Genomic DNA, 57,127 nt, shown 5'->3' with positions numbered 1-57,127 from the left:
TGGATGTCGACTGACACACCACCGCCAGCAAGCCGGCTCCCACAGGGGGTTGCGTTGTCTGTCAGAGGCGGAAGCCCTGATAGTTTTGGGTCCATTCATGCTGCGCGGCGAGGGCGGTCTTCAACCGACCGATCTGCTCGCGCACTTGCTGCGGCGCCGTACCGCCCCAGCCACTGCGAGCGGCGATGGCGGCTTCGAGGGTCAGGCTGTCGCGCACTTGCGGGGTCAGGCGCGGATCGATTTCGGCCAGCAGCGCCGGGGAGGCTTCCCACAATTCGATGTCGTGCTTCTCACAGGCTTGAACCAAGGCGCCGGTGATTTCATGGGCCTCCTTGAACGGCACGCCGCGCATCGCCAACCAGTCAGCGACCTCAGTGGCGAGGGTAAAGCCGAGCGGTGCCTGACGACGCAGTTCTTCGACGTTGACCTTCATGGTCGCGACCATCCCGGCCATGGCCGGCAGTACCAGGAGCAAGGTGTCGACGCTATCGAGCACGCCGTTCTTGTCTTCGCTCAAGTCGCGGTTGTACGACAGCGGCAGGGATTTGAGCGTCGAGAGCAGGCCGGTGAGGTTGCCGATCAGGCGACCCGCCTTGCCCCGGGCCAGTTCGGCGATGTCGGGGTTTTTCTTCTGCGGCATGATCGAACTGCCGGTGGCGTAGGCATCATCCAGGGCGACCCAGCGAAACTGCCGCGACGACCACAGGCAGAATTCTTCGGCGAGGCGGGAAATGTTGATGCCCAGCATGCTGGCGATAAACAGGAACTCGGCGACGTGATCGCGGCTGGCCACGGCGTCGATGGAGTTTTCGCAGACACCGCTGTAGCCCATTTCCTTGGCCGACTGTTGCGGCAGGCGCGCGATGGCGGAGCCCGCCATGGCGGCGGCACCCAGTGGCGACAGCGAGGTGCGAACGTCCCAGTCCACCAGTCTTTGTACGTCACGCAGCATCGATTGGGCGTGGGCCAGCAAGTGGTGAGCGAAGACGATCGGCTGCGCTTGCTGCAAGTGGGTGAAACCCGGGCAGATACTTTCGATGTGTTGTTCGGCCTGATCCACCAGCGCCTGTTGCAGGGCCAGTACTTCAACGGCCAGGGTGCGCACGTGATCACGCAGGAACAGACGCAGGTCATTGGCGGTCTGGTCGTTGCGCGAACGCCCGGCGCGCAACTTGCCACCCAGGGCGCCGAGGCGTTCGGTCAGCAAACGTTCTATGAAGGTGTGGACGTCTTCGTCGTCGAGGGTTGGTGCGATGCGGCCGGCGTTGAAGTCAGCACCGATACCTTCCAGCGCGGCGAGCATCGTCAGGGTTTCCTGCTCACTCAGCAACCCGGCGCGCTGCAGTTCACGGGCATGAGCCTTGGAACCGGCGAGGTCATACGGGGTGAGGCGGAAGTAGCGCTCGGGGCAACGGGACAGGGCCGCCAGGGCTTCGGACGGGCCGCTTTTGAAGCGTGCACCCCAGAGACGGTCGGTGGTTTGAGACATTGTTGTTTTCCTCGTCGGTAAAGCGAACTGAAATTAATGCGCAGAGCCGGGAAGACCCGCCGGAAATCATTCGGGCGTGGTTCGGCCTAAGCAGTTTTCAAGAGGGCAGTTGCAGTGTTGCGAGAGCTGATCGAAGTGTCAGCTTTTAGTAGTTCGAAATCAGTGAGTTGGCACTGAAGTACGGGAATTATTAGCGGTTGCCAAGCCTGGTTTTCTGTGTTCATTATTATTGGCCAGCTATGTTTTTGTTGTTGGACACAGGTTGTTGAATAGCGCGCCAGAGGTAAATAAGCATTATGGAAACCCCACTTTCCAATTCCGGAAACCCCGCGCCAAAAACGGTGCAACGGGCACCGTTGGCCCTCAGCGGGCTGGATTTCAAACTGCTCAAAGTGTTCAAGGCCGTGGTCGAGGCCGGAGGTTTCAGTGCGGCTCAGAACGAGCTGAATGTGGGGCTGGCCGCCATCAGCAAACAGATCTCCGACCTCGAGATCCGTATCGGCATGCGCCTGTGTACCCGAGGCCGCGAGGGCTTTCATCTGACCGAAGAAGGCCGTCTGGTGTATCAGGCATCGATTGATTTATTTGCGTCGGTCGACAACTTTCGAGACCGGCTTAGTTCAGCGCAGAACGAACTTATCGGCGACCTTGGTGTGGGTGTTATTGACAATACGATTTCCGATGATAATTCACCGTTAGTTGCAGCGATTAAACGAATAAATGAAACGTCACCCAAAGTAAGGTTTCAACTTCAAGCGTCGCAACTGGATGAAGTGGAAAGAGGCGTCGTAGAGGGACGGTTAGTGGCCGGTATTGTTCCTGTTTATCAGAAACGTGAAGAGTTCGATTATTACGCGCTGTATGAAGAACGCTCGGAGGTTTACTGCGCGGTCGGTCACCCGTTGTTCGCGGTGCCGGAGGCAGAAATCGACAGTCAGGTGCTCAAGGATTACGAGTGCATCAACCACCGCTACGCGATCCACCGCGACAAATTGAATTTTGCCCGGTACGACAGTTTTTCTGCTTCGGCGACCCAGGTGGAAGCCGTGGCGCTGCTGATCAAGACCGGGCGCTTCGTTGGTTTTCTACCGCAGCATTACGCCGCTTCGATGGTCGCCCAAGGGCAATTTCGCGCGTTGCGCCCGGACCTGATCCACATCAGCACGCCGTTCAATCTGATCTTGCGGCACAACACCGTACGCAGTCCGCTGGTCAAGGCGTTCGCCCAGGCGTTGGGTGTAGATTTGAAGTCGTCGGTTTAACTAACAGACGGACCGGCCCCTGTAGGAGCGAGCTTGCTCGCGATTGACTTGAGAGCCACGTGTTTATTCAGGAAGTATGCGTTTTCGTTAACGTCCATCGCGAGCAAGCTCGCTCCTACAGGTCTTCTGTATGATTGAAGTTCAAGGTTTTTGCAGGTGAATTAACACGAAATCGTTTTTATCGAAGCGTCCGCTCAATACTGGCGGTAGCGAACCCAAAACAGTGCCATGCAGTGCGTTGTAATCGCTTTGGTCCATCATCAACCACGCAGGTCCCGCCACACTTTCCAGCGTCTGAATCGACTCGGTAAACACCGGTTGCAGATCCTGCCTGATATTGACCATGAACTTGATCGCCTTCGCGTCTTTGCCCATGCCGTGCAACACCAGCGGTGCCGGATCTTTCTGCACGAACGCGAAGGCCTCGCGACTGAATGTGCGGGTGTCGTAGAGCCTGCGTTCTACCGGCTCGAACACCAGTATGTAAACCAGCCACAGCGCCAACACCGCGCATATTGCCAGTGCCTGCGCGCGCCATTGCGACTTGAACAGCAAGGCGAAGGCAATGGCCTGCAGCGTACCGAGGATGATGAAAATCGAAGTCAATGGCTCGGTCAGTTGTCGTTGCACGATCAGCAATCCCACGACCAGAACCGCCGGCATCACCAGCCACAAACCCTGCATTCCCCCTCGCAACCAGGCAAACACCCGACCTTGCGCCACCTGAAACGGATACGCCGCGATGATTGCCAGCATCGGCAACATGGGCAACACGTAGCGGGCTTTCTTCGCCTGTGGAATCGACAACCCGACCATCACGATCAACGCAGCAGCCGTGCAGTAGTGCACCAGCCGCAGTGCCGGGCCTGGCTGGCGTGCATCCGTCAACCAGACCACCACCAACACCAGCAATGCCAAGGGATACGCCAGTGCATAGTTGCCCAGTGAACCGGTGAAGTAATACAGCGAACCGCTCGCACCTTCGCTGCCGTCCATGCGCCCCATGAACTGCATGCGCACCACGTCGTGCATGAACGCCGGGCCGCCGCTGGTGTCGGCCAGCCACAACAGCGCGCCGACGCACACCGTCAGCAGCAATGCCGCGCTCAGGCCAAAGCCGAACAGCCGTTGCCATTGACGGTTGATCAGGAAGTAGCTGCACAGCATGCCGGTCGGAATCACCAGGCCGATAGGCCCACGAATACCGAAGCCCAGCAGCAACAGCGGCAGAATCAGCCACCAGCGGCGCCTTGCCTCAAAGTGGTCGGCGGCATAACCCAGGTAGAAAACGGCAAACGCGACAGCGGCGAGCATCAAGTCCAGAGACACGGCGCGGGTTTCGGTGATGAAGGTGTTGGTCATCAGCATCAGTGCGATGCTCAGCAGCGCCCAACGTGGGGAATGCGGCGCCAGCAAGCGGAACATCAACGTGACGATTACTGCACCGGCGAAGGCGCTGGGCAGCCAGGCACTGAGACTGTTGACCTGCCCGAACGGCAAGGACAGCAGCCATATGAACAGCGTCGAGACCGCCGAGTAATCGGCGTAGGGCTCACCGTAAGTGGTCGGAAACACCGATGGCCCATGGCGCAGCATCTCCTGGGCAAACAGCACGAACCGCGAATCGAAGCCGATGACCGCCTGCTGATAAACCCCGGCGCTGAACAACATCAACGCCAGCAGCCCGATGCCCAGGGACTGCCGGCGAATGCTCGGTGCGTTAACGATCAAGCGACATCCGAAGCCGCCGGCCATTGCTGGTACGGAATCGGTAACTTGCGCGAGTCACCGCGACCCATCGGGTAGTACATGAACCCGTTGCGCGCCAGGCGATCAGCGTCGTACAGGTTGCGTCCGTCAAAGATCACCGGGGCTTTGAGCCGCTGCTGGATCAGGTTGAAGTCCGGCGCCTTGAACTGCTGCCATTCGGTGCAGATGATCAATGCATCGGCGCCGGCCAGCACCGATTCCGGGGTGCCCATGAGCATCAGCTTTGCTTCGTCGGGGTACAAATGCTGGGTTTCCTGCATCGCTTCCGGATCGAACGCCCGCACGCTGGCGCCAGCAGCCCACAGCGATTCAAGCAGCACGCGGCTCGGTGCATCGCGCATGTCATCGGTATTGGGTTTGAACGCCAGGCCCCACACGGCGAAGGTCTTGCCGCGCAGATCGCCCTTGTAGAACGCGTTGATGCGTTCGAACAGCTTGTGTTTCTGCCGCTGGTTGATCGCTTCCACTGCTTGCAGCAGGTCGCTGGAGCAATGCGCTTCTTCGGCACTGTGGATCAGGGCGCGCATGTCTTTGGGGAAACACGAACCGCCGTAACCGCAGCCGGGGTAGATGAAGTGATAGCCGATGCGCGAATCCGCGCCGATGCCCAGGCGCACCGATTCGATGTCGGCACCGAGGTGTTCGGCCAGTTCGGCGATCTGGTTGATGAAGCTGATCTTGGTCGCCAGCATGCAGTTGGCGGCGTACTTGGTCAGTTCGGCACTGCGCAGGTCCATGAACATGATCCGGTCATGGTTGCGGTTGAATGGCGCATAGAGATCGCGCATGACGTCGCGCACGTCATCGCTTTCGCAGCCGATGACGATACGGTCCGGACGCCGGCAATCGGCCACGGCCGAGCCTTCTTTGAGAAACTCCGGGTTGGAGACGATTTCGAACTGCAACAAACGCCCGACCTTGATCAGGCATTTGTCGATGTGCGCGCGCAAGGTATCGCCAGTGCCCACGGGAACCGTGGATTTCTCCACCAGAATCACCGGCTGTTCGCGATGACGGGCCACCGCTTCGCCCACCGACAGCACGTAACGCAGGTCCGCCGAGCCATCGTCCCGGGACGGCGTGCCCACCGCGATGAACAACACCTGACCGTGTTGCACAGCGAGTTTTTCGTCGGTGGTGAACTGCAGTCGCCTGGCTTCGAGACCTTCACGTACGAGGCTCGCGAGCCCCGGTTCGAAAATGCTCACGTGGCCTTGTTGCAGTAACTCGACTTTTTTCTCGTCGATGTCCATGCAGACCACGTCGTGGCCGACTTCAGCCAGCACAGCGGCCTGCACCAGGCCCACGTAACCGCTACCAAATACACTGATTTTCATAGGTCGCTCCTGAGGTTGGACGCATGAGCAGGTCGAGAGTTGATGGTGATGACGCCAAGGATGACCAGGGCCACCCCGAGGCTTTTGGAAAGGCTGAAATCTTCGTTGAACACCGGCAGCGCGGCGGCGAGCACGTACACCAGCGCGTAGCTGATGCTCAATAGCGAATAAGCCCGGCCCAGCGGCACATCGCGCAGGGCGGCGAGCCAGCTGAACATCGACAGGGCATAGGCGAGGATGGCGGCCAGCACCACGACCACAGCGCTCGGATCAATCGCAGCGGCCAGCCAGTGATCGGGTGACGGCAGGCGCGTCATGCTCCAGCGCATGCCCAACTGCGCGGCGCTGCCCAGCAGCACGCTGCCGAGGGCGAAGGTCAGGCCACGGCGCAGGCTCATGTGTGCAGCCCCAGCAACATCACGCCGCCCATCACCAGTGCCACGCCCAACCAGTGTCGACGGTCGATGTTTTCGTGGAAGACGAAGCGGGCAATCAGGGTGATCAGCACAAAATTAAGGCTCAGCATCGGATACGCGACGCCGACTTCAAGGCGCTGCAACACCAGCAGCCACACGAGCAAGCCCGCGCCCAACGCGACGATTGCCAGCCACAACCATGGCGAGCGCAGTTTTGTGCCCCAGCCCGGCGGCAGGCCGCTCCAGTTTTCCACGGCTTTTTTCTGGGCGATCTGGCCCAGGCAGGTGAGCAGGCAGGCTGCCAACACCAGCAACAGACTCATGACGCACCCTGAGGAAAAATCAGAATCACAAGGTTGCCTTGTTCATAGCGTTTGCCATCCTTGGGCAGTCGTTCGATTTCACGCAGCTCGGCCTCCCCTTTAACCCGCATCAGCACGCCCACTGAACCGTTCTGGCGGGCGTCGCGCATCCACTGCTGCACGCGATCGGGGTCGACGCGCTGCTGTGCGCCGTCAGGATAAGCGAGGCCATATTTCAATTCGCCTATCGTGTTGTACAACGCCACGTCCGTGCGTTTCAGGCGCCAGGCCAGGGCCGAAGCGGCGCCCAGATCGTTGCTTAACAGCGTGCCGGCCTGGCCGAGTTCCTGTGCATGCTCAAGGACGAACTGGTCGGGCATCTTGTTCGCCACCACCGCTTCGGGCATCGCCGCCGGTAGCACACCGATCAGCAACAGGCTGCCAAAGGCCGGCGCCGCCCAGCATTGCAACGGCCGGAACGCCTGCAGCAGGTTGGTCATGATCCAGCCGAGCAGACCGATGAACACCAGCACCAGGCTGTGCAGTTCGTGGTCGTACAGTGGTTTTTTCAGTTGCAGGTAGACGAGGGCGAGCAGGGTGGTCAGGCCCAGAAGGAGGTTGAGCAAGCCATTGATGCCCAACACCCGGCCTTGTTCCAGTCGCAAGCGGTCCGCCAGTGCGTTGCCCAACAGCAAGGCCAGGGGCAACAGGCACGGCAGGATGTAGGTCGGCAACTTGCCGTTGCTCAGGCTGAAAAACAGCAGCGGCATCAGCAACCACAGCAGCAGAAAACCGATGTTGGGCTGACGACGTGTTTGCCACGCCTGCTTCAGCGCCGACGGCAACAACGCGGCCCACGGCAGACTGAACGCCACCAGCAATGGCAGGTAGAACCACCACGGCGCGTCATGCTGCGCATCGTCACCGGCAAAACGGCGAATGTGTTCGTGCCAAAAGAAGAACCGCCAGTAATCAGGCTCTTGCGCGTGCACCGCCAAGGCCCAGGGCAGGCTCACGGCGATGGCCACGGCAATCGCCACCGGACCGTAAATCAACAACTCGCGTAAGCGTTTTTGCCAGATCATCCAGGGCAGGGCGATCAGCACTGGCAACACCCAGGCCAGAAATCCCTTGGTAATGAACCCCATGCCACACGCCAGGCCCAGCAGCGCCCAACCGATCAGGCGCCGGTCACGGCTGACGCTGTCCAGCGCAAACCACAAAGCCACCAGACTCAGGTTGACCCAAAAGGTGAATTGCGGATCGAGGTTGGCGTAGCCGGCCTGTCCGGTAACCACGGCGAAACTCATGTACAGCAGCGCGCAGGCAAAACTCTTGCGCGGCTCGTTCCACAGCCGGCGGGCAATCAGGTAACACAGCATCACGCTGAGCCCGGTGCTGAGGGCTGAAGCGAAACGCACGCCGAACAGGTTGTCGCCAAACACCGCCTGACTCAGAGCGATCATCCAGTAACCGGCCACCGGTTTTTCGAAGTAGCGCAGGCCCATGAAGTGCGGCGACACCCAGTCGCCGCTCAAGAGCATGCCCTGGCTGATTTGCGCGTAGCGGGTTTCGTCCGGAATCCACAAACCGTGGCTGCCCATTGGCAGCAGATAAGCCAACAGACAAAGGCCCAGCAACAACGGCAATGCCCAACGTTTGCTCATACGCCTTGCACTCCCAGCCAGCCTTCGCGACCGTCGAGCGCACCGCGCACAACCCGACCGCTGGGCAAGGCGTCCAGTGTTTCGGGCAGCAAATCGCCCAAAGGCTGGAAGCGGATATCACGCTGACGCGCGTCGGCCAGCAGTTGACGGAAATCGTTGGCCATCAGAATCCCTTCCACTTCGGCGTGGATCGTATAGACGTTGAGGTTTTGCACAGTGAATCGGTCAAGGATGAACGCGTTGAAATCCCTGGCGGCGACGACCGGGCCGACCACCTCATCGAAGGTGGGCAGGTCCACCGGAATCTGTGGCGCGCCCAGGCCACCCTCGGCCAATGTCGGCCGGAACAGGCTGCGGCCACGACAATCGCTGTTGTAGCGAAAACCGAACCTCTGCTTGGCTTCGATCACACGCTCGTCCGCCCGCCAACCGGCGGCCGCGGAGCAGTCGATAGTTTGTCCGAGGATATCGCTCAGCGTGTCCACGCCCTGACGAATCTGCTCGATCAGTTGCGCGTCGCTCCAGCGCCCGGCATTGGCCTGCCAGCCGTGGTGATCCCAGGCGTGCAGGCCGATTTCATGCCCGGCATCTCGGGTCCGACGCATCAGGTGCCCGAGGTCGCGGCCAATCGGCTTGCCCGGCCACGCAGTGCCGGCCAGCAGAATGTCCCAGCCGTACAGGCCGGCGGCGTTGGAGCGCAGCATCTTCCAGAGAAACTGCGGGCGGATCAGGCGCCACAAGTGCCGCCCCATGTTGTCCGGCCCGACGCTGAAAAAGAATGTGGCTTTGACCTGGGCTTCATCGAGCATTTCCAGCAACCGCGGCACGCCCTCACGGGTGCCGCGGTAGGTGTCGACATCAATCCTGAGACCCGCTTGCATCAAACGTTGTCCGCGATTTCGAGCATCGCTTCCCGCAGGAAGAAATCCAGCGTGTTGCCGATGGTTTCACTCATCTCCACGGTCGGCGTCCAGTCCAGTAACCGCTTGGCGTTGTCGATGCTTGGTTTGCGGTGCGACACGTCCTGATACCCAGCACCGTAGAACGCCTTGCTTTCGACGTCGCGGAACCCGGCGAACGGCGGGAAGTTGTGGCGCAGCGGGTGCGCGTCGAACTGGCGCAGCAGCTCTTCGCCCAATTGGCGGATGCTGGCTTCGTTGTCCGGGTTGCCGATGTTGATGATCTGGCCGTTGCAGGCGTCGTTGCGGTTGTCGATGATTCGCGCCAGCGCTTCCACGCCGTCGGCAATGTCGGTGAAGCAGCGTTTTTGCTCACCGCCGTCAAACAGACGAATCGGCGTGCCTTCCACCAGATTGAGGATCAGTTGCGTAATCGCCCGGGAACTGCCGATGCGTGCCGAATCCAGACGGTCCAGGCGTGGGCCCATCCAGTTGAAGGGGCGGAACAGGGTGAAGTTCAAGCCTTTTTGGCCATAAGCCCAGATCACGCGGTCGAGCAGTTGCTTGGAGGTCGAGTAGATCCAGCGTTGCTTGTTGATCGGCCCGACCACGAGGTTGGACGTGTCCTCGTCGAATTTGCCGTCCTGGCACATGCCATAGACTTCCGACGTCGACGGAAAAATCACCCGCTTGTTGTATTTGACGCAGTAGCGAACCAGCTTGAGGTTCTCTTCGAAATCCAGCTCGAACACGCGCAGCGGGTTGCGGGTGTATTCGATGGGCGTGGCGATCGCCACCAGCGGCAGGATCACGTCGCACTTCTTGATGTGGTACTCGATCCACTCGGAGTGGATGCTGATGTCGCCTTCGACAAAATGAAAATTCGGATGGCTGCGCAAACGCCCGATCGCATCGGAGCCGATGTCGAGGCCGTACACCTCGTAGCGGTCATCGCGCAGTAAACGCTCGGACAAGTGATTGCCGATGAAGCCGTTGACGCCGAGGATCAGCACGCGCGTGCGGCGTGGCGTGCGTCCGGATTCGGCACCGCGCAGCAAGGAGCCGTCCACCAGACCGAGTTCGCCGGCCAGTTGCGGCCCGCTCAGGTACAAGCCGTTGTCGCTACGCTGGCCGGCGCTGATCACCAGCGAGTCTTCGCCGCAGGCAATGCGCAGCGGGTCGACACTGATGACCCGGCCCGGTGCCTGGCCTTCGTTGCCTTTGACGACTTCAGCGGTCCAGACAATCAGCTTGTGTTCGCCCACCGCGCAGAACGCGCCGGGATAAGGTTGGGTGACGGCGCGCACCAGGTTGAACAGCTCTTCTGCCGGTTTCTGCCAGATCAGCTTGCCGTCGGCGGGCGTGCGGCGACCGAACGTCGTGGCCTTGGATTCGTCCTGAGGGATCTCGCTGACCTTGCCGGCGAGCAGCGCCGGCAAGGTGTCACGCAACAGGTCGGTAGCGGCCACGCGCAGTTTGCCGTGCAGGCTCAGCGCGGTGTCGCTGCGCTCGATTGCAACCTTCTTCTGCGCGAGGATGGCACCCGCATCGGCGCGCTTGACCATGCGGTGCAGGGTGACGCCAGTTTCGCTTTCGCCGTTGACCAGCACCCAATTGGCCGGCGCACGACCGCGATAGCGCGGCAACAACGAACCGTGCAGGTTGAACGCACCTTTGCGTGCCGTGGCCAGCAGCGGTTCGCTCAGCAGATGGCGGTAATAGAACGAAAACAGGTAATCGGGGTTGAGCTGGCTGATGCGCTCGATCCACAACGGGTGGTTCACATCTTCCGGGGCGTGCACCGCAATGCCCCGGCGCGCGCACAGTTGCGCAACGGAGGCGTAGAAAGTGTTTTCCTTTGGATCATCGGCATGGGTGAACACGGCGGCGATGTCATAACCGCTGTCGAGCAGCGTCTCGATGCCAGCACAGCCAATATCGTGATAGGCGAAAACAACAGCTTTTGCGCTCATGAGAGAACCTGATCTGAAGAAGTGGAAGTGAGACCGTCAACGGTGACAACGGGAACGGGTGTGGCGGGCTGGCTGCGCAGGACTTTTTCGATGAAAAACCGCGGACGCGCACGGACATCGCTGTACATCCGCCCCAGGTATTCGCCCAACAGGCCCATGCCGATGAACTGGCCACCGGTGAACACGAACAGCACGGCGAACAGCACGAACGTGCCGTCGCCTGCCCAACTGGCGCCGAACACCAACCGCAGGACAATCAGCGCGGTGGCGAACGCCACGCCCAGTCCGGCCATGGCAAAGCCGACGATGCTCAACAACCGCAACGGCGTGGTGGTCATGCAGGTGATCAGGTCGAACATCAGGTTGACCAGGCGCATCGGGCTGTACTTCGATTCCCCGTGTTCGCGTTCGGCGTGGGTCACCAGGATTTCCGTGGTGTGCCGGGCGAAGCTGTTGGCGAGGATCGGGATGAAGGTGCTGCGTTCGCGACAGGCGAGCATGGCGTCGACGATGCTGCGTCGATAGGCGCGGAGCATGCAGCCGTAGTCGCTCATGGCAACGCCGGTGGAGCGCTGCACGGCGAGGTTGATCAGCTTCGACGGCCAGCGACGCAAGGCCGAATCCTGCCGATTGCTACGCACCGTGGCGACCACGTCATAGCCGAGTTCAGCCTGGGCCACCAGGCGCGGGATCTCTTCGGGCGGGTTTTGCAGGTCGGCGTCGAGGGTGATGACGACATCGCCCTTGCACTGCTCGAACCCGGCCATGATTGCCGCGTGCTGGCCGTAGTTGCGGTTGAGAATGACCGCCACCACCGGGCTGCACTCGCGGCAGGCGGCTTCTTCGAGGAGTTGCGCGGAGTTGTCGCGACTGCCGTCATCGACCATCACGATTTCGTAGTCATGGTGCAATTGCTGGCACGCCGCTTCGGTGCGCCTGAGCAATTCGGGCAGGCTGTCTTGCTCGTTGTAGACCGGGATGACGATCGACACGCAACGGATCGGATAAGGTTTCACAGGCGTGTGTCCAGTGTGAGTTCGATGGCGCTGACGACGCGGTCGACGTCATCGTTGGTCATGTCGGGGAACAACGGTATCGAGCACAGGCGCGCCGAGTTCCATTCGGTGTTGGGCAGGTAAATGTTGGGGAAGCGCTGGCGGTACCAGGTGTGCAGGTGGGTGGCGATGAAGTGGATGCCGGTGCCGATGTTCTGCGCCTGCAGGGCTTTCATGAACGCTTCACGGTCGAGCCCGCAGCGCTCGGCGTCGATGCGCAGGATGAACAGATGCCAGGCGTGCTGCTGCGGGTAAAGCGGAATGGCCAGCGGTTGCACCGGCAAGCCTTCCAGACGCTGCCAATAGCGTCTGGCCAGCGCGGCACGCTTGGCGTTGATTTCATCCAGGCGTTCCAGTTGCACGAGGGCGATGGCGGCATTGATGTCGGCCAGGTTGTATTTGAAACCGGGTTCGATCACCTGGGCCTGGGGTTTGCGGCCGTGGGTCATGCGGTCGTAGGCATCGACGCCGAGCCCGTGGAACTTGAGCATGCGCACACGGTTGGCCAGCGCTTCATCGTCGCTGACGAACATCGCGCCCTCGGCGCAGGTCATGTTCTTGATCGCGTGAAACGAGAAGATCGCCGTGCCTTTCGCGCCGACGTGACGGTTTTTGTAAAAGGTGCCCGCCGCGTGGGCGGCGTCTTCAATCACCTGGATGCCGTGTTTGTCGGCCAACGCGTAGAGCGGATCGAGATCGAACGCCGCGCCGGCGTAATGCACCGGGATGATCGCCCGGGTGCGCGGGGTGATGGCCGCTTCGATATGCTCGACGCTGCTCATCAGCGTGTCGCGGTCGACGTCGACAAACACCGGCGTCGCGCCCAGCAGGCAGATCATGTTTGCGGTGGAGACCCAGGTCTGGGACGGTGTGATGACTTCATCGCCGGGACCGATGCCCAATGCCAGTAACGTGACATGCATGGCGCCGGTGGCCGAGGACAATGCCACGGCATGGCGGCATCCGACATAGTTGGCGAAGTGTTCTTCGAGTTGCTGGTTTTTCGGCCCGGTAGTGATCCAGCCGGAGCGTAATACTTGCTCTACGGCGGCTATTTCCAAGTCACCGATACTGGGGCGGGAAAAGGGGAGAAAAGCCTCGTTCATGGAAAACCTCGGGGCGTAGGCCGTCCTTCGGCATGAGTGCCGAAATAAACGGGATTTCAACGGTTTAGTGACCTGTCGGGCACGAGCCTTATTTGACTTTTGCAGCCACGGCCGGCAGGTTGGGAGCCCATCGAGGCTCACCGGGTAGAGATGAGGTTAGGCCGTTTTTTGTCAAAGGAACATCAAAACCCGGTAGTGGAATCGTTTATCTGAACGTTATTAAGCCAATGTTCAGACTTCTGCCGTTCATCGCGTTTTTTAGTAGAAAAGTCCTACGGAAGTGTCCTGCGTTATATGAAGAATGTTTCAATCCTTAGTTGTTTTATTGATCTGCTACCACTCAAGGCCGTTTTGTTTTGATTGACTTACCTGTTACTGATTCAAGTGTTGCAAAGACCAATCCGATGCCCCTGTATCTGGCGCGACTGGCGCCGTCCAGCCAACTGACCATGCGTTATGTGTTGCAGGACGCCGCCGACCGCCTGGGCTTCGAAGACATGAACGTCGAGGAAATTCCCTGGCACCAGCTGCAGCCCGAGGATGTGATTGCGCTGGTGGCGGCGTTGCGCGCGGACGGCTACGCGCCCAATACGTCTTCGCTGTACGTCAACGCCGTGCGCGGGGTGATGAATGAAGCGTGGCGCATGAGCCTGATCAGCCAGGAACACTTGCTGAAAATGCGGTCGGTCAAGGGCATTGCCGGCACACGACTGTCCCAGGGACGCAATCTGCGCCGCTCGCTGATCCAGGAAATGATGGCGGTCTGTGCCGCCGACCCACGACCACAAGGCCTGCGGGACGCGGCGATCATCGGGATTTTGTACGGCTCGGGCATGCGCAAATCCGAGTCGGTGAACCTCGACCTCGATCAGGTGGACTTCACCGAACGCAGCCTGCGGGTGACCGCCAAAGGCAACAAACAGCTGATCAAGTACGCACCGGCCTGGGCATTCGCCAAACTGGATGCCTGGCTGGAGCTACGCCGCTCGCAACTCAAGGAAGGCGAGGTGGACGATTCGTTCCTGTTCAATCGCATCCGCCGTGGCAGTCACATCACCCGCGAGCGCATCACCAAGCACGCGATCTATTACATCGCCCGGCAACGCGGCGCACAGGTCGGGGTGAAAATCATGCCTCACGATTTCCGGCGTTCGTTCATTACCCGGGTGATCGAGGAGCATGACTTGTCGATTGCGCAGAAACTCGCCCATCACAGCAATATCCAGACGACGGCCAACTACGACGTGCGCGACGACAATGAGCGGCGGCGGGCGGTGGACCGCTTCGATCTCTAGGATTCGCTCAACACGTGGGCATGGCCGATGGTCGAGACGTGAACCGCACTGCCGGTCGGTGGCGCGTACAGGCCCGAACTGCGCACCATCAATGACCGACCGGGTTGGTCGGCGGATGCCGAAGGCTCCAGTTCCACGGTCAATGTGCAGGTATTGCCGCTGAAATCCCGCTCGGTCACCACGGCGCGGCAACCGGTGGCCTCGACCGAATCGGAAACGATACCGACCAGTTGCAACTGCTCGGGCCGCAGCATGATCTGCGCGCAGCGGTTGTTGCGATGGTTGTTGACCGGGATCCGCCCCAGATCGCAATGGGCCCAGCCGGCTTCGATCCGGGCGGGCATGACCACGGCATCGCCAAGGAATATCGCGGTTTGTTCGTCGCCGGGATAGCGGTAGAGGTCCAGCGGATGCCCGGACTGCACCAGACGCCCCTCGCGCATGACCGCAAGCTGATCGGCAAACGACAGCGCTTCACTCTGGTCATGGGTGACCAGAATGGTGGTGACACCGGCGTCCGCCAGCAACCGCGCGACCAGTTTGCGCATGGCCGCGCGCAGGCCGGTATCGAGCGCGGAAAACGGCTCATCCAGCAACATCAGGCGCGGCTGTTGCGCCAGGGCCCTCGCCAGTGCCACCCGTTGTTGCTGACCGCCAGACAGTTCATGGGGCCAGCGGTCAGCCATGTTCGCGTCGAGGGCAACGCTGTCCATCAACTGGGCGATACGCTCGCGTTTTTCGAGGCCCTTGATCGACAAGCCGAAGCCGATGTTGGCGGCCACGGTCATGTGCGGAAACAAGGCACCGTCCTGAGGCACATAGCCAATCTGTCGTTGGTGGGCGGGCACTTCATGAGTAGGGTCGACCAACGTCTGCCCGTTCAGCGTCAGGCGCCCGGAGTCCGGGAATTCGAAACCGGCGATCATTCTCAGCAAGGTGGATTTGCCGGAACCGGAAGGGCCGACGATCACGGTGCGACTGCCCGTCGGCACCGACAGATTGATGTCTTCAAGGGCCCTTTGCGGGCCGTAGGATTTGCAGATCGAATGCAGTTCAAGCGTGTTCATCGGCCAGCCGTTCGTTTGGATTGGTGGTAGAGAAGTCCGGTCAACGGAAGTGACAGCAAAATCATCAGCAAGGCGTAGGGCGCAGCGGCGGCGTAGTCGATTTCGCTGGTCAACGCCCAGAACCCGGTCGCCAGCGTGCGTGTGCCGTTCGGGGCCAGTAGCAATGTGGCGGTCAATTCATTGCTGATCGCGAGAAACACCAGCGCGGCGCCCGCGGCAGCGCCGGGCGCGGCCAGCCGCAAGGTGATCAGCCACAGCGCCCGACCGGGCGAGCGACCGAGGCTGCGGGCGATATTTTCCAGCTCCACCGGCGCCTGCGCGATGCCGGCACGCAAACTCACCAGGGCGCGAGGCAGGAACATCAGCAGATACGCCAGCAACACGGTGATCGTGGTCTGGTAAATCGGCCGGGCGAAATGCACCGTGACCGTCACCAGGGCCAGGGCGACGACAATGCCCGGCAATGAACTGGTGATGTAGTTGCAGCTTTCCAGCACCCGTTGCAGCCGACCCGGCGAGCGAATCGACAACCACGCAATCGGGATGGCGGCGCAGGTGGTGAGCAACGCCCCCGCAACGCCGAGCAGCAGTGTCTGTTGCAACGCCGGCATCAGTTCGGCCATCTGCCAGACATTCGCACCCCCTGCGATCAGCCATTTGCCCAAGGTGATCAACGGCACCCCCAGCGACAGGGCACAGGTCACCGTGAACAAGGTCAGCGCGAGGACGGTCGAACCGGTTTTCAAGTGCACGATGCGCGGTTCCCGGGCACTGCCCGAGCCGACCCGGGCATACCGCGCATGGCCACGCGCCGCCGACTCGACGGTCAGCATCGCCAGGCAGCACAGGGCGAGCACACCGGCCAGCATGTGGGCGGCGGGACCGTTGAAGGTGGATTTGAACTGATCGAAGATCGCCGTGGTAAACGTGTCGAAACGGATCATCGCGTACAGACCATATTCGGCCAGCAAGTGCAGCCCGACCAGCAACGCGCCGCCACAGACGGCCAGGCGCAACTGCGGCAGCACCACCCGGAAAAACACCGCCCAAGGCTTGAGTCCCATCGATTCCGCGACATCTTCAATGGCCGGATCGAGCCGGCGCAAAGTGGCCGCAATCGGCAAGTAAAGGAAGGGGAAGTAGGCGATGACCGACACCAGCACCCCGGCAAACAGACCGTGAATCGGTGGTATTAGGCTGACCCAGGCATAGCTGTGAACGAAGGCCGGGACCGCCAGCGGCGCGATCGACAACAATGACCACCAGCGTCGTCCCGGCAGATTGCTGCGTTCGGTCAGCCAGGCCAGTGCCACGCCCAGCGCGATGCACAAGGGAATCGTGATCGCTACCAGCAACACGGTGTTGATCAACAGCTCGCCAACCCGTGGCCGGAACAACAGCGTTGCCAGGGTGGCCCAACCGGTCTGTACCGAAACGCCGATGATGAAGGCAATTGGCATCAGGGCCAGCAATGACATCAGCACCGACAAGCCGATCACCCACGCACCGCCGCGCCCCGCGAACACTCCGCGGGAGCGGTGGCGTAAAGGTGCGGGTATCGCCGCAGCGACTTCCGCCGGTAGCGTTTCAGGCATCAATTCAGAGCACCCCGGCCTGAGTCATCAGCTCCACGGCTTTTTTACTGTCGAGTTTTGAGGCATCGACTTTCGGCGCATCGAGCTGCTGCAAAGGCACCAGTTGAGGGTTGGACTCAGCGTTTTTGCCCACGGCATATTCGAACGAATTGCCCGTCTTGAGGATGGCCTGGCCATCCTTGCCGGTGATCCACTTCAGGAACGCCTGGGCCTGTTCCTTGTGTTGGCTGGACGCCAGAATGCCGCCACCGGAAATGCTCACAAACGCACCCGGGTCCTTGTGTTTGAAGTAATGCAGGGCGGTGTTCTTGCTGTTTTCGCCGGTTTTGGCCTGATCGCCGAAGCGGTAATAGTGGTAAATCACGCCGCTGTCGATCTGCCCGGCATTCACCGCTTTCAACACGGAGCTGTTGCCCCGATACGCGGTGAAGTTGGTTTTCATCCCCTTGAGCCACTCGAGGGTGGCGGCTTCGCCCTTGAGTTCCAGCACGGCGGCGACAATGGCCTGGAAGTCGGCGCCAGCCGGTGACGCCGCCCAGCGACCTTTCCATTTAGCCTCGGCGAGGTCCATCAGCGACTTCGGCAACTCGGTTTCAGGCAGTTTGCTCGGGTTGTAGACAAACACCGTGGAGCGCGCGGCGATGCCCACCCACTTGCCATGCGCCGGGCGCCAGGCCTCGTCGACTTGTTCCAGGGTGGTCGGCGCTACGGGGGCAAACAGTCCCGCGTTATCCACCAGAACCATGGCCGGGGAGTTTTCGGTCAGGAACACGTCAGCGGGGGAGGCGGCACCTTCCTGCACGATCTGATTGCCCATTTCGGTGTCGTCGCCGTTGCGCACCGTGACCTTGATTCCGGTCTCCTTGGTAAAACCCTCGATCCAGGCTTTGGTCAGGCTTTCATGCTGGGCGTTGTAGACCACGATCCCGTCGGAGTCGGCGGCGTACACGTGGCTGGCGCTGAGCAGGGCAGTGGCCAGCAGTGCGGTTTTCAGGAAAGAGGGAATAGGGCAATTCATGCAGTGGCGGCTCCGTGGTTTTTAGAATCGTGCACGCTGACAGACCGGAAGGGTCGTCAATGATTGTAGGTCAATACGAATCATTTGCAGATTTAAGGCGGCGCCAAATGTAAGGGGGTGAATGAGAAAAAAACGTCAATTCATTGCGGTGCCGGGCAATTTCTTTGTGTTCCGCTCGCTGCCTGGCTGATCAACGCGGCCAGGCGTTTGACGTTGTTCTGCTGGGCAATGACCAAATCGTCGATGGAAGGTCCTGAAGGTGTTTGCAATGTACTTCGGCAGCTGACCAGCGTGGTGTCGCTTTCACCGGGGCTGCGCAGGCGCCATTTGACGTCCATTAGCGCGTATTGACCAGGAACCGAATCAAAACGCTGAACCTCCACGCGCACCGACACTTTGCGCTGGGGATTGCTGTTGGCCAGTTGATCGACCAAGGCGCTGCGCAACTCATCCACCAGGCTCGCGGCCCACCATTCGGTCTCCAGTATCGCCAGGCCCGCGTTGCCCTGACGAATGACGATCTGCGGACGATCAACCTGAGGCGGCACGCTGAGGCCTTCGATCAGGATTTCCCCGCCATTGGCGCGCGCCGTTCCGCTCAATTGCGCTGGCGTCAAGGTATGGAACTGAATCGGCTCACTGCGGCATGCGGCGAGCAGCAATAGCGCAGTGACCAACGTTATCTTCAGCGAAGAAACCATGGGTGTTGCTCCTGTGGTCAGTTGCGCGGTGGCGCCTTCAAGTCCATTGGCGCGGCGTTGTCGGGGCGACCGCGAATCAGCGACTCCGGATGCCGGCCTAGATAATCCGAGAGCTCACGCAAGGAGCGCGACATGCGCCCGAGTTCGTCCAGGGTCTGGGTCAATTGCTCGCGTTGCGGCGAATCTTCGGCGAGGGTCGAACTGGCCGATTGCAAGGTCTTGCTGACGTCCGCCAGGGTGGTTTGCACGCCGGGCAGGGTCTTGGCGTTGAATTGCGCGAGGCCTTTACGCAGCTCGACGAGGTTGCTGTCGAGGTTGCCGGCAATGCGCTCGATAGGCAGCTGATTGATCTTGTTGACCATGCCTTCGAGTTTTTCCTGCAACTGTTCGAGGCTGCCAGGAATGGTCGGAATGGTGACGGGGCGGGCGGACGGGTCGAACACGACCTTCTCGGCTTTCGGGTAGAAATCGAGCGAGATGTACAGTTGGCCGGTCAACAGGTTGCCGCTGCGGGCCTGCGCGCGCAGACCATTCTCAATGAACGTTCCCATCAGACGAACGCCGGCCACTTCGTCATTGGGGTCATGCTTCAAGGCCTCAAGCATCTTGACGTGCGCCTGACCAAGCCGTTGCGGATAGATCACGATGCCGACGTTGACCGGGAAACTGCGTTTTTTTGCATCGAAGTCCAGATTGACCGATACCACTCTGCCGAACTCGATGCCAAGGAATTCCACCGGCGCACCGACCTTGAGCCCGCGCAAGGCCTGATCGAAACGCAAACTCAGGTATTGCGCCTTGCCGTTGGGCGGGGCGAGGGCGGTTTGCTGGTCTTCGAACAGGTCGAAGGCTTTATCCTCGATGGCTGGTTTGTCGTTGGGGCTGTATTCCGGGGCGCGGAAGGCGATGCCGCCCACCAATAGCGAGGACAGCGACTCGGTCTTCACTGCAAAGCCGTTGGCGCCGACATTCACATCGATACCGCTGGCGTTCCAGAACCGGGTGTTTTCGGTGACGTAGGCATCGTTGGGTGAGTGAATGAAGACTTCGATGTTCACTCCTTTGCCGTCGGCATTCAGGGCATACGCGACGACCTGGCCGACGGGAATCTTGCGGTAGTAAACGGGAGAGCCGATGTCCAGCGAACCCAGATCCTCGGTGTGCAGCGTGAAGCGCTTGCCGGGCTCGCCATAGGTGATGGGCGGTGGATTCTCCAACCCGGTGAAGTTCTTCGATCGGGCATTGGACTGGCCGATATCGGCACCGATGTAGTCCCCGGAAAACAGGGTATCGATGCCTGACACGCCGCCGGCTCCGATACGCGGTCGCACGACCCAGAATTGCGAATCTTCACGGGTGAAGCTCTCTGCCTGCTTGGCCAGCTTGATGGTGGCGTTGACGCTCTTCTGGTCGTTGCTCAGTTCGACATCGGACACATGCCCGATCACCACGTTGCGGTATTTGACCTCGGTCTTGTTGGCCGTCAGGCCGCTGCCGGTCTTGAAGGTCACGGTGATGGTCGGTCCTTCCTGCAGGATGCTGTGCACCACCAGCGAAATACCCACCAGCACCGCAACAATCGGCACGATCCAGACCAATGAAACGCTGAAACGGCGGGTCTTGATCGGGGCCTGCCCGGGGGCTTGCGGCCCGTCAGTGGCTTGCGACTTCATCCATGACCTCCTCGTTTTTCGAATGGTGCTGGTCCCAGATCAGACGCGGGTCGAAACTCATCGCCGAGAGCATGGTGAACACCACAACCAGACCAAAGAACAGAATGCCCGCGCGCGGTTCGATATCGGCCAGGGCTTGAAATTTCACCAGTGAAGCCACCAGGGCCACGACGATCACGTCGAGCATCGACCAATAACCGATGAGCTCGACGAAGCGGTACATTTTCGAGCGCTCCTTGCGCGCCCAATCACTGTCGCGCTGAACGGTCACCAGCAGTAACGTCAGGGCGACGAACTTGATGCCTGGCACCGCGATGCTGGCGATGAAAATGATCAGGGCAATGTCCCAGGCGCCGTGCTGCCAGAAGTCCAGTACACCGCCCATGATTGTGCTGTCGGCGCCGTTGCCGACCATTTTGGTGTTCATCACCGGCAACACATTGGCCGGGATGTAAAACACCAGGGACGTGAGCAGGTAGGCCCAGGTGCGGGTCAGCGCGTTGGCTTTGCGCCGATGCAGCGGTGCACCGCAACGCTCGCATTCGTGGGGTTCGCCGGTCATGTCACAGGCCAGGCCGCAGCTGTGGCAAAGGCACAGGTTGAGTTCGCTCGCGACCGGAGGCGTGGTCATAAAACATCCCACAGTTCACGCACATCGCGTCCGGCAATGCGGATCATCATCAGGCTGAGAATGGCCAAGGCGAACAGACCGATGCCGGGCAGCACGTCGAGCAACCCGGCGAGCTTGATCACCGCGACCATCGCCCCCAGCAGGCAGACTTCCAGCATGCTCCAGGGCCGCAGGGTTTCCAGCCAGCGCATGCAGAATCTGAAACCCGGGCTGCGACGGGAAGCGAGGGCGAAGCTCAGGACCCAGATCAGCAGCAACAACTGGACAATCGGCGCGATGATCATGGAGATCGCCGCCACCAGGGCGATGAAGGTAATCGGGCCCAGGGTCAGGGCCATGACGGAATCCCACAGCGTTGCGCTGTTTTTCAAGCCCTGGAGGCTGATGCTCATGACCGGATAGAAATTGGCGAAAATCCACAGCATCAATGCAGTAACAGTCAGCGCCAGCCGCTGTTCCACTGACAGGCCGTTATAGCGCTGAAGCACGCCGCCACAGCGCGTACACAGGGTTTTCTGATGTTTGGCGAGCGTGACTTTTTGATACACGCAGTCGCAGTGCTCGCAGATGATCAGTTGGTCAGTCGTAGCCATAGGCCGCACTCGCCAGGACACAGGAAAGTCAGAGCACCTCCTCAATATAGAAGTGCCTTGCAAATGAGCAAATTAAAAGGCGGGTCAACCGCAAAGGAAGGGGCGGGGTGGCTGGCAGTCATTTGAGTCGCAACACAATTTTGTAGGAGCCGGCTTACTGGCGATGGCGGCGTATCAATCAACATTGATGACGCCTGACACACCGCCGTCGCCAGCATGCCGGCTCCTACAGAGGTTCTGTGTTTCAGCCGAGCACTTCACGCAACCGATACCAGAACATACCGAGCGCCAACAGCGGAGAACGCAACATCGGGCCGCCAGGAAAGGTCATGTGCGGCACGGCGCTGAACACATCGAAGTCTTGGCTGTGTCCGGCATGAATCGCTTCGCCCAGCAGTTTCGCGCACCAGTGGGTCACGTTCAGCCCATGGCCGGAGTAACCCTGGGCATAAAACACGTTCGGGTGCTGGCGCAAGCGGCCGACCTGCGGAAAACGATTGGCCGTGATGCCAATCTTGCCGCCCCATTGATAATCAATGCGCACATCCGCCAACTGCGGGAAGACCTTGAGCATTTGCGGACGCATGTAGGCCGCGATGTCCGCCGGATCGCGTCCGGAATAATGACAGGCGCCGCCGAACAGCAAACGCCGGTCTGCCGAGAGCCGGTAATAATCCAGGCCGACTTTCTGGTCGCACAGCGCCAGGTTCTGCGGGATCAATTGTGCGGCAACCTCCGGCGCCAATGGTTCGGTGGCGATAATGTAGCTGCCCGCCGGAAGCACCTTGCCGCTGAGTTTCGGTTCCAGCCCGTCCAGATGCGCATTGCACGCCAGCACGAGGCTGCCGGCACGCACCGTGCCGCCGGCACAACGAACCTGCGCCGTGCTGCCATGGATCAGTTCCAGTACCGGGCTTTGTTCGAAGATCTTCACCCCAAGCGATTGCGCCAGCCGCGCTTCGCCCAGCACCAGGTTCAGCGGGTGCAAATGCCCCGAGCCCATGTCGACCAGACCACCGGCATACACGCCCGAGTTGACCACTTGCTCTCGAATCTGCTCTGGCCCGACCAGTCGGGTTTCATGGGTATAGCCGGACTCGGCAAGGCTTTCCTGCTCCGCCTTGAACGCCGTGAATTGCGCCTTGGTGTTCGCCAGTTCACAAAAACCCCAACGCAGGTCGCAATCGATGTTGTGCTCACGGATGCGCTTGCCCACGAGTTCCACCGACTCGGTCCCGGCGCGCTCCAGATAGCGCACACCTTCTTGGCCGACATGTCGGGTGAAACCACTGACGTCATGCCCGATGCCACGGATCAATTGACCACCGTTGCGTCCGCTGGCACCCCAGCCGATCCGCCGGGCCTCCAGCAGAATCACCGAGAGCCCGCGCTGCGCCAGTTCGATGGCGGTGTTGACCCCGGTAAACCCGCCGCCGATCACGCAGACATCGGCCGCAAGGTCTTCGGTCAACGCGGGGAAGGGCACCAACGCATTGGCCGACGCGGCGTAATAGGAGCGCGCATGTTCGTTGCTGTACTGGTTCATTTGTTGGACTTCACTTTGCTCCACGAACGGGTCATCAGACGCATGATCGCCTGGGGCGGGGTGGTCGAGATGTAGAGTTTGTCGAGCACCGCCTGCGGCGGGTAAACCTCCGGATTGTTGACCAGTTCAGCGTCCATGTATTGCTTGGCGGCGGGGTTCGGGTTGGCGTAACCGACCGAGGCGCTGACCTTGGCGATGACTTGCGGGTCCAGCAGATAGTTGATGAAGGCGTGAGCTTCTTTCGGGTTGCTGGCATCGGCGGGAATCGCCAGCAAGTCGAACCACAAATTGCTGCCCTCCTTGGGGATCGCGTAAGCGATGTTCACACCGTTCTTCGCTTCCTTGGCGCGGTTGGCGGCCTGGAACACGTCACCCGAATAACCGAAGGCCACGCAAATGTCGCCATTGGCCAGGTCAGACACGTACTTGGAGGAGTGGAAGTAGGTGATGTAAGGACGGATGCTCAACAGCTTGGCTTCGGCTTTCTTGAAGTCTTCCGGGTTCTCGCTGCGTGGGTCCATGCCCATGTAATTGAGGATGGCGGGGAACACTTCGTCCGCCGAGTCCATCATCGACACGCCGCACTGACTGAGCTTCTTGATGTTTTCCGGCTCGAACAGCACGGCCCAGGAATCGATGTGATCAATGCCCAGCACCTGTTTGACCTTATCGACGTTGTAACCGATGCCGTTGGTGCCCCACAGATAAGGCACGGAGTGTTCGTTGCCCGGGTCGTTCTTCTCCAGCAGCGCCAGCAATTTCGGGTCGAGGTTCTTGACGTTCGGCAACTGCGCGCGATCGAGCTTGAGGAACGCACCGGCCTTCACCTGGCGAGCGAGGAAATGGTTGGAAGGCACCACCACGTCATACCCGGTACGACCAGCGAGCAGTTTGCCCTCAAGGGTTTCGTTGGAATCGAAGACGTCGTAGATCACCTTGATCCCGGTTTTCGCCTGGAAGTCGGCGAGGGTGGTTTCGCCGATGTAATCGGTCCAGTTGTAGACGCTGACGGTTGGCTGGGCCTGTGCAACGGCGCTGAACAGCATGGCCAGCGCGACCGGAACCACGGATTTCAATAGACGCATATGGACTCCTTTTGGAATTGTCGGATTTCTGTAGGAGCCGGCTTGCTGGCGATGGCGGCGTGTCATCAATTTTAATGACAACTGACACACCGCTATCGCCAGCAAGCCGGCTCCTACAGGGGGAGCGCGATCAAATGTGGCTGCGAGTTGTTAGACACTCAGCAACAAAAACTCCCGCTCCCAGGAACTGATCACCCGCTTGAAGTTCTCGTGCTCCGCTCGCTTGACCGCGACATAACCGCGGACAAACTTGTCGCCCAGATAACGGCCGATGGTTTCGCACTCTTCCATCTGCGTCAGCGCATCTTCGATGGTGATCGGCAAACGCAGGTTGCGTCGCTCATAGGCCCGGCCCTGCACCGCAGCGCTCGGTTCGATGCGCTCGACCATGCCGAGGTAGCCACACAACAGGCTGGCAGCGATGGCCAGATACGGGTTGGCATCCGCGCCCGGCAAACGGTTTTCCACACGCATCGCTTCAGGGCTGGAGGTGGGCACACGCAGGCCCACGGTGCGGTTTTCCTCGCCCCACTCGACGTTCACCGGTGCGGAGGTGTCGGGCAGGAAGCGGCGGAACGAGTTCACGTTGGGCGCGAACATCGGCAGCACTTTGGGGATGTATTTCTGCAGGCCGCCAATGTAGTGCAGGAACAGCTCGCTCATTTGCCCGTCGGCATTGGCGAAGATCGGCTTGCCGGTGGCGATGTCCACCACACTCTGGTGGATGTGCATGGCGCTGCCCGGCTCGTCGCCAATGGGCTTGGCCATGAACGTCGCCGCGACGTTGTGCTTGAGCGCGGCCTCGCGCATGGTGCGTTTGAACACGGTGATCTGGTCGGCCAGGTCCAGCGCGTCGCCGTGGCGGAAGTTGATTTCCATCTGCGCCGGGCCGTCTTCGTGGATCAGCGTGTCGAGGTCCAGGCCCTGCAACTCGCACCAGTCATAGACGTCTTCAAACAGCGGGTCGAATTCGTTGGCGGCGTCGATGGAAAACGACTGACGACCACTTTCCGCCCGGCCCGAACGGCCCATCGGCGCCTTGAGCGGCAAGTCCGGGTCTTCGCAACGCTGGGTCAGGTAGAACTCCATTTCCGGCGCGACAATCGGCTTCCAGCCTTTATCGGTGTACAGCTGCAGGACTTTTTTCAGCACGTTGCGCGGCGACAGCTCGATCGGGTTACCGAATTTGTCGAAGGTGTCGTGGATCACGATCGCGGTAGGCTCGATGGCCCACGGGATCACGTAGACCGCGTCAGAAACCGGCTTGCACACCATGTCGATGTCGGCCGGGTCGAGCAGGTCGTAGTAGATGTCGTCGTCGACAAAGTCCCCGGTTACCGTTTGCAAAAGCACACTTTCCGGCAGGCGCATGCCTCGCTCATGCAGGAACTTGTTGGTGGGTGCAATCTTGCCGCGTGCAATGCCGGTCAGGTCGCTGACGACACACTCGACTTCGGTAATCTTGTGATCTTTCAGCCACGTGAACAGCTGATCGAAAGGGGCATTCATAAAGACCTCGTTATTGGTTTCATTAACGCCGGGGAGGGTGGTTTCATCCGCCACACACTTCCCCTGGGACGCGTTGACGACTATCTTGGGCGAGCCTTGAAGTTCCATCTATCCACTTTCAGCAGCGCCAAAACGCACCAAACGAGTGCGTAAGGTCACCCATGACAACGTGCAATCCATTACAGGTCCAAGCGTTCAACACCGCCGATGTCGCTGAGCAAATCCGCGCCACACCCGGTTGGGTCCAGCATTACCAGCAAATGTCGCCGGGGCATTTCGCCGGGCGGGTGCGTTACCTCGACCTGCAAGGCGTAGAGATTTACGAGGAACACATGAATACCCGGGTCGAGCAGAATTTCAGCGCGCCCGAGGGTTCGCTGGCGTTCTGTTTCGATCGCAGCGACAACGCGCTGTATGTGTTGAATGAAGAAAGCCGCAACATCTGGATCACGCCGGAGAACTACCAGGAAATTGCCGTGGTGTTCGGGTCTGAATTCGTTCAGCGCCACGGGCTGAATGTCGCCAGGCTCGAAGGGCTGTTCATGGCGCCGCTGAATTCGGAGCAGAACGCGCTGTTCAGTCGCTGGCTGAGCGGGACCTTGACCCGGTTGGCGCAGACCCTCGATCCGCCGAGTAAAGAAGCCTTGACCCAGCAGTTACTGGAAGACTGTCTGTACATCCTCGACAACGCTTGTGTTTGCCTGGACCGCGGAGGTTTGCAGCGTCGCACTGAAGAGCGGGCGGTGATGAAACGCATCGGCGAATGGGCGGCGGATTCCCCGGAAGAAACCTTGAATTTGCTGGAACTGTCCCAGGTCGCCGGGGTTTCACTGCGTCAGTTGCAGCACGCGTTCAAGGCGTACACCGGCATGACGCCGACCCATTGGCTGCGCCTGCGCCGCCTCAACAGCGCCCACCGCGAACTGCTCAGCCGCTCGCCGATGGAAACCACTGTGGCCGAAGTCGCGATGCAGTGGTCTTTCTGGCATTTGGGGCGGTTTTCCAGCAGCTATCGAGCACTGTTCAAAGAGTTGCCGAGTGAAACGCTGAAGCGTGCAGGCCGTCAGTCATAAGTCGGAGGAGGGCGAGCGGGACTGATCTAAACTCTTGATGGCTGAGGAATCCTCGGAGGTCATCATGAACAGCTTGTCTTCCCTTGGTCTGTGCGCCGCGCTGTCGATTGCCGCCACACAGGCATGGGCCGAAACGGTGGTCCCGATGAAGGGCCAGACTTCGCAACAAACCCAACTGGACATCGACGCCTGCCACAACATCGCCGCCAGTCAGACTTCAACCACGCCGCCAGCATCCGGTGGCCGCCTGAAAGGAGCGGCAGTCGGTGCCGCTGCCGGGGCGGCTGGAGCTCAGGTTCGCGGGCGTCAACACGATGAGTTTTATGACCGTGTGGATGACGATGTGAAGCAGGATTATCGGCAGAACCGGGCCAAAGAGACGGCCGCCGCCGGTGCGGTAGTGGGTGCGTCGCGTCAACGCCAGGAGCGCCGGGCGCAAGAGAAAACCGCCGCTTCCACCACTTCGACGGCCTATACCAGTTGCCTGCAAGGAAAGGGGTATCAGGTTAATCCCTGAATGCGTCTTGGCGGTCGCTGGTCCAGCAGATAAACCATCAGGCAGGCATACAGCGTCACCAGGATGAACAGACCCATGCGCACGGCAAATGCCGTGTAGACGTCCTTGCCCGCAAGGCTGTCCTGTACCGACTGACCGAGCAGGATGATCATGGTGATCAGGCTGTTGAGCCAGAACCCTGGGCTCAAGCGGGTCGGGCTCAGGGCGTACAATTTGCGCGCCAGGATCAGACCGAACAGCAGCATCCACAGAAAAAACATCCATAGGTGTACGAACAGGCTGAGCGCACTCCATAACAGCACCGCCAGCACACCGGCCAGCAGGGTCGAACCGACCAGTTCGCGACCGGCATTGCGGGCCGTGGTGGAACTCTGCTGACCCAGGCCCACCGCCTTCAGAATGATCGGCAGGTAGCTTGCCGGATCGATCAGTGCCAGCAAAAACGCCGGCAGCACGATCAGGGTTGCACGCACCGCAACCCGGTTGACTTCTTCCGCCGGTAACAGCGGGGCAGCGGGTGGCGATGGCGCGTTGGGCGGGTCGGGAAACAGCCAGTGACTCACCGTCACCATCATAACGGCGAGGAGCAATCCTTTGACCAGGGCACCAATAACCATCGCCGCGAGGTCGAACTCGGCGACACCGGCCGAGGAGATCATGGTCAGGCCGATCACCAGGAAGGTGACGATCAGGTTGTTGCCGCCGCGCAATCCAAAACGAAAAACCAGGAACAGACTGACGCCGATCAGCAGTACGCCACTGACCGGGTAATAACGCAGGATCGGAATCAACAACAGGCCGAGGCCGGTGGTCAACATCGCAACGATGGCCAGAACAATTGCGGCCTTGAAGGGCAATGGGCGATTGACGGTGGCGAGGAGCAACAACGCAAGCACCGGCGCGATAAAGGGAATCGGCAGGCCCAAACCGAAGCTCGCTGCGAGACACAACGCAGTGCCCGTGGCCAGACGCAGTGCGCGTTGAACCCGGGGCGTGCGTTTAGTAGGCATAGGACAGCCAGCTCATCAGGCCAAAAAACAGACGGCCGAGCGGGTTCAACGGATTGCCCTGAGTAGGGAAGGCCATGACTTCAGCCTGGCCGCCGGCACGCAACGCACGAGTGTCGCGTAGCCGCGCTTTGGAATCCTGGGAAAACTCGATGATCACTGGAAAACGCTGGGCCGGGCGCAACCAGTCGCGGCTGTTCTGCACGCTGGGCAACGTACCGGGTGCCGGTGTCTGACCGACACTGACGCCGTAGCCGACGCTGCGCACGCGGCCGTCGAACACTTCGCCCGGCAGCGCATCCAGAATGATCGACACCGGCGTTTCGAGCCTGACCAGACCGAGATTGTTCTCGGTCATGTCGGCACTGATCCATACATCGTGGATGGCGATCAGGGTCATGACCGGACTGCCGACGGCGGCGAACTGTCCGGCGTCGGTGCGCAGGTCGGTGATCAAGCCTGACGAACGCGCGCGAATCTGCGTATTGGCCAGGTCCAGTTGGGCTTTCGACAACGCCGTCGCGGCACTGCGCAGCAGAGCGTTATCTTCCTCGCTGCCACCTTCCTGTTCACGGGCACGCTGGACTTCGGCCCGGGCGGCGGCGACCTGGCTGACGGCTTGTTCATGGTTGGCACGCGACACTTCGAGCAGGCGTACGGAAATGGTTCCGGGGTCATCACGGTACAACCCTTCAAGACGCTGATTGTCCTGGCGCGCCTTGACTTCGTTAGCCTGGGCGGCGCGCAAATTGGCTTGTGCCGAGGCAATGCCGGCGGTGCTGGCGCCGATTTGTCGGCGTGTCGATTCGAGGTCCGCGCGTGCACGGTCGACGGCGATTTGATACGGCTGGGGATCCACCTCGAACAGGACGTCTCCGGCCTTGACGTCCTGGTTGTTACGCACGTTGACATGAATGACCCGACCGGCCACTTCCGCCGCCACCGGAATGACAAAGGCGCCCACTCGAGCCTGTTGGGTGTAAGGCGTGAACCGGTCCGCCGACAGGTACCATGCCAGGCTCAGGACGATGACCAGCAACACCCATTTGATGCCTTTTTTCGCCGGATCAGCGGACGGCTTGGCTGGCGATTCGTGCTCTTTGGGGGAGGGCGGGGCGGCTTCACTCATGGTCTTTTACCTTTTTGGCTTCCACAGCTGAAGGCTCATCCAGCAGATCGCCCCAGTCCGTGCGTTGCTCCATTTGCCGGCGGGTCGCCGCATCGATTTTCGGCAGCGTGCTGTACCAGCCACCGCCCAAGGCTTTGTACAGGGCAATCACATTGCTCACGGCATTGCTGCGGCTGACCAGGTAATTGTCCTGTTGCTCCAGCAAAGCGCGTTGCGCATCCAGCACCCGCTGGAAGTCCGAATAACCTTCGCGATATTGCGCGCTGGCCAGCACGAGCGAGCGTTTGGCAGCGATTTCGGCCTGACTCAGGATGCGTTCTCGCTCCAGGGATTTGATCAACCCGCTGGCAGCATCATCGGCCTCGCGCGCGGCCTGGCGAACCTTGTCGCGGTAGGCTTCGATCAACTGCTGCAATCGCGCATCCTGCACACGCACGTTGTTGCTGATCTGGCCATGGTCGAACAGATTCCAGCGCAGACTGGGCCCGCCGATGAAGTCCAGGCTTCTGGAGGTTCCGTTCAGCGTATCGGCTGACCAGACGATGCTGCCGAGTAAGGTCAACGACGGGTAGAAATCGGTTTCGGCCACCCCGATCAGAGCCGATTGGGCGGCGACATTGAGTTCGGCCGCGCGCACATCAGGCCGACGTAGCAGTAGATTGGCGGGCACATCCTGCAGCACCGCACGGTCCACCAGCGGGATCAATCCTTGATTCTCGAGCAATTGCGGCAGCAAGCCGGGTGGCTGGCCGATCAACACGGCCAGCGCATTACGGGTACGCAGAACCTGGTCTTCGAAGTTGGGAATGGTGCTCAGGGTGCCCAGGTATTGAGTCTTGGCTTGTTGCAGGTCGAGCTCGGCTTGCTGGCCGCTGTTGAACAGCTTTTCGGTGATCTCGAAATTACGCTTTTGCTGTTTGGCGTTTTCCCTCGCAACACGCAAACGCGCTTCGGTGGTGCGCAATGAAAAGTAGGTGTCCGCCACTTGCGCCCGCAGCAGAACGAGCACGTCCTCATAGTTGGCCTGCGCGGCGAAGTAACCGGCATCGGCGGACTCGATGGCTCGGCTGAAGCGCCCCCAGAAATCCAGCTCCCAGCCAATGTCGAAACCGACGCTGTGTTGCCAGAAATGGCTGTCCTGCGGATTGTTTCCGCCGGATTGCCTGCGGTTGAAATACAGACTGTCGGCGCTGGCTTGCTGCAGTTGCGGGTAGCGTCCGCTTTGAGCGATGCCCAATTGGGCTCGGGCTTCCATCACCCGCAGGCCGGCGATCTTCAGATCCGAATTGTGGGCGTCCGCCTCGGCGATCAGACGATCGAGCACCGGGTCACCGAAGACCTGCCACCACTGACGCAAATCAGGATTCAGGCTGCGCTGGCTGGATTGCTCGAGGGCAGGGGAGCTCCAGCGGTCAATCCATGCTGGCTTCGGAGACTGAAAATCCGGCCCCAGGCGCACGCACCCACTCAAGCCGAGCACACCCAGCAGGAGCAGTTGGCTTGATCGCGTCAGATGCATGCGTTTTTTCCTGTCCAGGAAGATCACAGGAGCATAGACGCCCGATTGATGAACTGACTGCTAAGCTTTCAAGCGTCCTCACATTTAATACGACCCGTCACAAAGGAATGACAACCATGAATGCACCCCATACCGCTGGATGGCGCTTCAAACTGGGTATCGCGATCATTTGCCTGATGCTCGGCTCATGGCTGATGGTGCCCATCGTGGCAGCAGCGGGCATCTCGGGTTCCAGGATCGCAGCGCTGACGGGCGTCCTCTTTATCAGTAACAAGGTGCTGTTGATTATCGTCATCGCGATCATGGGCAAGGCGGGGTTTCAGCAGCTTAAAAGCAGTGTATTTGGCTACGTGTCTTCACTGGCACCGACAGTCGACACCGAAGTTGGGCCGTGGCGTCATCGGATCGGCGTGTTGATGTTTTGTCTGCCGCTGATTTCGGGGTTTCTGGAGCCCTATGTAGACAGTATCTGGCCTGGGCTCAGGCCGAATATCTGGCAATTGCAATTGTTGGGCGACCTGATGCTGATCGGTAGTTTTTTTGTACTGGGCGGAAATTTTTGGGAAAAAGTGCGCGCATTGTTCATTCGCACCGCAAAGGTGGTGAACACAAGTGCGGCGTGATGATTGAATAACTTAACTAAAGGGCTATTTAGTATAGCTATTTGCCATCATGGTATATGGAGCAACAAGTGCGGCTAAACAGTGAAGCAATCGTGACGGCTCTGAACCTGGAACCGCACGTCGAGGGTGGCTACTACCGGCGAACTTTTCAGGCTGATCAGCAGCCTCAGATAGAGACGGTTCGTGGTCCACGTTATTTGATGACCTCCATTTATTACCTGTTGACCACAGATTCTCCGATCGGCCAATTTCACTTTAACCAGTCCGATATCGTGCATTACTACCATCTGGGCGATGCCATTCGGTACAGCCTGATTTTTCCGGACGGCGAATTGAGAACTGTCGTGATGGGCAGCAACGTCATCGCTGGAGAATTATTGCAGCTGCATGTACCGGGCGGCATCTGGAAAGCTTCGCAGCTGTTGAGTGGTCCAGCAGGATTCGGTTTGATCAGTGAGGCAGTATCGCCAGGGTTTGATTTCGCGGATATGCGGATGGGCGACAGACAAAAGCTCTGTGTGGAGTTTCCCGAGCATTCGGCGTTGATTGAGCAGCTGACAAGAGAATGAGGGTTGAAGGGGAAATCAGCAGCGCCAGATCTGCGTGCAACGGGGCCAGCTGCGAAACATCTTGTTACGTGTAATGTATATTATGTTAAACCAGATGCCATGTTAGAAATGTTCATGAGCAGAACCTCTCCACAGGCCTGGGATCATGACATCCAATCCATCATTGCACGTCATGATCAACAGACCCGTTGCCATTCATCGTGAGTGTATTGAGGCTAAGTCCCGGTCGCCGCAATAGGTGCAAGATCATCGGGTGGTTCGGGTGGACTACTCTTTTCGGAGGCCTTGGGTACATCCACCGCCATCTTATTGAAGATCACTTCGCTACGCCCTTTGTCGTAACTCAACTCAACACTGTCGCCGGCTTTCAGCTTGTCAGCGAGCATTTCCTTCGCAAGCCTCGTTTCGACGGTCTGACGAATCTGACGTTTCAACTCGCGCGCGCCGAACTCAGGCTGATAGCCAACATCCGCCAGATGATCAATGAGTGAACCATCAATTTTCACTGTGATGTTCTGTGCAGCTGCGGTTCGAATGACCCGATCAAGCTGAATGCTCACAATCGACCGGATGTTGTCACGAGTAAGGGCATGGAACACGATGATGTCGTCAATACGGTTCAGGAATTCGGGACGAAAATGCCCTTTCAAGACTCCCATTAATTCATCACGTAACGCTTTATCCGTAAGGCGTTCATCTTCTGGGCGCTCAAGATTCTCCATGATCACGGGAGAGCCCAAGTTGCTGGTGGCTATGATGATCGTATTGCTGAAGTCCACAACACGTCCCTTGCCGTCCGTGAGACGCCCATCGTCGAATACCTGTAGCAATACGTTGCTCACATCGGGATGCGCCTTCTCGATTTCGTCGAGCAGAATCACACTGTAGGGCCTGCGGCGGACACGCTCTGTCAACTGACCGCCTTCGTCGTATCCCACGTATCCGGGTGGCGCACCGATCAACCGAGCAACCGCATGACGCTCCATGTACTCCGACATATCAATACGAATGATCGATTGCTCGTCACCGAACACCGTTTCCGCCAACGCTTTGGCAAGTTCGGTTTTGCCGACGCCCGTAGGGCCAAGAAAAAGAAACGTGGCAATAGGTCTGTTCGCCTGGCCAAGGCCGGCTCGAGACAAACGAACGGCATCGCTGACCGCGAGGACGGCATCTTCCTGCCCGACCAGCCGATCACGCAACGTGTCTTCCATATTCAACAGTTTTTGACGCTCTTCCTGCGTAAGCTCGGTCACAGGAATGCCGGTGAGACGGGACAGCACCTCGGCAATTGACTCCAGGGTCACCTCAAGGGTTTCGGAACCTGTCTTGCGCTCCCATGCTTCTGTTTCCTCTCCCAGTTGCGCTTGTTTTTGACCAATACGTTCTTCGAAGCCTTTGGATTCATCAAAACGTTTACGGGAGGATGCATAATCCTGTTCACGTTTAAGTTGCGTGATTTCGGCTTCCAGCTCCTGAATGCCAGCCGGCCTTGAGGAGGAACTGATTCGAACGCGGGCCGCTGCCTGATCGATCAGGTCAATGGCTTTATCCGGCAAATAGCGCGAGGTGATGTAACGATCCGACAGCTCTGCTGCCGCCACAAATGCTTCATCGGCGAATGTGACCTGATGGTGAGCCTCAAGCTTATCGCGCAGCCCACGCAGGATAATGATGGTCTGTTCAACGGTGGGCTCGGCTATCAGCACAGGCTGAAAACGTCGTTCAAGCGCTGCGTCTTTTTCGATGTGCTTTTGATACTCATTGAGTGTCGTCGCACCGATCAAACTAAGCTCCCCGCGTGCCAATGCGGGTTTCAGTACGTTGGCAATATCCAGGCCGCCCTCCTCACCACCCTGCCCCGCGCCAACGATCGTGTGTAACTCATCGATGAACAGAATAAGCTCCGAGCTTTTTGCGGCGACTTCATCAAGCAGTTGCTTGGCTCGCTCCTCGAATTCACCACGATATTTAGAGCCTGCAACCATTGAGTTCAGATTGACTTCAACAAGCCGTCTGCCACGCAAGATTTCAGGGACATCGCCCTTTACTATTCGTTGTGCAAGCCCTTCAACGATGGCTGTTTTACCGACGCCAGGCTCGCCGATAAGAACCGGATTGTTCTTTCTGCGCCGCGCCAGCACCTCAATGGTATTTTCGATTTCCTGCGCGCGCCCCAGTACGGGATCCAGTTTGCCCTCACGAGCCAATGACGTCAGGTCGCGACCGAATTTGTCGAGTGTCGGTGTTCCCGTGGGAGTGTCGACTCGCCCATCCTCAGCGCCCTTACCCACCACCTTGACCACCTTCTGCCGCAAGGCTTCAGGCGTTACGCCGTATTTTTTAAGCAAAGTCCCGGCGATACTTTCCGGTACAGAGGCAAGCCCGATCAACAAATGCTCCGGGCCAACGTACGAATGTCCTAAATCACGAGATGCCTGGAATGCAAAATTGAACGCTTTCTTCAAGCGCGGAGAAATGGTCATCTGATCGACCGAAACCTCAGCAGTGCCCCTCTGCGCATGTTGATCGATGTAGCCTTTGATATCGTCCGGAGAAAGCTTCAGCTCCTTGAGCAAAGCCGCACCAACATCGGTATCCGCCAGCACGTACAACAGATGCTCAGTATCGAGATCGCTGCGGTTCAGCTCATGGGCTTTCTCTCCTGCGCGCTGCAGGATTTCGAGCGTCTGGGAACTGAATGCATCGGTTGCATCGACAGATTCTCGAGGTACTTGCGCAGAGAGCCTGAAGTCATCGCCCCCCTGATCCTTTGCGCCACCCATGCTGTCGAAAAAGCGAGACACCCCCCCGCCCAGCAGAGAGTCGAATGGATTCAACATGCTTTGATGACGTAGGAGTTGACGGTAATCGTGGTCGCAAACGGACATTGTCCTGGCTTGGCCATTTTGCGATACGGTCACGCGCGCAACCGCTGGTCTCGCATTACATATTTCACAGAGAGTAGCCATGATGAGTTGTCTCCAAAGGTGGATAACACGAACTCATTCAGATGGATCTACTTCCCTGTAAACGATGCTCAAGAAGCTGGGACATGAGATCCGCATTACGCTGAGCTTGTTCAAGAAGACGATTATGTTGCAGAGAATGGCAGTCACGACAGACGACGCCATCCAATCAAGATAGTCGGATCTCATCAAAACACGCTATGGGCGACTCAGAATACCGACGAACGACGTCGGATAAATTCATGATCAAAAATACCGCCAGTGGTAAACACCAGCTAATCAGCAATTGAGGCTATGGAATCACCAGAGTGATCGAGCAACGCTTCTTCGATGTCCGAATTCGCAGGGGCGAATCGATCAGCAATGAGATGACCGGGCGTTTACGGTGAAGGCGGATGGGCAACAGAACGAGCCCGCGAGGCCTTGCTAAGGAAACCGAAAACGCGTTCAGCGACTACGGCAAGCGATAACAACGACTATAGTCATTGGTGAGCCAGAGCGAATCCTGCCGCCGCTCTACCCTCCTGGCCCTCAGTCAAATACCGCGAAAGCACGGCGGACATCGTCGTGCTTCTGGACGTGGAACGTGAACGTCTCACTGCCGAAAACACTCAGGCTCAGGCTGAGATCGAGGCATCGTTGCCGTTATAAATCCCTTGATGGCGGATGGAGTTATCCCGCCGGCCAAGTCGTATCCCCCTGAGTAGACCCCAACCACCTTTCTATCAGGGCTCAAGCAATGAACACCTCAGAATTGGATGATGCAAAAAAAACGAATGACGACCTGGCTCAGGGGCCGCTGTCAGCCGGCACTGTCGCGCCCGACTTCACGCTGTACGCGACCCCTGATCAGCAGCTATCGCTGCGCGAGCTAAAGGGAAATCCCGTGATACTGGCGTTTTATCCCGCTGACTGGAGTGCGGTTTGTGGTGACCAGCTGACCTTATACAACCAGTTGCTACCCACATTCAGAGAATACGGTGCGACGCTACTGGGTATTTCGGTTGACAGCGCCTGGTGTCATCAGGCCTTCGCCAAAGACCGGAATTTTCACTTCAGCCTGCTGGCCGATTTCGAGCCCAAAGGTGCTGTGGCGCGACAGTATGGAGCGTACGACTCCCCCTTGGGAGTTTGTAAGCGGGCACTGTTCGTGATTGACAAGGAGGGAGTGATCGCCTGGAGCTACATCTCACCAATGGCAATCAACCCTGGGGCGGACGGCATTCTGGACGCGCTGGATGCTCTGGCGAATTCGCCACAAAGCACGCTAACCAAAAATTAACAGGTGATCACATGGCCACTCTCAAAGTGCCGGTAAGTGCCAACGACCATCGCCAGGGAAGTGCGCATGCCAAAGTCACCTTGGTGGAATTTGGCGACTATGAATGTCCCTACTGCGGTTTAGCGTATTGGGTCGTCAAAAAGCTACAGCAGCATTTTCGCGATGATCTGCAATTCGTATTCCGTAACTTTCCACTGACCACCGCTCACCCGCATGCGATGGCTGCAGCTGTCACCGCTGAGTATGCCGGGAGTCGAGGGTTCTTCTGGGAGGCTCACGACGAATTGTATGAAAATCAGGATCGATTAGGCCTGCCGCTGTTTCGGGCCATCGTTCTAAAACACGGCCTCTCCAGCGAAGAACTCGTTCTTGCTATGCAAGACGATACTTACATACCCAAAATACAATCCGATTTTAATGGCGGCGTACGAAGCGGCGTGAATGGCACCCCAGCGTTTTACATTGACGGGCTTCGCTATGACGGGGCTCCAGAGTTCACCGAGATGAGTCAGATGATTGAGCTTTCGTTAGTAAGTTGACGAAATCGCTAGATAGTGAAACCGCTTGGCATCACTCACACCGTAGCCGAGGGCGAACGTCCCCCATTTCGCAGCTTACCAGGTGTGTATTCGATAATATTTCAATACGGGAGATTGAAGAATCCAGGTGCTGCCAGCGATAAGCATCGCTCATAAAGCAGCGGCACGAAAATATCAGCCCAGCGAACCGAGGACATAAAAAATGGCGATGTTAATTTTTGACAGCTCGGAAGATTCCATAGTCGAGGCCCGTGTCCTGGTCGAGGCGCTGAATGAATGGTTGGCGGAACAGCAGCCCAGTTGCCCGCTAAGGTCCGCCCGTGCGCAATGTTGCTATCGGCCCGATGGCACGCTGGATTCTGTATTGACCGTACTAACAGACGTGGTGGTGGACTAGGTCAGGTGTTGCACTCAGTTTTTGCGACCGCCCCCCAAGGTTGACGCCTATACCCGTCCACCCGTTCGCTTATCCGTTAGTTTCCTTCTACATTAAAGAGGTACACACGGAGCCAGCAGCGAATGAAATCTTTGAAGTATTATGAAAAAAATCGACACGCCACATGGTTAGAGTTGTTTTTTGACCTGATTTTTGTTGTTGCAATTGGCAAGGTTACGCACACTCTCGGACATCTTCATCACGGCCATTTTGAACAGGAGCAATTATGGACATTTTTACTGCTTTTTGTTCCATTATGGTGGATCTGGTCCAGTCACACGATTTACTCCAACAGGTTTGATACAGACAGCAATCTTCACCGTTTGGCAACATTATTCATAATGCTCCTGCTCATTGTGCTGTCGGCACGGATCGGGGAAGACCTGGAAGTAAACTACCCGTTTATTATTGCCTGCTATTTTGGCATACGTGCCATCATCAGCATCATGTACATTTCGTCCATAAGTAAATTCGATTCCCGCGGCGAGCTCTCCTCCAGGCTCGGCTTCGCCCTGTTAATCAGCGCAGTCATTAGTCTCTCATCGGTTATTTTTGACCCGCCCGTGCGTTACCTTGTCGCTTATGTTGGAATTATTCTCGATATTCTGTTTCCTGTATTTTTCTGGACTAAACTCAAGCCATTGCCAGCCCATACAGAACACTTGGTTGAACGCATAGGCTTGCTCACCCTCATCTTGTTGGGTGAGTCAGTGATCAGTCTTTCTGGAGGTTTATCTGACATTCAATGGGATCGTTATAATGTGACGGCGGCAATCACCGGATTCATCATGATTTGCAGTATCTGGTGGATCTATTTTGATAGCTTTTACCTACTGAGCAAAAATGAAAGTAGTATGAGTGGACACTCCTTAATCTACTCGCACCTTTTTCTATTTATGGGGCTAGCACTTCTCGCAAATTTGATCAGGCATGCGATCCTGAATGACATTGCGATGCGCGATTTCCAGATTACGTCAATCATCGGCATGGCCTTATTTTTCTTAGGCAAGCAATATGGCTACTTCATAGCGGTACCTAAAATAAGGAAATACATACTACAAAACACCTTGATCGTGTTTTCTCTAGGTGGTTTGGTTATATTCCTACCCCGCGTCGAGTACATATTGGTCGGCCTGACAGCAACCATGATCTGTTATGTTTTACTAAACTTCCGGTATCGTTGAATCTTTAAAGTTAGGCCATATCACGGGTGGATCAGCTATCCGCGCACATCAATACATCCCTACCAACCAAAGCGGGTGGTCGCCTGGAAAGCACGGAGGCAAACACCGCGCGGCGGGAGGCCCGCGCCAAGCGGCAAAAACCTAATCAAAGAAGGCCAGGGTGCGAACTTCGATACTCTCACGCGGCGCGGCTCCCGGCGGCGTATTGGGGTCCTTGAAGGCGGTATGGGGCGTGAAGCGGGCACGGCCGTCGTGACGTGAGTCATACCCTTTGATCAGCAAGACTTCGTCACGGCGCATGTCCGGAAAATAGTACCAGCGCTGTTGCGGATTGTAGGCCAGGTGGTAGATCTCACCGATACGATCCGGATAGACCAAATCGGTGGCCAGCAGGTCATTGGGGTCGAGCGTCGAGGCATCCAGCACCGCCAGCGGTGAGCGCTTGACGGGCCCGCTCATCGGGCGCCAGAGGTTAATCTGGGCCACCGACACCAGTGCGGCGGCCTGATCCTGGCCCAGCACGTCGCGAATACGCTCAGGTCCCGAGCGGTCTGTGTAGTCATTATGCACACGGCTGGCTGGCCCGCGAATATCCCGCCGCTCGGCGTCGCTGCGCCTGGTGTGGTCGAAGATGACGACCCGGCTCGCGCCCGTCAACTCCTTGATCAAGGCTCTGACCTCGTCATAGTAGACGCTTTCCACTGAGGTATCGTCGTAGAGATCGTCGACCACCGTATCCCGCCGATGGAGTTCAAACCCCTGCTTGTCCAGAGAAAGGCTGTCTGCCAACGGACGACCGTTGTGTATCGTGACCTCGCGCTCCTCCTGCTCAGCAAAGTAGTGCGGTTCACTGTTACCGGTCAGAGCCTCGGTATGCACATAGGGCTTCGCATCGTGCTTGACCAGGTAGGTGAGTTTTGTGATGACGCTAGCGGGCATATCAGTTGTGCACTTCAAGTAACGCCTCCCGGTCTGCTGACCGCATTCGGCGTGGTGTCACCGTGGCGGCGCTGTAGCTTGCCTGTAAACTGCCTCATCCTCGATCGTATGCCTTCCAAGGGACACTTTCAAATGCACCCCGAGGTGCATGGTCCCCGACCGGTAGAAAAGGACATACCTACCTCGGCACCGACGTGCAGCTTGACCAGTACTGGCGCGTCGGACTCCAGGCCCGCGCCTAGGACGACTACTACCTGAACCAGCAGCGCAAATACAGTGGATATCCGGATGGAAGATCGCATCCCAACACATCATCTTTTGCGCAGCATTGATCAGTATCTCTCTGAGCAACCTGCGATAGCTGACCAAATTGAGAAAGAAAAAACTAGTTATTGACATATCTAGATATCGCAAATAGTCTGAGTTCGAAGCCACCCCCCGTATCTCAGGAAGCGCCAAATGCAGAAGATGTGGGTGAACACCTCAACGAAGCGCCTTACGGTTTGCTCTGATCCCGTGGATCCGCATCCATTTAGCGTAATACATCGATATTTCTATATATGCAGGTAAATGAAATGACACAGTCCGCGCTCTTCAAAACCGCACAGCTGGGGCCCTACACCCTCAAGAATCGAATCGTTTTGCCACCACTTACCCGTTCGCGTAGCTCTCAGCCTGGCAACATTCCGAACGATCTCATGGCCACGTATTACCGCCAGCGTACTGGCGCGGGATTCATGGTGACCGAAGGCACCCAGATCGAGCCTCGTGGACAGGGCTATGCCTGGACTCCCGGCATTCATAGCGCCGAGCAGATTGAAGGCTGGCGCAAAATCACCGACGCCGTTCACGCCGAAGGGGGTGTGATCTTCGCTCAACTTTGGCATGTCGGCCGCGTGTCGCACATGTCCTTGCAGCCCGGCGGTGAAGCGCCGGTCGCGCCGTCAGCCATAAAGGCGGACAACGTCAAGGTATTCATCGAGACCGGCCCTGGCACGGGTGCACTGGCGGATCCATCGACCCCGCGCGCTCTTTCCACCGCAGAGGTGAAAGAACTGGTCCAGCTCTATGCCCAGGCGGCCCGCAATGCCCTGGACGCTGGGTTCGACGGGGTGGAGCTGCACTGCGCGAATGGCTACCTGGTGAACCAGTTCATTTCCGCCCACACAAACCAGCGTGATGATGAATATGGTGGCTCGTTGCAAAATCGACTGCGCTTCCTGCGCGAAATCACCCAGGCAGTTGCTGGCGTCGTTGGCAAGGAGCGTATGGGCGTTCGCTTCGCCCCGCTCTTCGCGACCACCGATGAAGATCGCGTCTACCTCGGCCTGGTCGAGAAAGATCCCCATCAAACCTATGTCGAAGCGGTGAAGATTCTCGAGGAAGTGGGTATCGCCTACCTGTCGCTCGCCGAGGCCGACTGGGAGAACGCACCCGATCTACCTGAAGCGTTCCGGGAAGATATTCGCAGTATCTTCAGCGGTAAGATTCTCTATGCCGGCAGGTACACCGCTGAACGCGGAAATCGTGTCATCCAGGCGGGTTGGGGGGATCTGATCGCGTTTGGTCGTCCTTTCATCGCCAACCCCGACCTGCCCGCCCGTATCGCCAACGACTGGCCGCTCAATCCGGTCGACCCGACAAGCATGTATGGCGGTACCGACAAGGGCTACACCGACTATCCGAGCTATCGCCCCTGAGCAATCCGCGCCGCGTCCCGGACTCCAGGGCGCGGCTTACGCTTGCTGACCGAGGAAGGGGAACATCTTGCCTGGCAACAAACGGACGCAGAGGCCACTTTGGGTGCCTTCCAATTCTCCGTGCGAACGACGAAGATATCGCAATATCGCGAAAAACAGGTATCGCCAATTTTATGAACATTGACATCAACGAAGCCCTGAAAGCCTTGGCGAACCCGACGCGCCTTGACATCCTCAATTGGCTCAAGGATCCCAGGACGAACTTTCCCGAGCAGGAAGTCGACCCGGAAACAGTAGGCGTGTGCGTCAGCATCATCCAGGAGCGCACGGGCCTTTCGCAGTCCACTACATCGCTTTACCTCACAACCCTGCAGCGCGCGCACCTGGTAACCTCGCAGCGGATAGGCCCTTGGACCTATTACAAACGTCACGACGAAAATATCGATGCCTTTTTCAAAGCGCTGCAAGAAAGGATCTAGGTCCAGGCTACCCGAGGACCGTTTACCGGCGGCGCCCAAAGCTTTCCCTTAACGAAAGCGCTTCAAAAGGTGGATTGTCGCCCATCAGCGCTCAGTTTAAACGGGGTGGGCCGCGACCCACTCTTTGAGATGAGCAACAAAACTGAGAACGGTCGGAGCGATGTTTTCTCTTGAAGGGTATACCGCATAGATTCCCACCGGCGGCTCAATGGCCCAATCGGAAAATGCCTCCACCAGCTTTCCTGAATCAAGATCATCTCGTACATGCCAGTCCATCAGCAGCGCTACGCCATGCCCATCTATTGCCATCTGGCGAACCACTTCCCCCAAACTGGATGAAAAACGTTTGCGTATTTTGCATGTTTTTTTAACGCCTCCTCGGGACATGGCCCAACTGGAATCTTTTCCCACGATGAGGCCGTCCAGCGTGGTCAAGTCTTTTGGAGAGGTAGGCATACCCTGTTTTTCCCAATAATGGGGGGCAGCGCAAATCAGACGTCGGGACGCAGAAATCCTCTGCGCAATCAGGGATGAATCGGCCATTACTCCGTGCCGAATCGCAAGGTCGGTACCATGGGCGGCCAAATCAACCAGTTGATCTGTCGGGTGTAGATCAACGATAACGCCAGGGTAGCGTTTGAGATAACTGCTCACGACGCTCGATAAATAACCTTGGGCAAATGTCGCAGAAGCGGTTATGCGTAGATGACCGGTAATCTCGGTTTTCTGGAAAAATCCTCGCTCGGCCTTTGCGACGCTTTCGAGGATGCTTAGCGCGTGCTGATAAAGCTTCTCACCGTCCGAAGTGGGGCTTAGCTTGCGGGTGGTGCGATTGAAAAGTCTGCGACCAACGCTGTCCTCAAGGGCCAGAAGACGCTTGCTTGCGCCTGCGGCAGTCATCCCCATTCGTTCGGACGCTGCGCGGATGGAACCCTCCTCGAAAACAGCAATAAACAACCGCAATTCATCAATGGAATCCAGCATTTATTACCAACCAAAAGGACCGAAAGATTCAATAATTCTAGCGTATTTATCCCATATTACTGATGATAAATTTGTTGGCCTATTGTTCCTCGGAGTTTAAGCCTTGAAAGCCATTGTGATAAATCAGCATGGTAACTCAGACCTTTTTGTAGAAATTAATACGGAAAACCCCGTTGCCCGCCCAGGTCATGTGATTATCGACGTGCGGGCGACAAGCGTGAATCCAGTGGACACGAAAATTCGTCGGGGCAGCGAAGGTACGGCCGGTCTGACTTTTCCGGCAATTCTTCACATCGATGTTTCAGGGGTGGTCAGCTCCGTTGGTGCTGGTGTGACCCGCTTTAACGTAGGCGATGAGGTCTATGGCTGTTTCGGCGGCATCGTGGGGATTCCCGGTGCGCTGGCAGATCAGATGGAGGCCGATGCTGAGATGCTTGCTCTAAAACCCAAGTCGCTCTCTTTTGGCGAAGCAGCCAGCTTGCCGCTCGTGGCAATTACGGCCTGGGAGGCGCTGATCGACCGAGCCTCGATCAAACCCAATGACAACGTCTTGGTGCATGGTGGCACCGGTGGTGTTGGGCACATAGGCATTCAATTGGCCAAGGTCCTGGGGGCCAGGGTTTCGACGACGGTTTCAACGCCAGAAAAAGCGGAAATTGCCCGTCAACTGGGCGCCGATGAGATTATTTTTTATAACAGCGAGACGCCCCAGGAATACAGTCAGCGAATCACCGAAGGAAAAGGATTCGATACGGTCTTCGATACCTTGGGCGGTGAGGTCTTACAAAACTCACTGAAAGCCGCGAAGCTTAAGGGCCATGTGGTCTCGATCATCGGTTACGACAGCTACGATCTGACCGAAATGCACTTTAAGGCATTGAGACTCGACTTTGTATTCATGGCTATTTCGATCATTCATAACGAAGGCCGCAAGCACCATGGCGAGATTCTGCAAAGACTGGCTGCCCTGGTTGATCGCGGCCTGGTTAAACCATTGATCGATGAGCGCCATGACTTCACTGCTGCGGGTGTCAGCGCGGCACATGATCGCCTTGAGTCAGGCAGTGCCATTGGCAAAGTCGTCATTGAGCGACAGGCTAAGCCGGTGGGGGTGGCATAACGAGATTTGTGAGTTTTGAGTTTGCCGGTGTTGGGCGAAGGGCTCAAATTGGTGGTCGAAATCGCGCAATGCCGCCGGAGGAGGTTACCCGGACTTCACCGCTGATGACCCTGCGAACTTCGACTGCAAACGATCGGCGGCCTGTATGAGGTCGAATGGCGAGTGCGGGACATATGCGCGCAGGATCGCTGGCGAATATTGCAGGGCAGCTAGCCAATTGGATAATGCCACGAGGTTACAGAGATCTGATCTACGAGGTGATCAACAGCAAAACTCCGCTAGATTTAGTAAGTTTTCCAGCACAACACCTTGATGACTGACTCGAAATTCGCGTCATGGCGGGAGTTCTACGGTCAAGTGCATATCAGCACGAAGCGCCGCTCCAATCCGGGCTGTCATTAGTCCACCGCCACGTCTATTAGTACGGTCAATACAGAATCCAGCGTGCCATCGGGCCGATAGCAAAGTTGCGCATGGGCGGACTTTAGCGGGCAACTGGGCTGCTGTTCCGCCAACCATTCATTCAGCGCCTCGACCAGAACACGGGCTTCGACTATTGAATTTTCCGAACTGTCAAAAATTAACACCGCCATTTTTTATGTCCTCGGTTCGCCGGGTTAATGTTTTCGTGCCGCTGGAGCGGGTCGAAATGGATGCGGACCGAATTTGATGGCTATGTCGAACGCACTGTGCGGGTCTCCAGCACCTGCCTGATCAGCGTGGCGCGAAATCGCTACTCGGTGCCGTGTGAGCGGGTCGGCCAGTGGATCAGCATTCGTCTGTATCCCACGCGGGTGGTTGTCATCGCCGATGACACGATGACTGCCAGCCACGAGCGCCACTTTGATCGAGACCAGGTCAGTTTTGACTGACTGCATTACATCCCGCTCCTCGAACGCAAACCCGGAGCACTGCGCAATGGCGCGCCGTTCACGCAGCTTACTGGCACTTTAAGTTCATTTTGCCTTTCAAGCGCAGGCTATCTGCCCCTCGTCCGTCAGGCTCAGTTTGCGCGTCGTGCGATTGAGCAATCGTGCGCCCATCCGGTCTTATAGGCAAACAACGCTTTTACCCACCGCCGAACGGGTCAGGCCCAGTGCAGTCGCCTCAGCGATAAAGCTTCCCGCCTTCACAGCAAAGACAAACGCGCTGATATCACCGAATCGGTTGGCTTGCGTGGGAGTTTGGCTCCAGGCTAGACATTCGAAGTATTTCAATAGCGCTAAAGCTTAGTCGCTCACGCCCGTGCCTTTGTGCAAGGGCGCAAACGGCAAAGGGTACCTATCAGAAGTCTTGCGCAGTGGGACGCAGAACGATTTCGTTGATGTCGACATCGGCAGGTTGCTCGATCGCGTATGCGATGGCCCGTGCAACCGAATCAGCCGGGATGGCCATCTTGTAAAACTCGCCAACGACCTCGGCGCTCGGCTGGTGCCCGCTGCCGAACTTGAGCTCGGAATCCACCGCGCCCGGTTCGATGGTCGTAGTGCGAATATTCCCGCCGACTTCATGACGCAGGCCATCGGAAATGGCGCGCACCGCGAACTTGGTGCCGCTGTACACCGAGCCACCGGGGCTGAATACCTTGATGCCGGCAACCGACGAGATGTTGATGAAGTGACCGCTGGCCTGTTGTTCGAAAAGCGGCAACGCGGCCGCGATGCCATACAACACGCCCTTGATGTTGATGTCGATCATGCGATCCCACTCTTCGACGCGCAGCTGCGAAATCGGAGAGATCGCCATCAGCCCTGCATTGTTGATCATCACATCGATGCGACCGAATGCCTCGACAGCCTTGGCGACCAGCGCAGACAAGTCCTCTTTGCGTGTGACATCGATCGGATGGGCAATCGCCTTGCCGCCTGCTGCGACGATCTCCCGGACAATTGCATCCAGACGATCCTGGCGACGGGCGCCAAGTACCACATGGGCGCCGAGCGCAGCCAAATGACGCGCCGTTGCTTCGCCCAGACCGCTACTCGCACCGGTGATGACGACCACTTTACCCTGGATATTTTTACTCATGTTCAGCGCTCCTGTTGAGACCTGCTTGGTTGATGGGTGCAGTCTGCGCTGGTTTTATTTGTCAGAAAATGGAAGAGTTCGGATTTGAGAATTCCATTTTCTGGAACGGGAGTTGACGGCAATGCTCAATCGCATGGAACTGATTCGGATCTTTTCTGTGGCAGCGCAATCGACCACGTTTCGCGATGCCGCCACCCGCCTCGGCACCTCTCCGCAGACCGTGACACGAGCCATCAAAGAACTGGAGCGCACACTTGGGGAGCTGTTGTTCCACCGAAGCACGCGGCAGGTTCATGTCACCGCGTTTGGTGCCAAACTCGCCTTGCAAGCCCGGGAAACCCTGGAGCGGGTGGATCAGTTGTTTATCGCCCACAGTACACAGGAGGCAAAAGGCATCGTCGGCATTACGGCGCCGCACGCCATTGGCAAGCTGTATCTGATCGAGTTTCTGAAACCGCTGATGCGGGAGAATCCGGGCCTGAGCATCGACCTGAGTCTGGATGACCAGCTCACCGACGCGGTGGCCAACAAGATCGACATCGGCATTCGTGTCGGCGCCGTGCGGGATCGGCGCTATATCGCCAGAACGGTGGCCCATGTCGCCCTGAAAATCGTTGCGGCGCCGTCACTCCTCGACACCGTACAGCGCCCTGGCAACATCGAGGATCTGAAACGTCTGCCCCTGTCGATGCTGATTGATCGCAACAACGGCCGCCCTTGGCCATGGGTGCTTGCCGAGGGGCAAGCGTTCCTGCCTGCCTTCCCAGCATTTACCTGCGACGACCCAGAAACCGAGCGAGAGATTGTCCTGGCCGGCATCGCCTTTGGGCAAATGCCCGGTTATCTGGCAGAACCCTACCTGTCTGAAGGGCGACTGGTCGAGGTCATGCAACACGATGCCCCGCCGCCTTCGGAACTGATCATGTATCGTCCGCAATCAGGGCCCGTGGCGCCGCGAGTGAGGCTGGTGTACGACCACCTGGTCAACTGTTTCTCCGACCCGCGTATTTTTGCGCAGAGCAAGCGCTGAAACAGTTCTGAACAAGGGCTTGTTTGGGGGGAGTACTACGCTGTCCCTTCGGGATTGCATCACTGGATGACCCGCAGAAACATTAGTCGTGCTGGGACAGGATCGCTTCCAGCAGGCCCGGAAAACGGTTACTCAAGTCTTCTCTACGCAACGAGTTCATGTGGGTCGTGCCGATGGTCTGGGTTTGAACCAAGCCGGCATCTCGCAGCACCCGAAAATGATGGGACATGGTGGACTTCGCGCGGCCACCGTCCAGGTCGCCGCAACTGGCCTCTCCCAGCTCGGCGAGGCGCCGGACAATCTCCAGGCGTACAGGGTCGCTCAAGGCGTAAAACAGACGCTCAAGAACGAATTCGCTGAGAGGAAGGTGTTTGAAGGGGCGCATGAGCGAATCATACACGGGTTTGCTCTAGGTCAATAGTTCGAATATTATCGAACAACAGTAATAGTATCCCTCGGAGAAAAAACCTGATGTCTGCACTGTTCCAACCTTTCACGCTCAAGGATGTCTCCCTTCGCAACCGGATCGCGATTCCCCCCATGTGCATGTACTCGGCCAATGATGGGCTGATCAACGATTGGCACACTGTGCACTATGCCACCCTCGCGCGTGGCGGGGCGGGACTGGTGGTTGTCGAGGCGACCGCCGTGTCACCCGAAGGACGGATCACGCCTGGCTGCGCTGGTATCTGGAATGATGAGCTCGCTCGTGCCTTCGTGCCGGTGGTGCAATCGATCAAGGCTGCCGGCGCAGTGCCAGGTATCCAGATTGCCCACGCGGGGCGCAAGGCCAGTGCGAACCGTCCTTGGGAAGGTGATGATCATATCGGCGAGGATGATTTGCGTGGCTGGCAGACCATCGCCCCGTCTGCTGTTGCCTTTGGCGCTCACCTCGCCAAGCAGCCGAAAGCCATGACGCTGGAGGATATCGCCCGAGTGCGCGAGGATTTTGTCTCCGCCGCTCGCCGTGCACGTGAAGCCGGCTTCGAGTGGCTGGAGCTGCATTTCGCCCATGGCTATCTGGCCCAGTCATTCCTCTCTGAACACTCCAACCTTCGTGACGACGCCTATGGCGGAAACTTCGATAACCGTAGCCGCTTTCTGCTAGAAACACTGGCGGCGGTTCGCGAAGTATGGCCAGAGCACTTGCCGCTGACCGCTCGTCTGGGTGTCATCGAATACGACGGCCGGGATGAACAGACCTTGTCAGAGGCTATCGAACTGACGCGTCGTTTCAAGGACGGTGGATTGGACTTGCTCAGCGTCAGTATCGGGTTCACCATCCCTGAATCCAACATTCCTTGGGCCCCCGGTTTCATGGGCGAAGTTACCCAGCGGGTACGGCGCGAGGCGGGGATTGCGGTGGCCTCGGCATGGGGCTTCGGCACGCCGAGCGTCGCCGAAGAAGCGGTGAAGAGTGGTCAACTGGACCTGGCGATGATTGGCCGGGCGCACCTGGGCAATCCCAACTGGTCCTATTCAGCCGCCCAGGCGCTGGGTGTAGAGCGTGCTGCCTGGACCCTGCCCGCTCCCTATGCCCATTGGCTTGAACGCTACAGGTGATCCCGCCGGAGCGAGGGCGCTCGCATGGCCTTAGGGCTATCAACTTAGTCGAATGCCCAAGCGGGCAAGATTGTTGTCGCGCTCTCACCCGGATTCAGGTTTTTGGCCGCATGGCCGGCATGGACATCTTCGATACACCCGTGCCAGCCAATGCGTTTCCCCTTTATATCGCACGCAGACAGGAGGTTTGATGACTACCGCTCTAACACTGATTGCCACTTTGGTCGCCAAGGCCGGCTTCGAAACAGAGCTCGAGCAAACGTTGCAGAACCTGCAAGGCCCAAGCCGAGGGGAAGCGGACTGTATCCAGTACGACCTCCATCGTGATGCCGAGCAAGCTCGCACTTTCCACATGATCGAGCAGTGGCGGGACGAAGCGGCGCAGACTGCTCACGAAGCGACACCGCATTTTCAGTCAGCGCTCCCTTTCATCGAACGTGCTGCTGAAAAGCTCACCATCACGAAGATGTATCGCATCTCCTGAGGAGCATCGAATGAAAGCCATTGCACATTTCAAATGCCTGCCTATTGAACATCCCGACGCCTTGGTGGAGATCGATATACCCGAGCCAGTGCCGGGGCCGCGCGACTTGCTCGTAGAGGTAAAAGCCGTATCGGTCAATCCTGTCGATACCAAGGTGCGGCAGGGCTATGTACCGCACGAGGACGAGAGCCAGCCGCGTATCCTCGGTTGGGATGCTGCCGGCGTGGTCAAGTCGGTGGGCAGCGACGTGACGCTATTCAAGCCCGGTGACAGGGTCTGGTACGCCGGATCGCTGATCCGCCCGGGCAGCAACAGTGAGCTGCAACTGGTGGATGAGCGTATCGTCGGTTCAATGCCCCAGTCACTGGAATTCAGCCAGGCTGCGGCATTGCCACTGACTTCCTTGACCGCATGGGAATTACTTTTTGCTCGCCTCGGTGTTGCACGCGATACCACCGACCGGGGCGAAACGCTGCTGATCATCGGCGCTGCAGGGGGGGTGGGTTCAATCCTGACTCAGCTGGCGCGTCAGTTAACCGGGTTGACGATCATTGGTACGGCTTCGCGCCCTGAAACCCAGGCCTGGGTCACCGAGCTTGGTGCGCATCATGTCATCGACCATACCAAGCCACTCAGCGAGGAGCTCAAGCGCATCGGTATCGCACAAGTCAGCTATGTCGCAAGCCTGACCCAGACCGATCGGCACTTCGAGCAAATCATCGAGTCACTGAAACCTCAGGGCAGGCTGGGCCTGATCGATGACCCGGCCACGCTTGACGTCGTACCGATGAAGCGTAAGAGCCTGTCGTTACACTGGGAGCTGATGTACACCCGCTCGCTTTACGAGACAGAGGACATGCAGGAGCAGCACAACATCCTCAACGAAGTTGCGCGGCGCGTTGATACGGGTGAGTTGCGCACCACCGTTGGCGACAACTATGGGCGCATCAACGCAGAAAATCTTCGTCGTGCCCATGCTCTGCTGGAAAGCGGCAAGGCGAAGGGTAAGGTCGTGCTGGAAGGCTTCTAAGAGGGTCTAGACAAACCCGCCGCCCCATTCGTTTTAATGCGATTTGACCACGCCACACTACAAGGCTGATCGCGGATGGGCTGGCTGGGGCAACGTCTTGGGCTGCGGGCCAAAATTCTGCTGTTATTGGCGGAGGGATTAACGCCCAAAGAGGTCAGCCATCAGTTCCAGGTCTCAGCGCCCGCAGCGCTTGCCAAGCTCTTCAAGTGGAACAAGACGACTGAATCCATCATTAGCTCTGTAAACAAAAACAAAGCTGGGAATTAACCGCTCATGACAATAGTTAGAGAAGCGGAATGCTATAGGTCACAAAAATACGATTCTGATCTACGTTACGAGATGCTTCGCTGTTGGACTTGCCGTTACGCCAGCCGAACCCGACGCCTTTTAGCGCTCCCGACTGAAGGACGTAGTCCAGGCTAATGTCTCTTTCCCATTCCTTTTGGTTGGCGCCTGACGTCGTTTTAATGTTATCGCCAGAGAGGTACATGACCGAGCCTTTTAGGCCAGGGACACCCAGAGCGGCGAAGTCGTAAGCATACTGACCGAAAGCTGTGCGCTCGCCTGCGCGGGTGAAAGTTTGGATAAAGCGGTCTGTATACAGATACAGGCTTGCTCCACCGGCGCCCTTGTTTAGCAGGCTACCTTGACTGAGTTGAGTGAAGTTGCTGCCATCCGACACACTTTGGTACCCCGCAGTAATTGCGTGGCCACCCAGTGTGTAAATCAACGCGGCACTCCAGGTACGGTTATCGATTTCTCCATCACCGTTTTTGGTGTAGCCACTCATTCTGAAGCCTGACGTACCGGAGCTATTTGCACCTGACGAGTCAGTTTTGAAGTAGCGCAGGTCGGTTTTGAGGGACTGATTGTCCGAGATGGCAAGGGTGTGAATCAATCCCAAAAAATGCTGCGTATAGTAGTTATCGAGGCCGGCGTAGTAGTACTGAGCTGTCAGATCCTTGGTGAGTTTCCAATCGCCCCCGGCGAAGTCAAACTGATTGCTTTCACGCGTACCACCAGTAACGGCCAGCCCCGTCTGATCGCTCGAACCACGTCCTGTTGCATGTTCAATCCGACCTCCAGTCAAGGTCAGGCGATTGAGCTCGCTCGAGGTGATTTGAACGCCCTCGAAGGTTTGCGGAAGCACGCGCCCATCGTTGGCGACCAGAATGGGGAGTTTCGGAATCAAGGTGCCGTAGCGAAGTTCAGTTTTCGACATTTTGACTTTTCCGGTCAGCCCCAGCCTGCTCCACTCGTCGACGGCACGGTTGTCACTGTCAGAAGGCATCATGCTGCTGCCGACATGCCGTCCTTTGCCGCTGTCCAGGTTAACCCCCAGCAACCCCAAGCCATCGACACCAAAGCCAACCATGCCGTCGGTATAGCCCGATTTGAAGTCCAGCATGAAACCCTGCGCCCATTCTTCGGTTTTAGAAGGGGCGGCAACGCCATCGCGGTTGTCGTTATTGAAGTAGAAGTTTCTCATTCCCAAGGTGGCTTTGCTATCACTCAGGAAGTCAGCATGCGCCTGGACACTCAGGGTGATACTAAGAAACACCGAACTTGCAGTTATTGTTTTTCCACTCACTTATATAGCGCTCCATTTGTTATTTTGAAGTAATAGAAGCAACGCAAAATTTTCCAGGTGCGCGTTTTTATTATTCTTAATATCCTGCTAAAGACCAGAAATCGACGATGCCTAGCCCCTCCTGCATCAAGCTAATATCGTTAGTGCAAGTTCCAAAGTCGCTCATCGCACCTGTTTCTGTCATGCAGCGCGATAGCGTTAGAGCCGATTGTGTGAGAAAGGCGCAGGGAGTGCCTTGCCTGGGGAAATGGAGTTCTGCGTTGGGGTCTGAAAATTTATCTTATCGTCTGAATTTCAGGACTGGGGCCGGACAAAATTGTCGGTCGAGTATCTAAAGGCTCAGCGGGCTGACCTGACGACTGTCCTCAATAGCAACCCGCGGCGCGCCGATCACGACGCCCAAGGCCCAGACTGCGGTGTAATCATCTGCGACAGGTACCGAGACGGACGACGAACATGGCGGTTCCCCGCAATGCCGCCTACGCTTGTTGAATGATCCCCATGCCTTTGCTCAGATGATGTATCGGGCTGGAGCGATCTGATTTCTTTCTACCGTCCGCTCATCGCTGAATCCGGACCTGCCCGCGCGTATCGCCAGCAACTGGCCCCTCGATCCGGTCGACCCGACCAGCATGTACGGTGCAACGGGAAGGCTACACGCACTACCCCACCTGTCGTTCTCAAGCGACCGATGCCGCAGCAACTCTGGAAACAGGGGCGCTGTTCACGTTCTCCCATTGAGGAAGATGAGTATGTATCGGCCGAGCACGATTCCTTATCAGCAGCATCGAGGGTTCAGCCGAACCTTCACTCAGGGTCATTTGAGCCTTGGATTGTTCTTTCCTTTGGAGGCCTTCGATGGGGACACTCCGAGCATGCTCAATCAGGTCGCACTGGCCAAACAAGCAGAGGCGCTGGGCTTCTGCGCGCTCTGGTTTCGCGACGTGCCGCTTCGGGACCCTGGTTTCGGCGATGTGGGCCAGCTGTTCGACCCTTGGGTTTACCTGGGCTATATGGCTGCTCATACGTCGGAGATAGCGCTTGGCACCGCCTCCATTGCCATCCCTTTACACCATCCTCTGCACACGGCCAAGGCGTCAGCCAGCGTCGATCAGTTGAGCGCAGGTCGCTTGATTCTGGGGGTTGCTTCCGGCGATCGTCCTGTGGAGTTTTCGGCTTTTGGCGTCGATCCCGAGAGACGCGGAGAAATCTTTCGAGAACACTACGAGGTGATTCGCCAAGCCCACAGCACCAGCTTTGAACCCATCCGCTGGAGCGGTGGTGAGATGCGGGGCGCAGACCTCATTCCGAAACCCACAACCCAAGTCATTCCAATGCTCGTGACCGGGAATAGTCGCCAGTCACTGGATTGGATCGCACGCGAAAGCGTCGGATGGATCAACTATCCACGTATACCGAACATGCAGCGAATGATCGTGGAAGATTGGCGGCAGGAGGTCATGAAGCAATGTGGCCCCGTCTATAAGCCCTTCACCCAGTCGCTCTACATCGACCTCGATGAGACCCCGTCTACGCCGCCCACTCGCATTCATTTGGGGTTTAAACTTGGACGCTACCATCTTCGGTTTTTGCTGGAGTCGCTTGAGGAAATCGGAGTGGACCACGTTATCCTGAATCTCAAATACGGAAAGCGCCCTGCTGCGCAAGTCATTGAAGAGCTGGGCACTCACATCGTTCCGCAATTCGGAGTACAGCCGCGTCCTGAAGCGAAATGATGCGCCGGCCGCCTCCATGCCGGCCGAGGTGGTGCGGTTCAACAGGTCGAATCATCAGGCCGATACCTGAGCAAGGAATATCGGTTGCAACGGCTCTTCGAGCAGGTCATTTGCCGTGGCGGTGAAGCGCTGATACCAATGCATCGAAATACGCGCAACCGCCCTCACCCGATGAGTGAAATCAGAACCCTTCGAGAACGATCTTGCCCCGGGCTTTGCCGCTTTCGACCAGCGCATGGGCACGACGCATGTTTGCCGCATTGATCGCACCGAAGTGCTCGCCCACAGTGGTTTGCTGGCCGGACAGTCCTGAAGCTGCAGCCCGGTTTCCATGAACTTGGACCGATGAACATTTCCACGCCATCAGCCGTCGGACCTGCAGCAGAACATATTAACGGCCTGCCTATGAACATATGACATGGCCCATAAGTTAAATCATGTGTCAGAGCGGAACTCCTGCCAAAGGTTCTTTCAATCTACCAACCCCCGGCTCCAGCAGTCGACGCTCGAACCGTCAGGTCAGTAAGCCTCTCCCCAAATCATCCCTTCGATCCTGCTAACGATTTACATCTACGGCTATCTCAACCGCATCAAAACTGGCGCAGAGAACTTCGCCTATCGAAGGACTTTATAAATCTCCGAAACCACCTGCATCGTTGCATCTTCGATCTTTCCTTCATTACGGCATAAAACCCAGCCGTTATCTGCAATCGCTCGCTCGAACGCCTGGGTACAAGCGACATGTTCTTCCAGCTTATTGATCACCGTACTGTTCAGCCCACGCGATCGGGCCGCCGCCCTCGCCCATGAAATATCAGGGTCGGTAATAACCCCGACATGCAGGTCTGGCACTCGCACGTTTCGATCAATGTTCAACTGCAGAATATCTGCAAACGGGATTATCCGGCGAAACGCGGCATCAGACGGGTACCAGCGATCGATCAGGATGATGCTGTCTGGGGGCTGTTTAACCAATACGTGCCGGGAAATCCAGGTACGGCTATCTGCAAGGCGCTCACAAACCCGTAACTCTAATTCCCGGGTGGGGTTTCTGACGAGTTTGTTCACGAGGGCCATTGTTTCACCTCGATAGGGATCGCTTTTTTTCTCGCAAAGTCGGATTACCTTTTTGTTGTCTGCCCTGAGTACTTTCGTGACGGCCTCCAACAGTGTGGTTTTGCCGGCTCCCTTGGGCCCATCTAGAGAAACAAACAGCGAACGATTCATTCTTCACATAACGATTGATATACGGTTTTTTGGCCCGGTTCGTTCGCTGGGATCGCTTGGCGCGACTACGCAAATCGAGTGGAGGGTCCTTATGAACAGACATTGATGAGCACTCTAACCCGTTTTCTGGCTATCGGGCCCCAAAATCCAGGGTTACAGCCGCCTATGAACATCGGTCATCGCCCACAAAATCCTGTGTCAGGACGCAACTGTTACAAATAGCTTGCGCACAGGATTTCCTGTTTTCCCACGCGTACTCACCCTCAAATGCGTTTTTTTTCCTCAGTTGATTTTAATCAAACACCTCCCCGCGCTTCTCGACGAGATTAAACCTCGACGTCCGCATAACCGCACCCGCGACCAATGCCGACCATCCTGTCTCGTGGAGGCGCGTCATGGCTACTCAACTGCAAGACATTCAACCGGGTGTTTCCCCCACCCAGCATCCGCCGCTGGCCGGCAGTTTGCGCAAGACGGAGCCCAAGCGTCTGACTCTGAGCCTGCTGGTAGCTATGGTGGTGGGTTCGATGATCGGCAGCGGCATCTTCAGCCTGCCGCAGAACATGGCCGCCAGCGCCGGAGCCGGAGCGATCCTGATTGGCTGGCTGATCACTGGGGTTGGCATGCTGTCGCTGGCTTTGGTCTACCAGACCTTGTCCAACCGCCAGCCGGCGCTGGACAACGGTGTATTCGCCTATGCCCGGGCTCTGGGCGGCAATTTTCTCAGTTTCAACTCCGCCTGGGGCTACTGGATCAGTGCGTGGATCGGGAACGTCAGCTACCTGGTGATTCTGTTTGCCGCGCTGAGTTACTTCTTCCCGCAATTTGGCGAAGGCAATAACAAGGCAGCGATTGCTGGTGCGTCCGTTGTGCTTTGGTCGTTGCACTGGATGGTCCTGCGGGGCATGCGTGCGGCGGCTCGCGTCAACGCCCTGACCACCGTGGCCAAGATCGTGCCGTTGCTGCTGTTCATCGGTTTTGTGATCGCGGCATTCCAGCGCGAAACCTTCATGGTGGATTTCTGGGGCACGCCTGCGTTGGGCAGCACCCTCGACCAAGTCAAAAGCACAATGCTGGTGACGGTCTGGGTGTTTATCGGCATCGAGGGTGCCAATGTGTTTTCCGCCCGCGCCGCAGAGCGCGCTAATGTCGGCCGCGCCACTGTCATTGGTTTTGTCATCACCCTGTTACTGCTGATCGCGGTTTCCCTGTTGTCACTGGGCATCCTCAAACAACCGGAACTGGCCGCCCTGAAAAACCCTTCGATGGCCGGCGTACTGCAGGCTGCCGCTGGGCCTTGGGGTGCGGTGCTGATCAGCATCGGTCTGATCATTTCGGTTGGCGGCGCCCTACTCGCCTGGACTTTGCTGGCGGCCGAATCAGTGTTCACACCGGCCAAGGAGAAGGTCATGCCGCCGTCACTTGGCGTGGAGTCCGCCCGTGGCGTACCGGCCCATGCGTTGTGGCTCACCAATGGGTGCATCCAGCTGTTTCTGTTGCTGACGCTCTACTCGAGCGCAAGCTACCTGGCACTGATTTCCCTTGCCACCTCGATGATCTTGCTGCCCTACCTGCTCAGCAGTCTGTATGCGCTGAAAATGACCTGGCAGGGCGAAACCTACGCCGGTCATCGCGCCTTGCAAGTACGTGACTTGGCCATTGCGCTGATCGCTTCCCTGTATTGCGTCTGGCTGCTGTACGCCGCCGGGCCCAAATACATGCTGCTCAGCGCTTTGCTCTACGCCCCTGGCTCATTGATCTACCTCGGCACGCTGAAGGCCCGTGAGGGCCAGCCCCTCAGCGGTCCGGAAACGGGTTTGTTGATCATCATCTGGGCGGCAGCGGCCTATGCCGGCTGGATGCTGTGGTCTGGGGCATTGACGCTGTAAGACGCTCGTTCAATCCGGGTGGTTCGCCGACAGTGCTCGTCGTTCCACCTTCAATCCGAGAGGAGTACCGAAAATGAGCAATTCCGTAAAAAAAATGCACGAACATGGGGACGAAAAATCGAGCCAGGTGCCCGTGACAACCGACTTTTGGCGCCCGCTGGAGAAACTCCGGCAACAGGTGGATCACCTGTTCGAGGACTTCCATCGCGGATCATTGGTGTCGCCTTTCAGTCGCGGTCTGTTCGATGTCGAATCGTTCCTCCCACGTGATCTGATCTCACGCGGCTTGCCTGCCGTGGACATCACCGAAAAGGATAATAGCTTCGAGATCACCGCCGAGTTGCCCGGCATGGATCAGAAGAACATCGAGATCAAACTGTCGAACGGCAGCCTGATCATCAAGGGTGAAAAGAAAGAGGACAAGGAAGAAAAACGCAAAGGCTATTACTTGAGCGAGCGTCACTACGGCTCCTTCGAGCGTGTGTTCAACT

The 57,127-nt window shown here is 57.9% G+C and carries 50 protein-coding genes and 4 pseudogenes; 21 read left to right on the top strand and 33 right to left on the bottom strand.

The genetic code is table 11. From position 1 onward, the window contains the following. Positions 1 to 61 precede the first annotated feature (61 nt). Positions 62 to 1,489, bottom strand: coding sequence for an argininosuccinate lyase (gene argH, locus PMI01S_RS25795; protein ID WP_084322931.1), 1,428 nt, complete (start codon positions 1,487 to 1,489; stop codon positions 62 to 64). 296 nt (positions 1,490 to 1,785) lie between these two features. On the opposite strand from argH, the gene PMI01S_RS25790 reads away from it, so the two are divergent. Beyond that, the gene (locus PMI01S_RS25790) at positions 1,786 to 2,751 is read left to right on the top strand and encodes a LysR family transcriptional regulator (protein ID WP_084322930.1); all 966 of its coding nucleotides are present in this window, start codon (positions 1,786 to 1,788) and stop codon (positions 2,749 to 2,751) included. A gap of 141 nt (positions 2,752 to 2,892) precedes the next feature. On the opposite strand, the gene PMI01S_RS25785 is transcribed toward PMI01S_RS25790, so the two are convergent. Genes PMI01S_RS25785 through arnB form a run of 9 tightly spaced genes read right to left on the bottom strand, consistent with a single transcriptional unit; the run spans position 2,893 to position 13,276 of the window. Then, positions 2,893 to 4,422, bottom strand: coding sequence for an ArnT family glycosyltransferase (locus PMI01S_RS25785; protein WP_090473973.1), 1,530 nt, complete (start codon positions 4,420 to 4,422; stop codon positions 2,893 to 2,895). Positions 4,423 to 4,478: 56 nt separating this feature from the next. Then, a complete protein-coding gene (locus PMI01S_RS25780) occupies positions 4,479 to 5,858 on the bottom strand; it encodes a UDP-glucose dehydrogenase family protein (protein WP_084322928.1) in 1,380 nt (459 codons plus the stop codon). Further along, positions 5,855 to 6,256, bottom strand: a complete 402-nt coding sequence (arnF, locus tag PMI01S_RS25775; protein WP_084322927.1) for a 4-amino-4-deoxy-L-arabinose-phosphoundecaprenol flippase subunit ArnF — start codon at positions 6,254 to 6,256, stop codon at positions 5,855 to 5,857. The genes PMI01S_RS25780 and arnF overlap by 4 nt, the downstream gene beginning before the upstream one ends. Next, entirely contained in the window at positions 6,253 to 6,597 is a 345-nt protein-coding gene (gene arnE / locus PMI01S_RS25770) for a 4-amino-4-deoxy-L-arabinose-phosphoundecaprenol flippase subunit ArnE (RefSeq protein WP_084322926.1), read from the bottom strand. The genes arnF and arnE overlap by 4 nt, the downstream gene beginning before the upstream one ends. After that, entirely contained in the window at positions 6,594 to 8,243 is a 1,650-nt protein-coding gene (arnT, locus tag PMI01S_RS25765; RefSeq protein ID WP_084322925.1) for a lipid IV(A) 4-amino-4-deoxy-L-arabinosyltransferase, read from the bottom strand. The genes arnE and arnT overlap by 4 nt, the downstream gene beginning before the upstream one ends. Next, entirely contained in the window at positions 8,240 to 9,124 is an 885-nt protein-coding gene (gene arnD, locus PMI01S_RS25760; protein ID WP_084322924.1) for a 4-deoxy-4-formamido-L-arabinose-phosphoundecaprenol deformylase, read from the bottom strand. The genes arnT and arnD overlap by 4 nt, the downstream gene beginning before the upstream one ends. Next, positions 9,124 to 11,115, bottom strand: coding sequence for a bifunctional UDP-4-amino-4-deoxy-L-arabinose formyltransferase/UDP-glucuronic acid oxidase ArnA (gene arnA, locus PMI01S_RS25755; protein WP_084322923.1), 1,992 nt, complete (start codon positions 11,113 to 11,115; stop codon positions 9,124 to 9,126). Before arnA ends, arnD begins: the two co-directional genes overlap by 1 nt. Continuing rightward, on the bottom strand, positions 11,112 to 12,131 hold the full coding sequence (gene arnC / locus PMI01S_RS25750; protein WP_084322922.1) for an undecaprenyl-phosphate 4-deoxy-4-formamido-L-arabinose transferase: 1,020 nt from the start codon (positions 12,129 to 12,131) through the stop codon (positions 11,112 to 11,114). The genes arnA and arnC overlap by 4 nt, the downstream gene beginning before the upstream one ends. Next, a complete protein-coding gene (arnB, locus tag PMI01S_RS25745; RefSeq protein WP_084322921.1) occupies positions 12,128 to 13,276 on the bottom strand; it encodes a UDP-4-amino-4-deoxy-L-arabinose aminotransferase in 1,149 nt (382 codons plus the stop codon). The genes arnC and arnB overlap by 4 nt, the downstream gene beginning before the upstream one ends. 404 nt (positions 13,277 to 13,680) lie before the next feature. Here arnB and PMI01S_RS25740 point away from each other — a divergent pair, with 404 nt between their 5' ends. Then, positions 13,681 to 14,571: a site-specific integrase gene (locus PMI01S_RS25740; protein ID WP_084322920.1), complete on the top strand. Its 891-nt coding sequence runs from the start codon at positions 13,681 to 13,683 to the stop codon at positions 14,569 to 14,571. On the opposite strand, the gene PMI01S_RS25735 is transcribed toward PMI01S_RS25740, so the two are convergent. From PMI01S_RS25735 to PMI01S_RS25690, 10 genes are all read right to left on the bottom strand, one after another. Next, positions 14,568 to 15,638: an ABC transporter ATP-binding protein gene (locus PMI01S_RS25735; RefSeq protein ID WP_084322919.1), complete on the bottom strand. Its 1,071-nt coding sequence runs from the start codon at positions 15,636 to 15,638 to the stop codon at positions 14,568 to 14,570. The genes PMI01S_RS25740 and PMI01S_RS25735 overlap by 4 nt on opposite strands. Next, positions 15,635 to 17,233 (bottom strand): ABC transporter permease, encoded by a 1,599-nt coding sequence (locus PMI01S_RS25730; RefSeq protein WP_084322918.1) that lies wholly within the window; start codon positions 17,231 to 17,233, stop codon positions 15,635 to 15,637. The genes PMI01S_RS25735 and PMI01S_RS25730 overlap by 4 nt, the downstream gene beginning before the upstream one ends. 4 nt (positions 17,234 to 17,237) lie before the next feature. Further along, positions 17,238 to 18,251: an iron ABC transporter substrate-binding protein gene (locus PMI01S_RS25725; protein ID WP_084322917.1), complete on the bottom strand. Its 1,014-nt coding sequence runs from the start codon at positions 18,249 to 18,251 to the stop codon at positions 17,238 to 17,240. Between the two features lie 140 nt (positions 18,252 to 18,391). After that, positions 18,392 to 18,952: a PqiC family protein gene (locus tag PMI01S_RS25720; RefSeq protein ID WP_084322916.1), complete on the bottom strand. Its 561-nt coding sequence runs from the start codon at positions 18,950 to 18,952 to the stop codon at positions 18,392 to 18,394. Positions 18,953 to 18,969: 17 nt separating this feature from the next. Continuing rightward, a complete protein-coding gene (locus tag PMI01S_RS25715) occupies positions 18,970 to 20,625 on the bottom strand; it encodes a PqiB family protein (protein WP_084322915.1) in 1,656 nt (551 codons plus the stop codon). Then, positions 20,606 to 21,256: a paraquat-inducible protein A gene (locus PMI01S_RS25710; protein WP_084322914.1), complete on the bottom strand. Its 651-nt coding sequence runs from the start codon at positions 21,254 to 21,256 to the stop codon at positions 20,606 to 20,608. Before PMI01S_RS25710 ends, PMI01S_RS25715 begins: the two co-directional genes overlap by 20 nt. Next, on the bottom strand, positions 21,253 to 21,849 hold the full coding sequence (locus PMI01S_RS25705; RefSeq protein ID WP_084322913.1) for a paraquat-inducible protein A: 597 nt from the start codon (positions 21,847 to 21,849) through the stop codon (positions 21,253 to 21,255). The genes PMI01S_RS25710 and PMI01S_RS25705 overlap by 4 nt, the downstream gene beginning before the upstream one ends. A 244-nt stretch (positions 21,850 to 22,093) precedes the next feature. Then, complete coding sequence (locus PMI01S_RS25700) at positions 22,094 to 23,395, bottom strand: NAD(P)/FAD-dependent oxidoreductase (protein WP_084322912.1); 1,302 nt, start codon at positions 23,393 to 23,395, stop codon at positions 22,094 to 22,096. Next, positions 23,392 to 24,480 (bottom strand): polyamine ABC transporter substrate-binding protein, encoded by a 1,089-nt coding sequence (locus PMI01S_RS25695; protein ID WP_084322911.1) that lies wholly within the window; start codon positions 24,478 to 24,480, stop codon positions 23,392 to 23,394. The genes PMI01S_RS25700 and PMI01S_RS25695 overlap by 4 nt, the downstream gene beginning before the upstream one ends. A gap of 150 nt (positions 24,481 to 24,630) precedes the next feature. Then, entirely contained in the window at positions 24,631 to 25,989 is a 1,359-nt protein-coding gene (locus PMI01S_RS25690) for a glutamine synthetase family protein (RefSeq protein ID WP_084322910.1), read from the bottom strand. Positions 25,990 to 26,150: 161 nt separating this feature from the next. Here PMI01S_RS25690 and PMI01S_RS25685 point away from each other — a divergent pair, with 161 nt between their 5' ends. Both PMI01S_RS25685 and PMI01S_RS25680 read left to right on the top strand, forming a co-directional pair. Next, entirely contained in the window at positions 26,151 to 27,062 is a 912-nt protein-coding gene (locus PMI01S_RS25685) for a helix-turn-helix domain-containing protein (protein ID WP_084322909.1), read from the top strand. Between the two features lie 64 nt (positions 27,063 to 27,126). Further along, positions 27,127 to 27,579: a YMGG-like glycine zipper-containing protein gene (locus PMI01S_RS25680; RefSeq protein WP_084322935.1), complete on the top strand. Its 453-nt coding sequence runs from the start codon at positions 27,127 to 27,129 to the stop codon at positions 27,577 to 27,579. Here PMI01S_RS25680 and PMI01S_RS25675 read toward each other — a convergent pair. The 3 genes from PMI01S_RS25675 to PMI01S_RS25665 are packed head-to-tail and all read right to left on the bottom strand — an operon-like array spanning position 27,564 to position 31,234. Then, the gene (locus PMI01S_RS25675) at positions 27,564 to 28,589 is read right to left on the bottom strand and encodes a DUF2955 domain-containing protein (RefSeq protein ID WP_084322908.1); all 1,026 of its coding nucleotides are present in this window, start codon (positions 28,587 to 28,589) and stop codon (positions 27,564 to 27,566) included. The genes PMI01S_RS25680 and PMI01S_RS25675 overlap by 16 nt on opposite strands. Then, positions 28,579 to 29,715, bottom strand: a complete 1,137-nt coding sequence (locus PMI01S_RS25670; protein WP_084322907.1) for an HlyD family secretion protein — start codon at positions 29,713 to 29,715, stop codon at positions 28,579 to 28,581. The genes PMI01S_RS25675 and PMI01S_RS25670 overlap by 11 nt, the downstream gene beginning before the upstream one ends. Continuing rightward, the gene (locus PMI01S_RS25665; RefSeq protein WP_084322906.1) at positions 29,708 to 31,234 is read right to left on the bottom strand and encodes an efflux transporter outer membrane subunit; all 1,527 of its coding nucleotides are present in this window, start codon (positions 31,232 to 31,234) and stop codon (positions 29,708 to 29,710) included. Before PMI01S_RS25665 ends, PMI01S_RS25670 begins: the two co-directional genes overlap by 8 nt. 116 nt (positions 31,235 to 31,350) lie before the next feature. On the opposite strand from PMI01S_RS25665, the gene PMI01S_RS25660 reads away from it, so the two are divergent. After that, entirely contained in the window at positions 31,351 to 31,857 is a 507-nt protein-coding gene (locus PMI01S_RS25660; protein WP_371850939.1) for a transporter suffix domain-containing protein, read from the top strand. A 56-nt stretch (positions 31,858 to 31,913) separates the two neighbouring features. Then, positions 31,914 to 32,426 (top strand): cupin domain-containing protein, encoded by a 513-nt coding sequence (locus PMI01S_RS25655; RefSeq protein ID WP_084322904.1) that lies wholly within the window; start codon positions 31,914 to 31,916, stop codon positions 32,424 to 32,426. Positions 32,427 to 32,641: 215 nt separating this feature from the next. Here the strand turns inward: PMI01S_RS25655 and PMI01S_RS25650 are convergent, their stop codons facing one another. Then, positions 32,642 to 35,401, bottom strand: a complete 2,760-nt coding sequence (locus tag PMI01S_RS25650) for an ATP-dependent Clp protease ATP-binding subunit (RefSeq protein WP_420874875.1) — start codon at positions 35,399 to 35,401, stop codon at positions 32,642 to 32,644. A gap of 422 nt (positions 35,402 to 35,823) precedes the next feature. Between PMI01S_RS25650 and PMI01S_RS32140 the strand changes: the two are divergent. The 4 genes and pseudogenes from PMI01S_RS32140 to PMI01S_RS25630 all read left to right on the top strand — a co-directional run. Continuing rightward, positions 35,824 to 36,098: pseudogene (locus PMI01S_RS32140) on the top strand (TolC family protein); the annotation flags it as partial. Between the two features lie 36 nt (positions 36,099 to 36,134). Then, entirely contained in the window at positions 36,135 to 36,677 is a 543-nt protein-coding gene (locus tag PMI01S_RS25645; RefSeq protein ID WP_052193591.1) for a redoxin domain-containing protein, read from the top strand. Between the two features lie 11 nt (positions 36,678 to 36,688). Then, entirely contained in the window at positions 36,689 to 37,216 is a 528-nt protein-coding gene (locus tag PMI01S_RS25640; RefSeq protein ID WP_084322902.1) for a DsbA family protein, read from the top strand. A gap of 519 nt (positions 37,217 to 37,735) precedes the next feature. Beyond that, a complete protein-coding gene (locus PMI01S_RS25630; RefSeq protein ID WP_084322901.1) occupies positions 37,736 to 38,836 on the top strand; it encodes a low temperature requirement protein A in 1,101 nt (366 codons plus the stop codon). 141 nt (positions 38,837 to 38,977) lie between these two features. Here the strand turns inward: PMI01S_RS25630 and PMI01S_RS25625 are convergent, their stop codons facing one another. After that, a complete protein-coding gene (locus tag PMI01S_RS25625) occupies positions 38,978 to 39,793 on the bottom strand; it encodes a CmcJ/NvfI family oxidoreductase (RefSeq protein WP_084322900.1) in 816 nt (271 codons plus the stop codon). Positions 39,794 to 40,350: 557 nt separating this feature from the next. On the opposite strand from PMI01S_RS25625, the gene PMI01S_RS25615 reads away from it, so the two are divergent. Both PMI01S_RS25615 and PMI01S_RS25610 read left to right on the top strand, forming a co-directional pair. Continuing rightward, positions 40,351 to 41,475 (top strand): alkene reductase, encoded by a 1,125-nt coding sequence (locus PMI01S_RS25615; RefSeq protein ID WP_077045093.1) that lies wholly within the window; start codon positions 40,351 to 40,353, stop codon positions 41,473 to 41,475. 173 nt (positions 41,476 to 41,648) lie between these two features. Further along, positions 41,649 to 41,954 (top strand): ArsR/SmtB family transcription factor, encoded by a 306-nt coding sequence (locus PMI01S_RS25610; RefSeq protein ID WP_084322899.1) that lies wholly within the window; start codon positions 41,649 to 41,651, stop codon positions 41,952 to 41,954. A gap of 96 nt (positions 41,955 to 42,050) precedes the next feature. Here PMI01S_RS25610 and PMI01S_RS25605 read toward each other — a convergent pair whose 3' ends face one another. Beyond that, positions 42,051 to 42,938, bottom strand: coding sequence for a LysR family transcriptional regulator (locus tag PMI01S_RS25605; protein WP_084322898.1), 888 nt, complete (start codon positions 42,936 to 42,938; stop codon positions 42,051 to 42,053). A gap of 103 nt (positions 42,939 to 43,041) precedes the next feature. Here PMI01S_RS25605 and PMI01S_RS25600 point away from each other — a divergent pair, with 103 nt between their 5' ends. Beyond that, a complete protein-coding gene (locus tag PMI01S_RS25600; protein ID WP_084322897.1) occupies positions 43,042 to 44,058 on the top strand; it encodes a zinc-dependent alcohol dehydrogenase family protein in 1,017 nt (338 codons plus the stop codon). Positions 44,059 to 44,456: 398 nt separating this feature from the next. On the opposite strand, the gene PMI01S_RS25595 is transcribed toward PMI01S_RS25600, so the two are convergent. Beyond that, complete coding sequence (locus PMI01S_RS25595; protein WP_010799166.1) at positions 44,457 to 44,651, bottom strand: hypothetical protein; 195 nt, start codon at positions 44,649 to 44,651, stop codon at positions 44,457 to 44,459. 60 nt (positions 44,652 to 44,711) lie between these two features. Between PMI01S_RS25595 and PMI01S_RS25590 the strand changes: the two are divergent. Then, positions 44,712 to 44,999 (top strand): annotated as a pseudogene (locus PMI01S_RS25590) (Mu transposase domain-containing protein); the annotation flags it as partial. Positions 45,000 to 45,035: 36 nt separating this feature from the next. Here the strand turns inward: PMI01S_RS25590 and PMI01S_RS32135 are convergent. Beyond that, positions 45,036 to 45,275: pseudogene (locus tag PMI01S_RS32135) on the bottom strand (helix-turn-helix domain-containing protein); the annotation flags it as partial. 67 nt (positions 45,276 to 45,342) lie between these two features. Then, entirely contained in the window at positions 45,343 to 46,086 is a 744-nt protein-coding gene (locus tag PMI01S_RS25580; protein WP_083348644.1) for an SDR family oxidoreductase, read from the bottom strand. Between the two features lie 121 nt (positions 46,087 to 46,207). Here PMI01S_RS25580 and PMI01S_RS25575 point away from each other — a divergent pair, with 121 nt between their 5' ends. Further along, entirely contained in the window at positions 46,208 to 47,116 is a 909-nt protein-coding gene (locus PMI01S_RS25575) for a LysR family transcriptional regulator (protein WP_084322896.1), read from the top strand. Positions 47,117 to 47,198: 82 nt separating this feature from the next. Here the strand turns inward: PMI01S_RS25575 and PMI01S_RS25570 are convergent, their stop codons facing one another. After that, positions 47,199 to 47,501: an ArsR/SmtB family transcription factor gene (locus PMI01S_RS25570; RefSeq protein ID WP_077045165.1), complete on the bottom strand. Its 303-nt coding sequence runs from the start codon at positions 47,499 to 47,501 to the stop codon at positions 47,199 to 47,201. Positions 47,502 to 47,587: 86 nt separating this feature from the next. On the opposite strand from PMI01S_RS25570, the gene PMI01S_RS25565 reads away from it, so the two are divergent. The 3 genes from PMI01S_RS25565 (at position 47,588) to PMI01S_RS25555 (ending at position 50,193) form a co-directional block, all read left to right on the top strand. Continuing rightward, complete coding sequence (locus PMI01S_RS25565) at positions 47,588 to 48,679, top strand: NADH:flavin oxidoreductase/NADH oxidase (RefSeq protein WP_084322895.1); 1,092 nt, start codon at positions 47,588 to 47,590, stop codon at positions 48,677 to 48,679. Positions 48,680 to 48,869: 190 nt separating this feature from the next. Further along, positions 48,870 to 49,163: a putative quinol monooxygenase gene (locus tag PMI01S_RS25560; protein ID WP_047530955.1), complete on the top strand. Its 294-nt coding sequence runs from the start codon at positions 48,870 to 48,872 to the stop codon at positions 49,161 to 49,163. 10 nt (positions 49,164 to 49,173) lie between these two features. Next, a complete protein-coding gene (locus PMI01S_RS25555) occupies positions 49,174 to 50,193 on the top strand; it encodes a zinc-binding alcohol dehydrogenase family protein (protein ID WP_084322894.1) in 1,020 nt (339 codons plus the stop codon). 283 nt (positions 50,194 to 50,476) lie between these two features. Here PMI01S_RS25555 and PMI01S_RS25545 read toward each other — a convergent pair whose 3' ends face one another. Continuing rightward, on the bottom strand, positions 50,477 to 51,784 hold the full coding sequence (locus PMI01S_RS25545; protein ID WP_084322893.1) for an OprD family porin: 1,308 nt from the start codon (positions 51,782 to 51,784) through the stop codon (positions 50,477 to 50,479). A 752-nt stretch (positions 51,785 to 52,536) separates the two neighbouring features. On the opposite strand from PMI01S_RS25545, the gene PMI01S_RS25540 reads away from it, so the two are divergent. Continuing rightward, positions 52,537 to 53,520 (top strand): LLM class oxidoreductase, encoded by a 984-nt coding sequence (locus PMI01S_RS25540; protein ID WP_084322892.1) that lies wholly within the window; start codon positions 52,537 to 52,539, stop codon positions 53,518 to 53,520. 181 nt (positions 53,521 to 53,701) lie between these two features. Here the strand turns inward: PMI01S_RS25540 and PMI01S_RS31770 are convergent. Then, positions 53,702 to 53,815 (bottom strand): annotated as a pseudogene (locus PMI01S_RS31770) (zinc-binding alcohol dehydrogenase family protein); the annotation flags it as partial. Positions 53,816 to 54,135: 320 nt separating this feature from the next. After that, a complete protein-coding gene (locus PMI01S_RS25530) occupies positions 54,136 to 54,747 on the bottom strand; it encodes a dTMP kinase (protein ID WP_084322890.1) in 612 nt (203 codons plus the stop codon). Positions 54,748 to 55,142: 395 nt separating this feature from the next. Between PMI01S_RS25530 and arcD the strand changes: the two genes are divergently transcribed. Beyond that, a complete protein-coding gene (gene arcD / locus PMI01S_RS25525) occupies positions 55,143 to 56,636 on the top strand; it encodes an arginine-ornithine antiporter (protein WP_084322889.1) in 1,494 nt (497 codons plus the stop codon). A gap of 73 nt (positions 56,637 to 56,709) precedes the next feature. Next, positions 56,710 to 57,127 (top strand): Hsp20/alpha crystallin family protein (locus PMI01S_RS25520; protein WP_084322888.1); only part of this gene is annotated, 418 nt, incomplete at its 3' end.

The organism is Pseudomonas migulae NBRC 103157 (genome assembly GCF_002091715.1).
Taxonomy (GTDB): domain Bacteria; phylum Pseudomonadota; class Gammaproteobacteria; order Pseudomonadales; family Pseudomonadaceae; genus Aquipseudomonas; species Aquipseudomonas migulae_A.
This window is presented reverse-complemented; position numbering and strand designations above follow the sequence as displayed.

Excerpts from the sequence above, each read along its gene's own strand:
- argH (WP_084322931.1), bottom strand. The coding sequence starts at position 1,489 with ATGTCTCAAACCACCGACCGTCTCTGGGGTGCACGCTTCAAAAGCGGC.
- PMI01S_RS25790 (WP_084322930.1), top strand. The coding sequence starts at position 1,786 with ATGGAAACCCCACTTTCCAATTCCGGAAACCCCGCGCCAAAAACGGTG.
- PMI01S_RS25785 (WP_090473973.1), bottom strand. The coding sequence starts at position 4,422 with ATGTTGTTCAGCGCCGGGGTTTATCAGCAGGCGGTCATCGGCTTCGAT.
- PMI01S_RS25780 (WP_084322928.1), bottom strand. The coding sequence starts at position 5,858 with ATGAAAATCAGTGTATTTGGTAGCGGTTACGTGGGCCTGGTGCAGGCC.
- arnF (WP_084322927.1), bottom strand. The coding sequence starts at position 6,256 with ATGAGCCTGCGCCGTGGCCTGACCTTCGCCCTCGGCAGCGTGCTGCTG.
- arnE (WP_084322926.1), bottom strand. The coding sequence starts at position 6,597 with ATGAGTCTGTTGCTGGTGTTGGCAGCCTGCCTGCTCACCTGCCTGGGC.
- arnT (WP_084322925.1), bottom strand. The coding sequence starts at position 8,243 with ATGAGCAAACGTTGGGCATTGCCGTTGTTGCTGGGCCTTTGTCTGTTG.
- arnD (WP_084322924.1), bottom strand. The coding sequence starts at position 9,124 with ATGCAAGCGGGTCTCAGGATTGATGTCGACACCTACCGCGGCACCCGT.
- arnA (WP_084322923.1), bottom strand. The coding sequence starts at position 11,115 with ATGAGCGCAAAAGCTGTTGTTTTCGCCTATCACGATATTGGCTGTGCT.
- arnB (WP_084322921.1), bottom strand. The coding sequence starts at position 13,276 with ATGAACGAGGCTTTTCTCCCCTTTTCCCGCCCCAGTATCGGTGACTTG.
- PMI01S_RS25740 (WP_084322920.1), top strand. The coding sequence starts at position 13,681 with ATGCCCCTGTATCTGGCGCGACTGGCGCCGTCCAGCCAACTGACCATG.
- PMI01S_RS25735 (WP_084322919.1), bottom strand. The coding sequence starts at position 15,638 with ATGAACACGCTTGAACTGCATTCGATCTGCAAATCCTACGGCCCGCAA.
- PMI01S_RS25730 (WP_084322918.1), bottom strand. The coding sequence starts at position 17,233 with ATGCCTGAAACGCTACCGGCGGAAGTCGCTGCGGCGATACCCGCACCT.
- PMI01S_RS25725 (WP_084322917.1), bottom strand. The coding sequence starts at position 18,251 with ATGAATTGCCCTATTCCCTCTTTCCTGAAAACCGCACTGCTGGCCACT.
- PMI01S_RS25720 (WP_084322916.1), bottom strand. The coding sequence starts at position 18,952 with ATGGTTTCTTCGCTGAAGATAACGTTGGTCACTGCGCTATTGCTGCTC.
- PMI01S_RS25715 (WP_084322915.1), bottom strand. The coding sequence starts at position 20,625 with ATGAAGTCGCAAGCCACTGACGGGCCGCAAGCCCCCGGGCAGGCCCCG.
- PMI01S_RS25710 (WP_084322914.1), bottom strand. The coding sequence starts at position 21,256 with ATGACCACGCCTCCGGTCGCGAGCGAACTCAACCTGTGCCTTTGCCAC.
- PMI01S_RS25705 (WP_084322913.1), bottom strand. The coding sequence starts at position 21,849 with ATGGCTACGACTGACCAACTGATCATCTGCGAGCACTGCGACTGCGTG.
- PMI01S_RS25700 (WP_084322912.1), bottom strand. The coding sequence starts at position 23,395 with ATGAACCAGTACAGCAACGAACATGCGCGCTCCTATTACGCCGCGTCG.
- PMI01S_RS25695 (WP_084322911.1), bottom strand. The coding sequence starts at position 24,480 with ATGCGTCTATTGAAATCCGTGGTTCCGGTCGCGCTGGCCATGCTGTTC.
- PMI01S_RS25690 (WP_084322910.1), bottom strand. The coding sequence starts at position 25,989 with ATGAATGCCCCTTTCGATCAGCTGTTCACGTGGCTGAAAGATCACAAG.
- PMI01S_RS25685 (WP_084322909.1), top strand. The coding sequence starts at position 26,151 with ATGACAACGTGCAATCCATTACAGGTCCAAGCGTTCAACACCGCCGAT.
- PMI01S_RS25680 (WP_084322935.1), top strand. The coding sequence starts at position 27,127 with ATGAACAGCTTGTCTTCCCTTGGTCTGTGCGCCGCGCTGTCGATTGCC.
- PMI01S_RS25675 (WP_084322908.1), bottom strand. The coding sequence starts at position 28,589 with ATGCCTACTAAACGCACGCCCCGGGTTCAACGCGCACTGCGTCTGGCC.
- PMI01S_RS25670 (WP_084322907.1), bottom strand. The coding sequence starts at position 29,715 with ATGAGTGAAGCCGCCCCGCCCTCCCCCAAAGAGCACGAATCGCCAGCC.
- PMI01S_RS25665 (WP_084322906.1), bottom strand. The coding sequence starts at position 31,234 with ATGCATCTGACGCGATCAAGCCAACTGCTCCTGCTGGGTGTGCTCGGC.
- PMI01S_RS25660 (WP_371850939.1), top strand. The coding sequence starts at position 31,351 with ATGAATGCACCCCATACCGCTGGATGGCGCTTCAAACTGGGTATCGCG.
- PMI01S_RS25655 (WP_084322904.1), top strand. The coding sequence starts at position 31,914 with ATGGAGCAACAAGTGCGGCTAAACAGTGAAGCAATCGTGACGGCTCTG.
- PMI01S_RS25645 (WP_052193591.1), top strand. The coding sequence starts at position 36,135 with ATGAACACCTCAGAATTGGATGATGCAAAAAAAACGAATGACGACCTG.
- PMI01S_RS25640 (WP_084322902.1), top strand. The coding sequence starts at position 36,689 with ATGGCCACTCTCAAAGTGCCGGTAAGTGCCAACGACCATCGCCAGGGA.
- PMI01S_RS25630 (WP_084322901.1), top strand. The coding sequence starts at position 37,736 with ATGAAATCTTTGAAGTATTATGAAAAAAATCGACACGCCACATGGTTA.
- PMI01S_RS25615 (WP_077045093.1), top strand. The coding sequence starts at position 40,351 with ATGACACAGTCCGCGCTCTTCAAAACCGCACAGCTGGGGCCCTACACC.
- PMI01S_RS25610 (WP_084322899.1), top strand. The coding sequence starts at position 41,649 with ATGAACATTGACATCAACGAAGCCCTGAAAGCCTTGGCGAACCCGACG.
- PMI01S_RS25605 (WP_084322898.1), bottom strand. The coding sequence starts at position 42,938 with ATGCTGGATTCCATTGATGAATTGCGGTTGTTTATTGCTGTTTTCGAG.
- PMI01S_RS25595 (WP_010799166.1), bottom strand. The coding sequence starts at position 44,651 with ATGGCGGTGTTAATTTTTGACAGTTCGGAAAATTCAATAGTCGAAGCC.
- PMI01S_RS25580 (WP_083348644.1), bottom strand. The coding sequence starts at position 46,086 with ATGAGTAAAAATATCCAGGGTAAAGTGGTCGTCATCACCGGTGCGAGT.
- PMI01S_RS25575 (WP_084322896.1), top strand. The coding sequence starts at position 46,208 with ATGCTCAATCGCATGGAACTGATTCGGATCTTTTCTGTGGCAGCGCAA.
- PMI01S_RS25570 (WP_077045165.1), bottom strand. The coding sequence starts at position 47,501 with ATGCGCCCCTTCAAACACCTTCCTCTCAGCGAATTCGTTCTTGAGCGT.
- PMI01S_RS25565 (WP_084322895.1), top strand. The coding sequence starts at position 47,588 with ATGTCTGCACTGTTCCAACCTTTCACGCTCAAGGATGTCTCCCTTCGC.
- PMI01S_RS25560 (WP_047530955.1), top strand. The coding sequence starts at position 48,870 with ATGACTACCGCTCTAACACTGATTGCCACTTTGGTCGCCAAGGCCGGC.
- PMI01S_RS25555 (WP_084322894.1), top strand. The coding sequence starts at position 49,174 with ATGAAAGCCATTGCACATTTCAAATGCCTGCCTATTGAACATCCCGAC.
- PMI01S_RS25540 (WP_084322892.1), top strand. The coding sequence starts at position 52,537 with ATGTATCGGCCGAGCACGATTCCTTATCAGCAGCATCGAGGGTTCAGC.
- PMI01S_RS25530 (WP_084322890.1), bottom strand. The coding sequence starts at position 54,747 with ATGAATCGTTCGCTGTTTGTTTCTCTAGATGGGCCCAAGGGAGCCGGC.
- arcD (WP_084322889.1), top strand. The coding sequence starts at position 55,143 with ATGGCTACTCAACTGCAAGACATTCAACCGGGTGTTTCCCCCACCCAG.